59 protein-coding genes (2 of these 59 cut by a window edge) are annotated in these 57,671 nt (G+C 60.1%); 28 read left to right on the forward strand and 31 right to left on the reverse strand.

Going from position 1 to position 57,671, the window contains the following annotated elements; translation table 11 throughout:
* From LC490_RS00780 to LC490_RS00820, 9 genes are all read right to left on the reverse strand, one after another.
* Window positions 1-84, reverse strand: the beginning of a protein-coding gene (locus tag LC490_RS00780) for a ParB/RepB/Spo0J family partition protein (protein WP_223618922.1). It extends 765 nt beyond the left edge of the window; only the first 84 of its 849 coding nucleotides appear in the window; the start codon lies at window positions 82-84; the stop codon falls past the left edge of the window.
* A complete protein-coding gene (locus tag LC490_RS00785) occupies window positions 81-977 on the reverse strand; it encodes a hypothetical protein (protein ID WP_223618923.1) in 897 nt (298 codons plus the stop codon). Before LC490_RS00785 ends, LC490_RS00780 begins: the two co-directional genes overlap by 4 nt.
* 14 nt (window positions 978-991) lie before the next feature.
* The gene (locus tag LC490_RS00790) at window positions 992-1,738 is read right to left on the reverse strand and encodes a PD-(D/E)XK nuclease family protein (protein ID WP_223618924.1); all 747 of its coding nucleotides are present in this window, start codon (window positions 1,736-1,738) and stop codon (window positions 992-994) included.
* A 3-nt stretch (window positions 1,739-1,741) separates the two neighbouring features.
* Entirely contained in the window at window positions 1,742-2,170 is a 429-nt protein-coding gene (locus LC490_RS00795; RefSeq protein ID WP_223618925.1) for a DUF6511 domain-containing protein, read from the reverse strand.
* The gene (locus tag LC490_RS00800; RefSeq protein WP_223618926.1) at window positions 2,167-2,364 is read right to left on the reverse strand and encodes a hypothetical protein; all 198 of its coding nucleotides are present in this window, start codon (window positions 2,362-2,364) and stop codon (window positions 2,167-2,169) included. The genes LC490_RS00795 and LC490_RS00800 overlap by 4 nt, the downstream gene beginning before the upstream one ends.
* Window positions 2,365-2,376: 12 nt before the next feature.
* Window positions 2,377-3,000 carry a hypothetical protein gene (locus LC490_RS00805; RefSeq protein WP_223618927.1) on the reverse strand — a complete coding sequence of 208 codons (624 nt, stop codon included), beginning with the start codon at window positions 2,998-3,000 and terminating at the stop codon, window positions 2,377-2,379.
* Window positions 2,997-3,842 (reverse strand): ATP-binding protein, encoded by an 846-nt coding sequence (locus LC490_RS00810; protein ID WP_223618928.1) that lies wholly within the window; start codon window positions 3,840-3,842, stop codon window positions 2,997-2,999. Before LC490_RS00810 ends, LC490_RS00805 begins: the two co-directional genes overlap by 4 nt.
* A 208-nt stretch (window positions 3,843-4,050) precedes the next feature.
* Complete coding sequence (locus LC490_RS00815; protein ID WP_223618929.1) at window positions 4,051-4,521, reverse strand: hypothetical protein; 471 nt, start codon at window positions 4,519-4,521, stop codon at window positions 4,051-4,053.
* Entirely contained in the window at window positions 4,518-4,724 is a 207-nt protein-coding gene (locus LC490_RS00820; protein WP_223618930.1) for a helix-turn-helix domain-containing protein, read from the reverse strand. The genes LC490_RS00815 and LC490_RS00820 overlap by 4 nt, the downstream gene beginning before the upstream one ends.
* Before the next feature lie 547 nt (window positions 4,725-5,271).
* Here LC490_RS00820 and LC490_RS00825 point away from each other — a divergent pair.
* Window positions 5,272-6,204, forward strand: coding sequence for a hypothetical protein (locus tag LC490_RS00825; protein ID WP_223618931.1), 933 nt, complete (start codon window positions 5,272-5,274; stop codon window positions 6,202-6,204).
* A 101-nt stretch (window positions 6,205-6,305) separates the two neighbouring features.
* Complete coding sequence (locus LC490_RS00830; protein ID WP_223618932.1) at window positions 6,306-6,734, forward strand: helix-turn-helix domain-containing protein; 429 nt, start codon at window positions 6,306-6,308, stop codon at window positions 6,732-6,734.
* A 49-nt stretch (window positions 6,735-6,783) separates the two neighbouring features.
* On the opposite strand, the gene LC490_RS00835 is transcribed toward LC490_RS00830, so the two are convergent.
* Window positions 6,784-7,329, reverse strand: a complete 546-nt coding sequence (locus tag LC490_RS00835) for a YfbU family protein (protein WP_223618933.1) — start codon at window positions 7,327-7,329, stop codon at window positions 6,784-6,786.
* Window positions 7,330-7,722: 393 nt separating this feature from the next.
* Between LC490_RS00835 and LC490_RS24360 the strand changes: the two genes are divergently transcribed.
* The 7 genes from LC490_RS24360 (at window position 7,723) to LC490_RS00865 (ending at window position 13,006) form a co-directional block, all read left to right on the forward strand.
* Window positions 7,723-7,848 (forward strand): hypothetical protein, encoded by a 126-nt coding sequence (locus LC490_RS24360; protein WP_255610573.1) that lies wholly within the window; start codon window positions 7,723-7,725, stop codon window positions 7,846-7,848.
* A 121-nt stretch (window positions 7,849-7,969) separates the two neighbouring features.
* Complete coding sequence (locus LC490_RS00840) at window positions 7,970-8,188, forward strand: helix-turn-helix domain-containing protein (RefSeq protein ID WP_223618934.1); 219 nt, start codon at window positions 7,970-7,972, stop codon at window positions 8,186-8,188.
* Between the two features lie 202 nt (window positions 8,189-8,390).
* Window positions 8,391-8,870 carry a DUF2924 domain-containing protein gene (locus tag LC490_RS00845; protein ID WP_223618935.1) on the forward strand — a complete coding sequence of 160 codons (480 nt, stop codon included), beginning with the start codon at window positions 8,391-8,393 and terminating at the stop codon, window positions 8,868-8,870.
* On the forward strand, window positions 8,867-10,201 hold the full coding sequence (locus tag LC490_RS00850; protein WP_223618936.1) for a recombinase family protein: 1,335 nt from the start codon (window positions 8,867-8,869) through the stop codon (window positions 10,199-10,201). The genes LC490_RS00845 and LC490_RS00850 overlap by 4 nt, the downstream gene beginning before the upstream one ends.
* Complete coding sequence (locus LC490_RS00855) at window positions 10,198-10,635, forward strand: LacI family transcriptional regulator (RefSeq protein WP_223618937.1); 438 nt, start codon at window positions 10,198-10,200, stop codon at window positions 10,633-10,635. Before LC490_RS00850 ends, LC490_RS00855 begins: the two co-directional genes overlap by 4 nt.
* A gap of 475 nt (window positions 10,636-11,110) precedes the next feature.
* Complete coding sequence (locus tag LC490_RS00860) at window positions 11,111-11,617, forward strand: hypothetical protein (RefSeq protein ID WP_223618938.1); 507 nt, start codon at window positions 11,111-11,113, stop codon at window positions 11,615-11,617.
* Window positions 11,618-11,623: 6 nt separating this feature from the next.
* Complete coding sequence (locus LC490_RS00865) at window positions 11,624-13,006, forward strand: XVIPCD domain-containing protein (protein ID WP_223618939.1); 1,383 nt, start codon at window positions 11,624-11,626, stop codon at window positions 13,004-13,006.
* A gap of 67 nt (window positions 13,007-13,073) precedes the next feature.
* Here the strand turns inward: LC490_RS00865 and LC490_RS00870 are convergent, their stop codons facing one another.
* Window positions 13,074-13,445 (reverse strand): hypothetical protein, encoded by a 372-nt coding sequence (locus LC490_RS00870; RefSeq protein ID WP_223618940.1) that lies wholly within the window; start codon window positions 13,443-13,445, stop codon window positions 13,074-13,076.
* 330 nt (window positions 13,446-13,775) lie between these two features.
* Here LC490_RS00870 and LC490_RS00875 point away from each other — a divergent pair, with 330 nt between their 5' ends.
* Both LC490_RS00875 and LC490_RS24555 read left to right on the forward strand, forming a co-directional pair.
* On the forward strand, window positions 13,776-14,456 hold the full coding sequence (locus LC490_RS00875) for a hypothetical protein (protein WP_223618941.1): 681 nt from the start codon (window positions 13,776-13,778) through the stop codon (window positions 14,454-14,456).
* A gap of 723 nt (window positions 14,457-15,179) precedes the next feature.
* Window positions 15,180-17,465 (forward strand): SEC-C domain-containing protein, encoded by a 2,286-nt coding sequence (locus tag LC490_RS24555; RefSeq protein WP_223618942.1) that lies wholly within the window; start codon window positions 15,180-15,182, stop codon window positions 17,463-17,465.
* A gap of 109 nt (window positions 17,466-17,574) precedes the next feature.
* Here the strand turns inward: LC490_RS24555 and LC490_RS00885 are convergent, their stop codons facing one another.
* The 10 genes from LC490_RS00885 to LC490_RS00930 form a co-directional block, all read right to left on the reverse strand.
* Window positions 17,575-20,646 carry an error-prone DNA polymerase gene (locus LC490_RS00885; RefSeq protein ID WP_343222989.1) on the reverse strand — a complete coding sequence of 1,024 codons (3,072 nt, stop codon included), beginning with the start codon at window positions 20,644-20,646 and terminating at the stop codon, window positions 17,575-17,577.
* Window positions 20,643-22,058 (reverse strand): DNA polymerase Y family protein, encoded by a 1,416-nt coding sequence (locus LC490_RS00890; protein ID WP_223618944.1) that lies wholly within the window; start codon window positions 22,056-22,058, stop codon window positions 20,643-20,645. Before LC490_RS00890 ends, LC490_RS00885 begins: the two co-directional genes overlap by 4 nt.
* Before the next feature lie 9 nt (window positions 22,059-22,067).
* The gene (gene imuA, locus LC490_RS00895) at window positions 22,068-22,682 is read right to left on the reverse strand and encodes a translesion DNA synthesis-associated protein ImuA (RefSeq protein WP_223618945.1); all 615 of its coding nucleotides are present in this window, start codon (window positions 22,680-22,682) and stop codon (window positions 22,068-22,070) included.
* Window positions 22,682-23,299, reverse strand: a complete 618-nt coding sequence (gene lexA, locus LC490_RS00900; RefSeq protein WP_223618946.1) for a transcriptional repressor LexA — start codon at window positions 23,297-23,299, stop codon at window positions 22,682-22,684. The genes imuA and lexA overlap by 1 nt, the downstream gene beginning before the upstream one ends.
* Window positions 23,300-23,457: 158 nt before the next feature.
* Complete coding sequence (locus tag LC490_RS00905) at window positions 23,458-24,405, reverse strand: DUF72 domain-containing protein (protein WP_223618947.1); 948 nt, start codon at window positions 24,403-24,405, stop codon at window positions 23,458-23,460.
* Between the two features lie 185 nt (window positions 24,406-24,590).
* Entirely contained in the window at window positions 24,591-25,607 is a 1,017-nt protein-coding gene (locus tag LC490_RS00910) for a hypothetical protein (RefSeq protein ID WP_223618948.1), read from the reverse strand.
* A gap of 36 nt (window positions 25,608-25,643) precedes the next feature.
* Window positions 25,644-27,764 carry a P-loop NTPase fold protein gene (locus tag LC490_RS00915; RefSeq protein ID WP_223619283.1) on the reverse strand — a complete coding sequence of 707 codons (2,121 nt, stop codon included), beginning with the start codon at window positions 27,762-27,764 and terminating at the stop codon, window positions 25,644-25,646.
* Between the two features lie 201 nt (window positions 27,765-27,965).
* Window positions 27,966-29,558 (reverse strand): restriction endonuclease, encoded by a 1,593-nt coding sequence (locus tag LC490_RS00920; protein ID WP_223618949.1) that lies wholly within the window; start codon window positions 29,556-29,558, stop codon window positions 27,966-27,968.
* A complete protein-coding gene (locus LC490_RS00925) occupies window positions 29,524-30,117 on the reverse strand; it encodes a hypothetical protein (RefSeq protein ID WP_223618950.1) in 594 nt (197 codons plus the stop codon). The genes LC490_RS00920 and LC490_RS00925 overlap by 35 nt, the downstream gene beginning before the upstream one ends.
* A gap of 90 nt (window positions 30,118-30,207) precedes the next feature.
* Complete coding sequence (locus LC490_RS00930) at window positions 30,208-31,002, reverse strand: NYN domain-containing protein (RefSeq protein WP_223618951.1); 795 nt, start codon at window positions 31,000-31,002, stop codon at window positions 30,208-30,210.
* A gap of 651 nt (window positions 31,003-31,653) precedes the next feature.
* On the opposite strand from LC490_RS00930, the gene LC490_RS00935 reads away from it, so the two are divergent.
* The 3 genes from LC490_RS00935 to LC490_RS00945 all read left to right on the forward strand — a co-directional run bounded on the left by LC490_RS00935 (window position 31,654) and on the right by LC490_RS00945 (window position 33,017).
* Window positions 31,654-31,929, forward strand: coding sequence for a hypothetical protein (locus LC490_RS00935; protein ID WP_223618952.1), 276 nt, complete (start codon window positions 31,654-31,656; stop codon window positions 31,927-31,929).
* A gap of 156 nt (window positions 31,930-32,085) precedes the next feature.
* Window positions 32,086-32,568, forward strand: coding sequence for a hypothetical protein (locus tag LC490_RS00940; RefSeq protein WP_223618953.1), 483 nt, complete (start codon window positions 32,086-32,088; stop codon window positions 32,566-32,568).
* A gap of 92 nt (window positions 32,569-32,660) precedes the next feature.
* Window positions 32,661-33,017 carry a hypothetical protein gene (locus tag LC490_RS00945; protein WP_223618954.1) on the forward strand — a complete coding sequence of 119 codons (357 nt, stop codon included), beginning with the start codon at window positions 32,661-32,663 and terminating at the stop codon, window positions 33,015-33,017.
* Between the two features lie 497 nt (window positions 33,018-33,514).
* Here LC490_RS00945 and LC490_RS00950 read toward each other — a convergent pair whose 3' ends face one another.
* Both LC490_RS00950 and LC490_RS00955 read right to left on the reverse strand, forming a co-directional pair.
* Window positions 33,515-33,844 carry a YegP family protein gene (locus LC490_RS00950; RefSeq protein ID WP_223618955.1) on the reverse strand — a complete coding sequence of 110 codons (330 nt, stop codon included), beginning with the start codon at window positions 33,842-33,844 and terminating at the stop codon, window positions 33,515-33,517.
* 799 nt (window positions 33,845-34,643) lie between these two features.
* Complete coding sequence (locus LC490_RS00955) at window positions 34,644-37,655, reverse strand: autotransporter outer membrane beta-barrel domain-containing protein (protein ID WP_223618956.1); 3,012 nt, start codon at window positions 37,653-37,655, stop codon at window positions 34,644-34,646.
* 504 nt (window positions 37,656-38,159) lie between these two features.
* On the opposite strand from LC490_RS00955, the gene LC490_RS00960 reads away from it, so the two are divergent.
* On the forward strand, window positions 38,160-38,741 hold the full coding sequence (locus LC490_RS00960) for an ECF-type sigma factor (RefSeq protein WP_223618957.1): 582 nt from the start codon (window positions 38,160-38,162) through the stop codon (window positions 38,739-38,741).
* Window positions 38,738-41,584, forward strand: coding sequence for a serine/threonine-protein kinase (locus tag LC490_RS00965; RefSeq protein WP_223618958.1), 2,847 nt, complete (start codon window positions 38,738-38,740; stop codon window positions 41,582-41,584). Before LC490_RS00960 ends, LC490_RS00965 begins: the two co-directional genes overlap by 4 nt.
* Before the next feature lie 257 nt (window positions 41,585-41,841).
* On the opposite strand, the gene LC490_RS00970 is transcribed toward LC490_RS00965, so the two are convergent.
* The 7 genes from LC490_RS00970 to LC490_RS01000 all read right to left on the reverse strand — a co-directional run bounded on the left by LC490_RS00970 (window position 41,842) and on the right by LC490_RS01000 (window position 46,673).
* Window positions 41,842-42,369, reverse strand: a complete 528-nt coding sequence (locus LC490_RS00970; protein WP_223618959.1) for a helix-turn-helix transcriptional regulator — start codon at window positions 42,367-42,369, stop codon at window positions 41,842-41,844.
* Window positions 42,370-42,449: 80 nt separating this feature from the next.
* On the reverse strand, window positions 42,450-42,881 hold the full coding sequence (locus tag LC490_RS00975; RefSeq protein ID WP_223618960.1) for a LacI family transcriptional regulator: 432 nt from the start codon (window positions 42,879-42,881) through the stop codon (window positions 42,450-42,452).
* The gene (locus LC490_RS00980; protein ID WP_223618961.1) at window positions 42,878-44,233 is read right to left on the reverse strand and encodes a recombinase family protein; all 1,356 of its coding nucleotides are present in this window, start codon (window positions 44,231-44,233) and stop codon (window positions 42,878-42,880) included. Before LC490_RS00980 ends, LC490_RS00975 begins: the two co-directional genes overlap by 4 nt.
* On the reverse strand, window positions 44,230-44,598 hold the full coding sequence (locus LC490_RS00985; RefSeq protein WP_223618962.1) for a recombinase family protein: 369 nt from the start codon (window positions 44,596-44,598) through the stop codon (window positions 44,230-44,232). The genes LC490_RS00980 and LC490_RS00985 overlap by 4 nt, the downstream gene beginning before the upstream one ends.
* 9 nt (window positions 44,599-44,607) lie before the next feature.
* A complete protein-coding gene (locus LC490_RS00990) occupies window positions 44,608-45,072 on the reverse strand; it encodes a recombinase family protein (protein ID WP_223618963.1) in 465 nt (154 codons plus the stop codon).
* Window positions 45,062-45,544, reverse strand: coding sequence for a DUF2924 domain-containing protein (locus tag LC490_RS00995; RefSeq protein ID WP_223618964.1), 483 nt, complete (start codon window positions 45,542-45,544; stop codon window positions 45,062-45,064). Before LC490_RS00995 ends, LC490_RS00990 begins: the two co-directional genes overlap by 11 nt.
* 196 nt (window positions 45,545-45,740) lie before the next feature.
* Entirely contained in the window at window positions 45,741-46,673 is a 933-nt protein-coding gene (locus LC490_RS01000) for a hypothetical protein (RefSeq protein ID WP_223618965.1), read from the reverse strand.
* 572 nt (window positions 46,674-47,245) lie between these two features.
* Here LC490_RS01000 and LC490_RS01005 point away from each other — a divergent pair.
* The 12 genes from LC490_RS01005 (at window position 47,246) to LC490_RS01065 (ending at window position 57,146) form a co-directional block, all read left to right on the forward strand.
* A complete protein-coding gene (locus tag LC490_RS01005) occupies window positions 47,246-47,449 on the forward strand; it encodes a helix-turn-helix domain-containing protein (protein ID WP_223618966.1) in 204 nt (67 codons plus the stop codon).
* Complete coding sequence (locus LC490_RS01010) at window positions 47,446-47,916, forward strand: hypothetical protein (protein ID WP_223618967.1); 471 nt, start codon at window positions 47,446-47,448, stop codon at window positions 47,914-47,916. Before LC490_RS01005 ends, LC490_RS01010 begins: the two co-directional genes overlap by 4 nt.
* A gap of 223 nt (window positions 47,917-48,139) precedes the next feature.
* Window positions 48,140-48,967: an ATP-binding protein gene (locus LC490_RS01015; RefSeq protein WP_223618968.1), complete on the forward strand. Its 828-nt coding sequence runs from the start codon at window positions 48,140-48,142 to the stop codon at window positions 48,965-48,967.
* A gap of 15 nt (window positions 48,968-48,982) precedes the next feature.
* Complete coding sequence (locus tag LC490_RS01020; RefSeq protein WP_223618969.1) at window positions 48,983-49,597, forward strand: hypothetical protein; 615 nt, start codon at window positions 48,983-48,985, stop codon at window positions 49,595-49,597.
* A gap of 12 nt (window positions 49,598-49,609) precedes the next feature.
* On the forward strand, window positions 49,610-49,807 hold the full coding sequence (locus LC490_RS01025) for a hypothetical protein (protein WP_223618970.1): 198 nt from the start codon (window positions 49,610-49,612) through the stop codon (window positions 49,805-49,807).
* A gap of 188 nt (window positions 49,808-49,995) precedes the next feature.
* Window positions 49,996-50,232 (forward strand): DUF6511 domain-containing protein, encoded by a 237-nt coding sequence (locus LC490_RS01030; protein WP_223618971.1) that lies wholly within the window; start codon window positions 49,996-49,998, stop codon window positions 50,230-50,232.
* Complete coding sequence (locus tag LC490_RS01035; RefSeq protein WP_223618972.1) at window positions 50,229-51,020, forward strand: PD-(D/E)XK nuclease family protein; 792 nt, start codon at window positions 50,229-50,231, stop codon at window positions 51,018-51,020. The genes LC490_RS01030 and LC490_RS01035 overlap by 4 nt, the downstream gene beginning before the upstream one ends.
* Complete coding sequence (locus LC490_RS01040; protein ID WP_223618973.1) at window positions 51,017-53,308, forward strand: phage/plasmid primase, P4 family; 2,292 nt, start codon at window positions 51,017-51,019, stop codon at window positions 53,306-53,308. The genes LC490_RS01035 and LC490_RS01040 overlap by 4 nt, the downstream gene beginning before the upstream one ends.
* Window positions 53,301-53,903 carry a hypothetical protein gene (locus LC490_RS01045; protein ID WP_223618974.1) on the forward strand — a complete coding sequence of 201 codons (603 nt, stop codon included), beginning with the start codon at window positions 53,301-53,303 and terminating at the stop codon, window positions 53,901-53,903. The genes LC490_RS01040 and LC490_RS01045 overlap by 8 nt, the downstream gene beginning before the upstream one ends.
* Window positions 53,900-54,109: a hypothetical protein gene (locus tag LC490_RS01050; RefSeq protein WP_223618975.1), complete on the forward strand. Its 210-nt coding sequence runs from the start codon at window positions 53,900-53,902 to the stop codon at window positions 54,107-54,109. Before LC490_RS01045 ends, LC490_RS01050 begins: the two co-directional genes overlap by 4 nt.
* Complete coding sequence (locus LC490_RS01055) at window positions 54,102-54,530, forward strand: DUF6362 family protein (protein ID WP_223618976.1); 429 nt, start codon at window positions 54,102-54,104, stop codon at window positions 54,528-54,530. Before LC490_RS01050 ends, LC490_RS01055 begins: the two co-directional genes overlap by 8 nt.
* A gap of 1,368 nt (window positions 54,531-55,898) precedes the next feature.
* Entirely contained in the window at window positions 55,899-57,146 is a 1,248-nt protein-coding gene (locus LC490_RS01065; protein WP_223618978.1) for a site-specific DNA-methyltransferase, read from the forward strand.
* Here LC490_RS01065 and LC490_RS01070 read toward each other — a convergent pair.
* A protein-coding gene (locus tag LC490_RS01070) for a PIN domain-containing protein (RefSeq protein WP_223618979.1) crosses the window boundary here: on the reverse strand, window positions 57,139-57,671 show its 3' portion. 838 nt of this gene lie beyond the right edge of the window; the window shows 533 of its 1,371 coding nt (coding positions 839-1,371); its start codon lies off the right edge, out of view; its stop codon occupies window positions 57,139-57,141. The genes LC490_RS01065 and LC490_RS01070 overlap by 8 nt on opposite strands.

Below are 57,671 nucleotides of genomic sequence, written 5' to 3' on the forward strand. Positions count from 1 at the left end.
TCGGATGTCGGCAACCAGCTTTTGATACTGGTCCTTGCCCATATCGGGCAACGCTTGGCACAGCGGATGGAGGTCGTAGCTCATGCCGACACCTCCGGGAACACCTCATCGGACGACGGGAACAGCGCGCGCCAACCGCGCACACGCTTGTGCGCGCGCTCGGCGTTCCATGCTTTGACGCAGGCATGCAGTTGGGCGCCGTCGTCGGTCTTGCGCCGTTCGACTCGGTCCAGCAAAAGGCGCTCGCGCAGATGAAACACCGCGCCCGTGCTGTCGAGTCGGTCGCCCACGAACAGCCCGGCGATAAACTGATCCGCCGCAGCCACATCGTGACGGGCGAACACCCAATGCAGGAAGAGCGCCTTCGACTGGCTGATCGGCACCATACGGTGCGGCAGTTTGGTCACGAACTGACTGCTGGCGCGGATTTGCGGCTGGCTCGCCCAACAGTCCAGCAGTTCGTGGTTCGGATACCGCGTGGAACTGTGCGGCAACAAGCCGCGCCGATAGTTGAGGATTATCGGCAAGGCGGCGGCTGCGATGCGAGCCTCGAACACGCCGATGCCGTCGATGATCAGTACATCCGTGCTGGTGCGTCGTCGGCCGGTATCGATGGTGTCGAAGGCGCCATCGGCCACGCCGGTAACAATCAGCATCGGTTGGGCGACTCCCGCCGCGGCGATAGCGGCGATTCGATGCTGCCCGTCGAGTAGGCGTCCGGAGCGACCGAACTTGATCGATTCGCCGTTCTGCTGCCAACGGCCGCACTTCAGGTCGTTTGCGTATTGAGCGACCGCCTTCTTGCGAATCGGTCGGTTGCCCGCGTTGCGGCGCAGCCAATGCCCGGCGATCTCTGGCGTGACCGATACCGGCACAGCGTGGTAGTCGCGAATATCCGGCAGCATCAGCGCGGCCTGTTTCAGATCGTCGCCACTGGCGTGGACGTCAAGCCCAAAAAGTTCATTCAGGGTGCTCATAGAGGGGCTCTGGATTAGTGGGTGGGGTGTGAAGGCAGCGACCAGCAGCGGTCCTGCCAAGCACAGCGGCGGCAGGTCTGGTGGGTCGGAGTAGTGCTAATGCGGGGCAACAGCTCGGCGGCGTCGCAGGCCCGCAGGATGTCGACGGCGCGGTCGGATGCGCGCTGCGCCAGGCCGGCGTCGAACGGCACGCGCTCAGCGTAGATCGACATGTCGTCAGCGCAGATCGCGGTGAACAGCGCTGGATGTTCGTGCAGGCCGAGGTAGGCTTGGTAAAGCGCGACCTGCGTGGCGTAAACCGGCCGACTGGCCGCGAGGCGCTTTTTCTGCAGCTCGCGAAAGGTCTTAGCGCCGACTGCTTTGGTTTCCCATAGCATCGGATAGGCGAACGTATCCGGGCCGGCGACAATCACGCCATCGGCGTGGCCGCGAACACGACCACTGGCCGTGGCGAAGCCGAACTGCTCGCCCTGGTCGTTGCGAGCGCGCAGATCGAAGCCGGCCAGGCGCAGCCAGTCGGCCATCCAATCCTCGATGCGATGGCCACGTGCGAACACGCGCAGCACGCGGCCCGGAAAGTGCCGGCCGATATCCTTGGGCGCATCGAAGAACTGGAACTGCAGCCGGCGCGCGCAGTCTTCGCCCAAACTCGATGCGCCGAGGTACGCGCGTGGCGGCAGCTGCGCGGCTTCTCGTTCCATCGCGGTATCGATCAGCGTGCCTAGATGGGCGGACAGATCGTGCGTGTTGAAGTCCAACATGGCTCAAAAGGGAATCGTGTCGTCTTCGAAGCCATCGAGCGGCGGCTTGACCTTGTAAGCCGCCGGGTTCGATTGCGATCGGATCGATGCCTCGTAGGCCATCGTGATCGTCTCAATGACCTCGGTGGCCTGTGCTTGGTTGTAATGGCCAAGCGGGGTGTCGAATCCGATCCGTTCGGCGACGCTGGACAAGGCTTTGAGGCATGCGCGCTGGGCGTCGGGGCTAAGCGGGTGGGTCACAGGCAAAAGCTCCTCTATCGACGCCGGATCGCTCCGGCGTCGGGTGTCGTAGAGTTGATGGAAGGCGTTCTGGCAGACGGTGGAGCAAAACGCCCATCGATACGGCTCGCGCCGCGGATCACCGATCCGGCGACGCAAGTCCAGATGGCCGAAGCCGCGGGCGGGCTTTCCGCAGGCCCAACAGGACGTCATCGCCCATGGCGGGATTTATCGACCACGCGATCTCGGTAGTCGATCAATGCTTTGGCATGCTCATGGTGTTGCAAGGCCAGTCGCAGCAGGTGCTGGATCTGCACCTCCAGATCCGCGCCGGTAAGTTTGCGCAGCTCGGTGTAGATGCCTTCGCGGTTCGGGTATCGGTCTTGGGGGAACGGCTTTCGTTTCATCGGCTACCGGCCTCACTGCGCCCACGCCGGGCGACCGGCAACCGGGGTGTTGGACGAGGCAGCTTGGGATGCGTGGACGACGCTGGTCGGCACGGCCGGCATATGCGCGCCGCGCGCCGCGAGCGGCGCAGGCACAGCGCCCATCAGCTCCTTGTACTGCGGGTGGTCGGGCATCACCGGTGTCTTGAGCACCGCCTTGTCCTCGCCATAGCCGTCCTTGTCCCAATCGACCTTGCCGAGGAACACCAGACCGTCCAGGTCGCCGAAGCTTTCGATGCATCGGGCCGCCTGCGCGGCGGCGCTCATGTCCTCGGGATGGAAGCCGAACGCGGAGTTCAAGGCGCCCTTGATGAAGCTGCGCCCCATCTGGCCCCAGGTCGACGTGCCCTTCGCGCTCGACAAGCCAATCAGGGACCAGAGCTTGCGGCGTGCGTACTTGCCCTCCAGCACGACGAACTCGCCATTGAGATACACCGAGCCCGTGTCGCCACGGGTGGCCCAGCCGTGCAGCCACCCTTGGTTCACGTCGTTGTAGCCGCCGGGTTTGATGGTCATGCGCACCTTGACCAAGGTGCCCTTTGGAATGAGGGCAAACGAGGGATCTTCGGCGTCGTTAAAGTTGTTCCAGGTCGTCATCGGGGAGTGCCTGCAGAATCGGTGGGGGAGGTTTCGTTCGCGGCGGCCTCGGGTGCGCCGAGCTTGCGCATGAGCTGGCCCAGATCCGGGGGCTCGATCATGTCGAGACGGCCGGATCGATCCTTTGCGGGATAGCCCCAGGGATTGCCGGTCTGGCAGACAAAGGCGCGGTATGACGGCCCGTCGCCCGGCGCGATTTCCACCAGGGAAATCACTTCGTCCACGATGCCCGGCAGTTCCAGCCCGGTCTTGGAGCCGTCGATCTGCAGCTCGTAGAACTTGCGGTTGAACTCGTCGACGCGCTCATCGAGGATGCCGACGAACCAAACGTGGCGTCCGCGCGTGTGCTGGATATGCGTCAGCCACGCGACCATCTCCTGACCGAGCAGCCCGTAGGCGCCGCGCATGTCGGGCTTGCCGGTGCGATCCGAAACCGCCTGGGGCTGTCCTTTGCACCATTGCAGGCACAGCCGACCGGCGACCGTAATCGAGTCGATAAAGAGCGTGCGGTAGCGGTCGAGCACGGCGGGGTCGCCATAGCGCTGGCATGCCTGCTCGTAGTGCCATTGGCTGAAGTACTGGCCATCGCGCAGCGCCGGATTCGGGCCGCCGAGGAACACCGCCAGGTCGCGGCAGTCGTCCCAGGTTCGCGGGCGCAAGCTGTCGCCCGGCCAGTTCTTGACCGCCAGGTCACCCGCCTCGATGTCCACGAACAGCGTCGTCGCCGAGTCGAGGGTCCACAACTGGAAGGTCTTGCCCAGGCCCCATCGGCCGACGAGGACACCTTTCACGCCCCGAACCTCGGACAAACGCTGGTCGGCGGTGATGATCGGCAGGGTCATCGACCGCCTCCGGCCAGCATGCGCAGTAGCTCTTCCCATTCGGCTGCGCCAGCCGTGGTTGAGTGCGCCCTTCGTTCGGTCTTCGCGCCCGGGGCCGCGTTCGGTTCGGCAGCGGTGGAGCCGGCGCTCGGCCGCGCAGGGCGGCCTGTTGCCACGACGACGACATGGATGACGGTTAGTCCTTCGCAACTGAAAATTGTGATTTCCATCACGATTCACCGCCCGTCAGCGACAGCCGGAAGGTCGGCTTACCGGTTTTCAGCGTACGAGCGGCATCGAACGACGAGCGCATCGACGTTGACCAGGCGTTGTACTTGGCCTCGTTGACCCGGTAGGTCACCTCGATGAATTCCGACGGATCTTCGCCCGCCGCGCGGATGCGATCGGCGATGCGGGCCAGCTGGACTTGGTTCCACTCGACCTTCTTGGGCAGCTCGACGCTGACGCGGACGATGCCGTCGTTGAAGGAGACCGATCCCGTGTCCTTGCCGGCAGCCAGTCTCTGCTCGGCAGCAACACGGCTGTATCGCAGGTCCAGCGCGCGATCGATCCACTCGGCGTTTGCCTTCGCGGTCGCGACAGCATCCGCGGCCTGCTGCTTCAGGTCGAGCAACATCTCCGGCGGATAGTCGGCCAGTTCCGACGCCGGGCGCCCGATGCAACGTTCCAGCAGGGTCATGCGCACACCGCCTGCGCGGATGCCACGCTCGAACGCAGCGAATCGGACTCGTAGGACGCAATGTCCTCCAGCCGATAGCGGATGCGTCGCTCCATCTTCAGAAATCGCGGACCGACGCCTTCGCATCGCCAGCGTTGCAACGTTTCGATCTTGACGTCCCAACGGGCGGCAAGCTCTTCGGGGGAGAGATAGGTACCACTCACTGCGAGGCTCCTCTTTGTCGTCGGCAGCACCGTGTGCCGAGGACGAGAGGGTCTGCGCTATCGTGATAGAGATGGAAGCGAAGCTCGATAGAACTTCGATAGAAACTTGATAGAACTTTCGTGCGCGCTCAGCACATAACACAACGGCGCATGAACATATCGGACTTCGAACACCGTCTCACCGCACGCTATGCACGTGTGATATTGCGGGCCGTTCATACGCGCGCTAGGCTGCAAAGCAAGACACATAACCACCACTAGAAGTGGTTTTCAGGACTCCCCCATGAACAACGGATTGTTGGACCTCATCGCGCGGTTACGACCCTGGTCGCAGCAACTCGATACGCCAGGCATGCAGTGGATCATCGGCGTACCTAGCCGAGACCTACCGCTGTGTGCATGCGATCTGGCTTCAGCCAGAGCGCGGCGGCATCGATCGATATCGCCCTAAGCGAATCGCTGCACGAAATTTGACGACGCCTTGCGTCGGGCCGAGACCGGCCCGGTCGGAGGCGTTCGTCCTCCAGAAATCAAGGAAGTAACTTGCGTGCTCAAACCCTACCTGTCCTGGTTCGAAGACGAACCGGTCGATGCCGTCGTGCCTGCGAAGGGGGCAGAGTTCATGCCCGACCTCGCCGCCCTCGGTGCGTTCCACGCCGCTAAGCGGACCCGAAGAGTGCGGTGCCGCGAATGCGGCAAGCAGATGCCGCGCCAGGTCTATGAAGCGGGCGATCACCTGCTGCGCTGCCTGGAGTGCGGCGGGGATGTCGAATGGCTCGGCGCTCCCTATCTCTCCGTCCAGCTGCGGCATCAATGGCTGCCCGAATCCCTCAACGCCCAGATGGGCGCCGCCGCGACGATGCCGGAGGAACTGATCAAGAATCGCCTCTGGAGGCTCGTCGACGCCAAGGCGCCACGCGGCGGCGTGCCGGTCGTTCTGCTTCGGTGCGGTTGGCACGTGGACTATTCGGCGGTCATCGCGGCGATCCGCAGGGTCTCGCCACGCCGGGTGATCGTCCTGACCACCTCGCGCGTCCACAGCGAACAGATCGTTGGCGCGGGTCGCGTGGTCGTGCCTTTGACTAGCGTCGCCAGGCTGAACGCGAGTGGCCTATGGCTGGATCGCGAGGAACTGGCCGAGCGCTGCCTGCGCGGCAACGTTTTGACCCGGAAGGTGCTATCGCAAGCCGCCTCGGCGCCGCAGAGCAACGGCATGTGGTTCGAACTCGCGCCTGACAGATCGTGGCTGCGCGTCAATGGCCGGGTTATGCGCCTGTGGGGTAAGCAGCGCGCGTTCGTGGCCTCGATCGAAAAGGCCCATAAGCGGGGTCAGGCGCACAAGCGATTTGCAGACGCACTCAACGATGCCGAGTACGAAGGCGATGTTCGTAGTCTGAGACAGGTGAGCAAGCGCAAGGATTTCAGTGACTTCATCGGCATCCGCGATGGGCTGGTTTGGATTCGCGACGATGTGGATTGATATTCCAAGGCCGAACGTCGCCGCCCAACCCAATGGACCCCGACCGCCTCCAAGATCGGCGCCACGCCACGCCAATACCTCATAACTCGCAAGGACTCGACATGACTAATCAAACACAGCTCAAGAACGACATCGCCCGCATCGCACGGAAAGAAGCCAAGGTCCTGATCGCGCCGCTACTCAAGCGCTTGGCCGTGTACCGTCACGATATCGCCGCACTCAAGCGCGAGCGCGGTGTGCTGGTTCGGTCCAGGAAGGCCATCGTAAAAGGTAGATCCGCCCAAGCGTCGATTTCCTTGAAGGAAGCCAGCGACGCATATTCCGCAGATGCACTCATCGCGCTGCGATCGCGCCTGGGGCTGACCGCTCGGGAGTTCGGACTGCTGATCGACGCCTCGGCGATGTCCGTCTATCGCTGGGAGTCGGGCAAGGGCCGTCCCCGCGCTACGTTCTTGGCGAAGCTCGCTTCGATCCGCAACATCGGCAAGATCAAAGCGCGCAAGTTGGTGGCCATTGCGCAAGGAGGCTGATGCCGTCCAGAGAGACCGGAGCCTCGGCCTCGGTCTCTCTTTGGTGTAATCAACCGGTGGCCTGGAATATATGCAGTAACTGATCCGCCGATAGGTGGCGATCCGTCACGTCCCGCGTTTGCAGTCGGTACTGTTCGTAGGTAGCCTCATACGTCTCCAGCATCGGTCGGCTCGCTATCAGCGAGCCACGTCCAACGAAGCGCGCGAACATGCACATGTGCTGGAGAACGAAGCGGGCTATCGCCAAAGACTCCCCTTCCGTTTTTGCATCGAACCCCGGCAACCTCAGCGGACTTTTCCCGAGGCCGAGGGTGGCCGCTACGCGCTTCTGGTCCTTAGCCGCCAGTTCGTCGTAAGCGCTTTCCAGGTGCTCCCACATTCCAAGATAGGCGCAAACACGATCCACCTGGGGTGGCATCGGCTCCGACGCGAACAGACCTGTGTACCTGGTTGCGATCGCCCATTGCTGATCCTGCCGAATCGCCTCCATGACAAAGGCCGGACTAACTGCGTCATCGTCTTCCGTTACCGCCAACTTTTGCTGAATACTCGCCAGCATTGCCACAATCAAGCGTTGTTCGTTGCTCAAATTCACCGGGGTCCCCCCTGTACGTGTTGCATTCCATCGTGCGAGCTCCGACTCAGGGCGCGGCGTACCGGCCCTGAAAGTCGGGCCGCCATTCTACGGTGACACCGGTTAACGAACCGCCCTAGGCCGCGCCCGGCCAAAGGGGGGAGAACGATGTTGGAAGCTATTGGTTTACACGTCTCGGCCTATGCGACGGGGGCCGCTTAACGTTCCCCCATGGAACCGACTTCAGTCTCACAGACCCCGTTGCCCACCGGCTTTCACTGGGAGGTTGAAGGCCTTGGCCTCGCCCGCCATTGCGTCGCGGTTCCGGACTCGGCGCCCGAGATGTGGCTGGCAACGATAGGCCCGACCCAGTGCGGATGTACCGCTACCATCCGGCGCCACCAGGCGCGCGCGATGCACATCGATCGCCCATTCCGCACAGAGGCCGCCGCGGCCGGCTGGGTGGCCCGGTGGCTGGAGCGCCAGGGCTACCTGATCCGGGCCGAGCTTCAAGCCGACGTAATCGCCGCGGGCGGCTAACCTGCGTCTAGGTCCGTCTACCTCGGGCTAGCTGCGTTTAGCTCTGATTAGCTGCAACGCGCGCTGGCGCTGTGCCGGCACGTTCCTAATGTGTCGCGGATGTTCCTCTTGGGAGATTCGCATGACATCAATTGATCCACTGCAGACCGACCTGCCCCCTTACTTCAGTGAAGCCGCCCTCGCTCTGCGCTGGCAGTTGGCCTGCGGCACGCTGCGCAAGTGGCGATCGCGAGGCGACGGGCCCGCTTACTCGAAGCTGGGGGGCCGCATTCGCTATCGCACGATCGACGTGCTGCGCTACGAGCAGCAGGTCTCCCATGCGGCGGGCAGCAAGCCATGACGTTGGCTTTGAACGATCGGTACGGCGCCGCGCCGGTCACGCCAGCGGAACGTCGAGACCAAGTCGCCGAGTTGATCGCGATTGCATTGGTGCGCTGTCGGCGTGGAGAGCGGACGAGTGGTCATTGGACCTGCACAGGGGTTGCTATTCGGCGCGCCGGAAGCGTCCATGAAAACCCCTCTCGGCCGAGTCCAAAAGCACGATGAAAAAGACCACCCTGCCCTCTTTGCCCACCGCGGTACTGACGCGCATCGCGGCCCTACCCACCCTGTCCCTGAAGGCGCTCAACGCCGAGTGGCAGACGCTGTTCGACCACGATCCGCCGCTGACGCATCGGCGTTTCTTGGAGCGGCGAATCGCCTACCGGCTGCAAGAACTGGAGTGGAGCAAGACGCACGGCGCGCTGCTGGAAGAGAACCGCCAACGGGTAGCGGCCTTCGTAGAACACGGCGCACTGCCGCCACGTGTTCGCAACGGCAAGCCGATGCCCGGCACCGTCCTGATCCGACATTTCAACGGCGAGGATCACCAAGTTACGGTAACCGATGATGGCGATTTCGAGTATCGCGGTCAGCGGTTTGGCAGCCTGTCGGCCATCGCCAAGCACATCACCGGGACGCAGTGGTCGGGACCGAAGTTCTTTGGCCTGCCCACTGCTGGCAAGAAGGAGAGCGCACGATGAACCCATCACGTCGTCTGCGCTGCGCCGTCTACACCCGCAAATCCACTGAGGAAGGTCTGGAGCGCGAGTACAACACCATCGACGCCCAACGCGATGCCGGACACGCGTTTATCGCCAGCCGCAAGGGGGAGGGCTGGATTCCGGTCGGCGATGACTACGACGATCCCGGTTACTCAGCGGCCACGTTGAATCGTCCTGCGCTTCAGCGCCTGCTGGATGACGTGCGCGCCGGCCGGATCGACATCATTGTCACCTACAAGATCGACCGTCTGTCCCGCAGCCTGCGAGACTTTCACGAGCTTTGGGATGTACTCGCCGCGCACAACGTAGAGTTCGTGTCGGTGACTCAGCAGTTCAATACGACGGACTCGATGGGTCGGTTGATGCTGAACATTCTCCTGTCCTTCGCCGAGTTCGACCGGGAGCTGGACGCGGACCGCGCGCGCGACAAGATGATCGCGAGCAAGAAGAAGGGTTTGTGGATGCACGGGGTTCCGCCGCTGGGCTACGACTTGAAGGACCGGCGCTTGGCCGTCAACGACACCGAAGCCGCCATCGTGCGCCGGATCTTCGAACGTGTCGCCGCCGGCACGTCGACAGCACAGTTGGTTCAGGAGCTAAAGGCCCTAGGCGCAACTTCGAAATGTTGGACCACACGAAAGGACCGACAGATCGTCGGCAAGCCCATCGACAAGTCGCTCATCTATAAGATGCTGGCCAATCGAACCTACCTTGGCGAGTTGCGCCACGGGGAGCAATGGTTCCCGAACGCGCACATGCCCATCATCGAGACCTCGCTCTGGGAGCGGGCACAGGCCGCCATCGCGTCGCCGGAGCGCGCTCGCACTCTGCCGGGGCGCTCGCAGGTTCCGTTCCCCCTGCGCGGGCTGGTCTTTGCTTCGGACGGCAGAGCGATGACACCGTGGTACACGACCAAGCGCGGTAGAACGTATCGCTACTACGTCCACACGCGCGCTTTGCATGAGGGAGCTGGCGCGGTCAAGCTACCCCGTGTGTCGGCAGGCGAGTTGGAGGCTGCGGTCATCGAGCAGTTGCGTTGTGTCCTTCGGGCGCCGGAAATGGTGGCGGCGGTTATCCCGCAGGCGCTGGAACTGGACCGCACCCTGGACAAAGCGCAGGTCACGGTTGCCATGCTGCGTCTGGACGAGATTTGGAAGTACCTGCTCGCCGACGAGCAAACCCGAATGTTGCAGCTCCTTATTGAGCGCGTCGTGGTCGACGACCGTCGCGCGGAGCTGCGGCTCCAGCCTCTTGGGCTGGCGAGCCTCGCGACTGAGCTGCTGGCAAGCGACCGAGGGGTAGCCGCGTGAGCCGCCCCAAGCTCACCGTTGGCGTCGTCGCCGGCAGCGACGGCTCCCTCACATTCGACATTCCCCTGCGAATCGTGAAGCGAGGTTATCGCAAGTTGATTCAAATCCCTGGCTCCGAGAGCGCGCAGCGGCCGTGGGATACGCGTCCCACGGCGCTACAGCGCGCGCTCGGGCGGGCCGAGCGCTGGCGGCTTATGCTGGACTCAGGAGAGGCGGACTCGATCAACGAAATTGCGGCGCGGGAGAAGGTGGATTTCAGCTACATCGCGCGGCTGTTAAATCTGACGATGCTTGCCCCGCCCCTGGTCGCGGCCATCCTGGACGATATGTTGCCCAGCGGAACCACCGTCAACGACTTGGCCATCAACCCCCCGCATCTGTGGAGTGATCAGATCGCCCGGCTAGAGCGAAAGCGCGGTCATCTGGACGACTGAGCCCCTTCTAGCTGCGTGATGCCGGAGCGGCGCCATCGGCGCAGCTCCAGTGCTAGCTGCCGCCCGCCTTCGTGCGCCCGACCGGCGCCTCGCCGGATTTGCCGGTTCCTCGCCTCCTCGGGCCGCGCGCGCATCCCTACGCCCCGCCAGGCTGATCAAAGTGACACTGGTCACTGTCCTGGTGCCCGCGATGCCGCGGTTCCTTGACCGCGAGCAGGGGCTCTAACAGGATGACGCAGCTGGTCGCCAATGCATGAAGGGGCCATCACGCGTTTTTGCAACGGCCGGAGAGTGTCGTCGGTCGCTCACTCCGGGGCATTCGGATGCCGCCGCGCAATAGACAGGGAGAAAGAGGCACATGCCCGCGCTCAAGTTGGACCTTCTAGCGACCAGGCTGGCCCCGGTGGTCTGCATCATTGCTGCCTGTGCGTGCGCCTCTACCGCAGGGCCACTATCGGCTAAGGAGAACACCGCCATGACGGAATCGGCCGCATTGAAACCCGCCCTCAGTGCCCAGCAGCTGCACGACAGGGTTCTGGGATTGATTCTGAGCATGAGAGGTGCTCAGGACCTGTCCGCGCAGAACATCGGAGAGCGTACAGGGCTCCAAATGAAGCCCTATCCTGAAGACCCCCTCAAGTTCTACAGCGTTGGGACGTTGCCAGAGGATTGGTATTTCTCCCTAGTCACGCAGAAGCCCATTTCCGGCACACCGCACAACGCGCTTCTACTTAGCACTGGGCACAAAGGCGATGGATACAGCGACCGGACTCCGGTATGCATCGGCCTTGACCATTACCGATCCGCGCTCAGCGCGGCGGGGTTCAAAGAGTCGCAACGGGCGCCGAGGCTGGGAACGGAGTACAGGTTCTTCCGCTCGGAAAAGGTCTCGGTGCGCGTCGAACTGCAGGGCAGAACGAAGCTCTACGACAAAGATCTGTGTGTTACTCGGGTCTTCATAAGCGGCAAACCTCAGGGATGATCGAGCATGGCAACAGTTCAGGAAGAATTGGAAGCACGGCGCAAGCTGGACACAATGCTCGCCGACTTTGAGCGGCAGACGAGCAGCGATACCACGAGCCCTGGCGAGATTTTTCGAGGCGTCATCAATAGCACCCCGGGACTACGCGAGCAGTACGAGCGCGCGATCAAGGAGGGGCATCTGGTCGGCATTGAGGCCGAGACGGACCCTCGATTCAACGGAAGTTATGACGGTGATAGCCGCACGATGCGCCTATCAGTCGGACAGTTGAACGAAGCAGATCCTTCCAACGACCCGCGCGATGTGCGCGACGCGGTCAACTTTATTCGCTATACCGCCGGTCATGAGATCGACCACGCGCTCCACCGCGAGGAGAACGCGCGGTTAGCGGAGCGCTTCCGCGCTGAGGTCGCAGCCATCGCTGGCCGGCCATCCCCGCACGACTTTACCGGCCCAGTTAAGGAGTTCAACGAGGGCGCGCGCGTAAGTGAAGCAAGGGCGGAAATCGCAGGATTCAATACTGTTGCGGCTCAATTGAGGTATGAGAACCCCAAAGCAACAGTGGCGGAACTGTACGAAGTGGACGGCGGTGTCTCCAATTACATGGACAGCGACGACGAAACGCCACCCCATATCACGATAAATCCCGGTCTCCACATCAAGCCCGATTTGCAGCTAGACGCGGCCAGAAGTCTGGAGACAATGGCTAAGACGTTTTACGACGATCACAAGGGGTATCCCGCGCGGAACATCGATTGGGCTTTCGGGGAAATCTACCGTCAAGAGGCGATCGCACAAGCCGCTAACCCTGGACGCGCCTTCCCAGAGATCAGGATCAACGTTCAGGCTCTCGGTGCCGAGGTGACCTTGCCACCAGACTTCAAGGACGCCAGCCGCGCCCCACAGGACAAGTCGGCCCCGCCCGCCGAGCGTCCCACGGTGCCCGGAGCTGACGACCCCACTAACCAAGATCACAAGCTCTTGGAGAAGATCAGGGGCAGCGTGCGGGACCTGGAGCAAAGCATGGGCAAGCCCTGGGACGACCAGAGCGAGCGCATGAGCGCCAGTGCGCTTTCACTGGCGGTCGGCAGCAAATTCGGCCCTGGCGATGACGTGAAAGTTGCGCTGAACCGTCCCACGGACCAGAACGCGGCCGGAGAAGTCCTATTCGTGTACCGAGAGGGCCGCGGTGCATCACCAGACCCAGCGGCCAACTACGCACACATGCCGGTGTCGCAAGCGCTCTCGGTTCCGGCGTCGGAACGATACGAGCAAGCGCAGGGCATGCGCGAAACTCAAGCTGTCGAACAGCGACAAGCACAGGAGATGGCGCAGCAGGCTCAACGGGTGGACGGGCAGTCGCAGAGTGGGCCGCGAATTCAGCTCTAGACTCTTCCTGCAGATATCAACTCGACCTTACCACCCCGAACAAACTTCGGTCGGTCAAGTATCGATATCATGGTTTTTCCTCAGGTATAACGAAGAGCATCCCCCGCCTGTACGCATCGATAAACCTGAAGGTATTTTTCTCACCGGCAGGCACGTAGATCGTTCTGCAATGGTCGGTGATCATCTTGATGCAGTTGCACGTCTCGCCGGCGCTCTTCTTAACGACCTTTACCTTCCGCCCAGATAGATCATCTGTATTGACTTGGACCAACGATTCGCTGTTGTAGCTGATGCCTACGTAAGCCTTTGGCGGTGCGGCCAAGTGCGGAATGAACTGCATTTGCAAATTGGGATCAGCCACTCGGTAGGCTTCGCAAGTCTCCTCAGCGAAGGCCGACGTTGTTACAAGCAAAGAAAGCAGAATCCAATTCTTTCGCACGGTTGTTTCCTCACGGGCAGGCCAGCCCGCAAACCTGGACCGCGGACTTTGCCGCGAGACGACCAGCTTTGTCTAGCAGTTGGGAGCAACGAAACGCAATCGTCGATCACGTCCCAAAAATTCCTCGATAGCTTCACGCGACTGCTGCGACGGATTGGATTGTCGCGCGGTCTAGTACCGCTTACGCTCAAGCCAATCTTAACGATCCATCGGTAACAAGAAGTCCTGCCCGCAGTCTAGGCCCGGCTGCGCGGCCGCCCTTTTCGATACTCCACCCACGCCCGACGTCGTTGTCGGCAACCCACCTTTCGTACTTGAGCGAATCCAGGCATGAGCAGCGATCAGAAGACTCCCGACACCAAGAACGCAATCTCGATCCTTGATCGATCTACGGAGGGCACCTTTGCTTTCCTAGTTCTGGACGCCGTGCTAGCAGTCGACATCGCAGCTGCCCTATTTGCAGGAAAGAATCTCTTGTCATTGGACTGGAAGATTGGCGGGCCAGACGTGAGCGTCGGCGGGGCCATACTGTTCACCACTGGCTTTCTACTGCTGATGTCGTTCGGAAGCGGCGTACTGATCAGCATCTGCCGCTATCTACGTGATCGTATGCCTGAGTCGGCAACGGCCCCATATGAGCCCAGCCGAACTCTCGTCACGGCTGATGAACTCGAACAGCACGCGCTTGCTGAAGGCGACGCACTTTTGATGACTCGGGTCGACAAGGCGCGCGAGCAGGCTGCATCCCGTCGGAGTACCGGTCGAACACTGCTTGCGATTATTGCGTGTTGCTGGCCGCTACTTCTATTGGAGTCCTTCGTGCCAGGCACAACGGTCGCCTCTCTGACATCAGAAGTTGCTACGTCAATTGCCGCGCTCTCAGCCTTGCCAGTGTTCCTGCTGTTCCTGGAGATGCTCGGGTTCTCTGATTACAAGGTTACTCAGGTCCACTACCCCCCATTGGCACAAAAGAAGTGGGAGCGCTGGCGTGAGTCCAAGCGAGACAGATGATCGTGAAGCGCAACGGCCTGCTCTACCTGGGAGGGAGGTATCGCAGGTTTTAGATTGCCCGCGCCAAGTTGAGGACCCCGAGCCCGACGACGTGCCGCTTCCGACCGGTTATGCGCTTCTCTCATTTCCCCGTGCCTGGCCAGAAGTCGAATTTCCAGCCTCCCACTACAATGACTAGGCGCGCACCGTCTGGCGTGGAGCTGATGGGAATGTCGTTCTTGACTAAGACCTTCGCGGAGGAGCGCCGATTGAGTGCCCGGCGAGACAGGGCTCAGACGTCTGCCGGCTTTCGGGCTGACTACTAAGATCCGCCGCCCAGACCGTGCCGTCCTCGCAACTCTCACATCGACGCGGCAGATCCGGAGCGTCGCCGTCATTAGGATTCTGCACGCCTCGCACAACTAGCCGTCCGCGACCGCGTCTGCTACATCGCAAATAGGGCCACCGCTGCAGAGTTGATCGGGCCAATGCTAATCGCTCGCCTACCGAACGCATTCACCTCTTTGCGGCGGATTCGCATCGCTTTTCAGGCCGATTGCGATACAACGGCACAGGCCTCCGGCGCCAAGTTAACCAGTGGCCGCAGCCCCAGCATGCGGCAACCAGTTGCGGCCACCTTGTCCTATGTTTCGATACTCAAACTGTATAGTAGCAACCACCTATCTGCTGGCCCCCACTCCCGTGAATGACACTCCGATCGAGAAAGTATTCTCTGAGGCGCACGTGTCCGAGGCCCTGAGCGAGTTGCAGGCGCTGGCGCGTCGGCTTCGCGAGCTGATCGCATCGCAGCCGCCGAGGGAGTTGCTTGGCTATATTTATGCCGCACTTTTGCTCGGCTACGAGGAAGATGAAACGACTGCCGATGCCATGCCATCCGGAGCCGGCACCCTTCCTAAACAGAGCCTCGAAGAAGGTCAATTCCTCCTCGAATATATCCATGCCGTCTTAGCCACGACACTTCTGGACCCTGCACCTCGCTTCGACCAATCTGTCGCCGCTCAGATCTTTGATTTGTCAGAGCAACTAAGAGGCGCATCGCTGACGGTCGCGATGATGATCGCGGCGAGGAGTTCCGAGACTCAGTTTGGCCCCAGCACTAGATCCCTGCTATTCCACGCACTCTCGACCTGGGTCCTCATGCGCGGCCACCGCTATCAGGCTCTTGAGGAAGAATTCTTTGACTTTGCTCTCTTTCCGCATGACGAAGCGTTGCGGCACGCCTATGGCGTTGGCTCACAAGAAATTGCTGCGGGCATTCAGGCTTTTACTGACGCGGTGCTTTTAGGCCACGTCAAGGCGTTTCGCGTTATTGAGCAATCAAGAGAAGATGCGATCGAGTTCGCTGCGGCGCACGAGCAACCAATGAAGGAGATCATCGCCGAATGGAAGTCCGAACGAGCTGATTCGTTGGCGGCGGCTCAGGAAGCATTTGCTGATCTGTTCCAGGGAGGTATCTGCAACGTCTCTCGCCATACACAGCTTCCAACTTCGCTGCTAGACGATCTGTCGTACTCAATTGCTGAGGAAACGGAGTTCTTCGCGCCCGGAGAATATTCTGGAACACCCTTTCTTACGCTTCCTGCTCGAAAGAAGCCACTCATCAAGCTGGATGGCGAGCACTACCTTACCGACCCGAGCTTTGCCCGAGATGCGGCGTATCGCGCCATTTTGCACAACCTTCTGAATCGGCACCCCGAGTACGGGGACAATTTCAAGCTTAACCAGAAGCAGTGGAGCGAATCCGCCTTCGCGAATATTTTCAAGAATCAGTTGAAAGGCGCAACGATTCTTAACGAGGTGTATTACCGCCGAGACGGGAACTGGTACGAGAATGATACCGTTATCCTTTTAGACGGCGTTCTCATCCTTGTGGAGGCGAAATCAGGGGCGGCAGCCACCATTGCTTCACCTGCCTCTAACTTTGAGCGTCATGCAAGGACGCTACGCGATCTGATCGTCAAGGCCTACGAGCAGTGCCGGCGTTTTCTTGAGTACCTTCAGTCCGCCAAGGAGGTCCCGCTATTTGCGTTAAATGCTGGTCGTTACGAGGAGGTTGCTCGAATCCGCCTCTCAGATTTTTGGCTCGTACTGCCCGTTGGACTGACGGTAGAGTCATATTCTCCATTTTCCACCAGCAGTAAACAGCTGCCTGGCGTTGCTCAGATCCTAGGTCGATACCCATTCATTTCAGTGGCGATCGACGAACTGATGGTAGTCAGCCGGTTCCTTCCGAACGCCGGCGCATTGATGCATTACCTGCGCATCCGTCAGGAAGTAGCGGGGATAAAAGAAGTCTTCTTGTTCGACGAACTCGATCATCTTGGTGCATACATCACCAAGAATCGATTTTTCGACGAGCTACGCCCACAAATCGACGAAGGAGCGAACTGGATTGTCGTCGACGGCATGAGTTCCGTCATTGATGACTACTTCAGCCACGCGGAGTGGGCGCAAATGGCTCCGCCTGCCCAGGAGTGCCCTCAGGAAGTACGCGATCTTCTTGATGCTTTGGAGCGCACTCATGCCCCTGGATGGATCGAGGCGGACAGCCATTTGCGCGACTTTGGCCTGGAAGGTCGCAACGACATGGCAACGCAGCTGGAGCCATTGCGAAAGAGTTTGCGAGAGCATCCTCACCGCTATTTCGCACTCCGTTCTGATATTGGGCTGTTCTTTTGGCTGCATCGCGGCGGCATTTCCACACAGCTCGCAGCAGCTGAGTTGAAGGCGCAAACTGTTGCTGTATCTCTCGAAGTCGATCAAGTCTTACTCATCCTAGCGGAAGTCGACGAGCGAGGTCGCTACTCGGCCGCCTGTCCCCGTTGGATTCGGCGCCCGTCGGAGGTTTCGGACACGATGCGGGCGGACGCTGCGGCGCTCAGCCGTCGGTCCGTAAATCCGGCAATGGCTTTACCGGTCGCGACCGGACATACAGGGCGCAAGCTCGGCCGCAATGATCCTTGCTGGTGTGGCAATGGAAAGAAGTTCAAAAAGTGCCACGGCCGTTAATGACTAACGTTGCCGTCGAGGGCGGTGACATACAAAGGCTGTAGCGGATTGGTTAGTGTGAGCCCACATTACAGGGATGCAGCCGGCACCAGATTGTAGAAGGGCCTTTTCAATGGAAATCTCTGCTGCGTGTGTGGAGTCCGCCGAGCATTCCTGACAGGTCATGAAGGCGCGCGGCAATCAGATTGCCTACGCCATCTACCTTCTCCCACTTACCATCGACGACCAGCAGTCGCGAGCCGAGCAGTTCCCTGCGTTGCTTAGCACCCAGAGCCGGCCAGACGATTACCTGCACGATCCCCGTCTCATCTTCGAGCGTCAGGAACGTCGTGCCATGCGCGGTTTCTGGCCGTTGCCGCAGCGTCACCAAGCCGGCCACCCTGACCCGCGAACCAGTTCGCCGCTGCCCCAACTCCGTGCTTGCCAGGCAACGCTTCGTCTTCAGCTGTTCGCGCACTAGCGCGATGGGGTGCGCGCCAAGCGTAAGGCCCAAAGTGGCGTAGTCCGCGAGCAGATCCTCGCCCGCAGAGGGCGTTGGCATTTCGATTGCATCTTCGTCCGGACTTCCAGAGAACAACGGTCGCTGCTGTTCCACCCCGGCGACTGACCAACGCGCTCCGTTGCGATGCCCGGCCAGTGACGCCAAGGCGCCGGCCTCGACCAAGATCGCCCGTTCGCGCTGGTCAAGTTCGGCGCGGTGACACAGGTCCGCAACGCCTCGGAACGGCGCCGCCGCACGCGCGGCCTCGACCCGTACCGCAGCATCCTCAGAGAAGCCGCGAATTTCCCGCAGTCCTAGCCGGATCGCTGGCTGCTCCGACCGATCGGCGCGGTCTTCTAAGGTGTTGTCCCAGCAGCTGGTCAGGACATCGACTGGACGCACTTCCACGCCGTGGCGTATCGCGTCCTGGGTAATCTGACTGGTCGAGTAGAAGCCCATCGGCTGTGAGTTCAGCAAACCGCAGGCGAAAGCCGCCGGCTCGTGGCATTTCAGCCAGCTACTCGCATAGGACAGCAAAGCGAAGCTCGCGGCATGGCTTTCGGGGAAGCCGTATCCGGAGAACCCCAGAATTTGCTGGAAGGTTTCGTCGGCGTACTCGCGCGAGTAACCATTGCCGATCATGCCGCTGACGATCTTCTCGTAGTGGAGATCCATGTTTCCATGGCGCTTCCACGCAGCCATCGACCGACGCAGTTGATCGGCCTCGCCAGCGTTGTAGCCGGCCGCCACCATGGCGACACGCATCACCTGTTCCTGGAACAGCGGCACGCCCAGCGTGCGCTCGAAGATCGCCTTGATGTCATCGTTGGGGTAGACCGCATGCTCCTTGCCCTGCCGGCGCTGGATGAAGGGGTGGACCATCTTTCCCTGGATCGGACCCGGGCGGATGATCGCGACCTCGATCACCAAGTCGTAGAAGCACCGGGGCTTCATCCGCGGCAGCATCGACATCTGCGCGCGGCTTTCGATCTGGAACACGCCGACGGTGTCGGCGGCAGAGATCATGTCGTAGGTCGCCTTGTCCTCGGCCGGAATCGTGGCGGGCGATAGATCTCGACCGCGATGCGACCGCAACAGGTCCAGCGTCTTGCGGATGCAGGTCAACATGCCCAGCGCCAGGCAGTCCACCTTGAGCAATCCGAGACTGTCGAGGTCGTCCTTGTCCCATTGAATGATGGTCCGATCCGCCATGGCGGCGTTCTCGACAGGTACGAGAGTCGACAGCGGCGCATCGGAAATGACGAAGCCGCCGACGTGCTGGGAGAGGTGTCTTGGGTGATCCAGCAATTCCAGCGTCAGGCCGATGACTTTCCGCATGATCCGGCTGTCGGGGTCGAACCCGGCCTCGATCAACTTTTCGTCGATCGGGGCCTCGCCGCTCCACCAGCCAAAGCAGTTGCTCAGGGCATCGATTTGATCCGGCGGCAGGCCCAGGGCTCTCGCCACGTCTCGGACAGCGGACTTACCCCGGTAGCAAATGACGGTCGCGGCGAGCGCCGCCCGGTCGCGGCCGTATCGGTCGTAGATGTACTGAATAACCTCCTCGCGCCGCTCGTGCTCGAAGTCGATGTCGATGTCGGGCGGCTCGTCGCGCTCTTTCGAGATGAACCGCTCCATGAGCATGTTCATGCGCATTGGATCGACTTCGGTGACGCCGATGGCGAAGCAGACGGCCGAGTTGGCGGCCGAACCCCGCCCTTGGCACAAGATGCCTTGGCTGCGCGCGAAGCGGACGATGTCGTAGACCGTCAGAAAGTAGGCTTCGTAGTCGAGCGACCGGATCAAGGTCAATTCGTGCTCGATCTGCGCCCGCACCGCCTCCGATACCCCGCCGGGCCAGCGCCAGCGCACCCCGTCCTCGGTCAATTTCCGCAGCCAACTGGCCGGTGTGTAGCCTTCTGGCACGACCTCGGCTGGGTATTGATACTTCAACTCGCTCAGGGTGAATCGGCAGCGTGCCGCGATCCGCACGGTTTCCGCTAACAGCGACTCGGAGTAGATGGTGGCGAGAGCCGCGCGCTGTCGTAAGTGTCGCTCGCCATTGCGAAACAGGTGGCGTCCGGCTTCCACTATGGTCAGGCTATGGCGCGTGGCGGTCATTACATCCTGCAGCGCGCGGCGGCGGCGGATATCCATGTGCACGTCGCCAGCGGCCACCATCGGCAGCCCGGCCGAGCGGGCCAAGCTCGTCAGCTCAATCAGGCGCTGGTCGTCGTCCCCTTCGCGATGAAGCTCCACCGCGAGCCAAGCGCGATCAACGAACGTCTCATGCAGCCATCGGGCATCCGCCGCGGTGGCGCCTTTGCCCGGAACCCAGAGTACGAGGCAGCCGAGCAAGCCATCGGCCACATCGGCGCGCGTGAGGCGGTACGTTCCTTTCTCCGATACGCGTCGACCGTGGGTAATCAGCTCGCAAAGCCGGGTGTACCCCGCTTTCGACTCAACCAGCACCACCAACTTGGTGCCGCATTCCAGGTTCAGTTCGTTGCCGACGATCAGCGGCACACCATGCTTCTTGGACGCTTCGTGCGCTCGAACGATGCCCGCCATCGTGCATTCGTCGGTGATGGCCAGCGCACTGTAGCCGACCCGTTTGGCACGCTCGAACAACTGGTCCGCGCTCGCGGCCCCACGCTGGAACGAGAAATCCGACAGGCAATGCAGTTCGGCGTAGTTCACGCGAACCAACCATGGACCATCCACGGGCCCCGTTCGCCGACGCCGGTAAACGCCCACGCACGCTGACCGGTCGATGTTTGCAGCACGTAGTAGTCACGGCGCGCGTCGCCATCGTCCCACCAGCCGGTCTCGATACGTTCCGGTCCCGACAGGACTTCAATGTGCCGATCATGCAGGGGGATGGGGCGTTCCAGCAGCCACGTCGGACGCGCAGGGCGGTCGAGATCGGGGACGGGCTTGGCTGATGCACTCTGGGCCCAAGCGCGCTCGGGCCGCGGGTCTACCGTGGGCACCACTTGGTAAACCCCATCGGCCCCGATCTTTGCCCGCAGCCGCTCCCGCAGTTGAATCCACGGTACCGCCTGCGCCGGGCGATCGTCGAAGAGATCGCGCCCTTCCGGGACGTAAGGCGGTAAGTGCTGTGCGAACAGGCGCAGGGCGACGATCGGCGCCGGTACCGAAGCCTGCTCCAATCGGCCGCGGGTCAACTCGAACAGCATCGCTGGGTCGCGCTCCGCCGCCAGCAGTCCCACCGACACGATGGTCGGCGCACGCCCTTCGTGCTCCAGCTGCAACTCGAAGTCCTGGACACCGCCGTCCCGGCCCGCGAGATAGGTGGCCAAGTCGGCGGTCATGCGCCGAACCGGGAACATCAAGGCGAAATGGTTTTCTACCTCGTAGCTCAGCTCGACACGCATGTCGAAGCGGTCCGGCGGCTGGTAATAATCCAGCAGGTCCGGAGCCCGGCCCAGCATGCGATCCATATGATCCAGCAGGTCCGAGCCGAATCGACGCCGAGCGGCGTCCCTGGGCAACTCGAACACCTGCCGCAGGCGGCGCAACCCCATCCGGTGCAGACGGTCGCCTACGTCTTCAGGCAGGTGGCCGCGGGTAACGGGCACACGGCCCAGGACGTCGGCCAGCGCCTGGCGGTCCTCGACGGCCAAACCGTCGTGGACACCGGCCAACACACGCGCCGCGCGCGGGGTCGGGGCCAGCGCAATGCGGTGACGGTAGCCCAGGCCGATCAGGTCCTCGCGCAGCCTGGCCTGGAACTTGTCCCACCGGCCGAAGATGGCAAAGCTCCGCTCGGCTTCAAGCAGGATGCAACCTGGCCAGCCCGCGTACACCTCGCTGCTGTAGCGGTAGGCCCAGGCCGCGAGAAACTCCTGACATCGCGCGACATCGACTTCGTCGTAGTCGACGGAGACGAAGTCGGACAACAGCGCTTGGGCGGCGGCGAGTCGCTGGCCAGGCCTTAGACCAGCATCAAAAGCCGGGCGATTGACCGTGACGATTTCGCGCCGGTTTTGGCCGCCTGCGACAAGCACCAACGGACGCGCCGCGTTGGGATGCCGACGCAGCACGCTGTCGATCGCCAGATGCGGCAGATGGATACACGCCCAGAGCACGGCGAAACCTCACTCGTGGGCTGGGATAGCGAAGGAACGGTGAGGCGCTACCCCGCCGCGGCATTTGGCTACCCGGAGCGATCGATGAACGCCAATCTCCAGGCGCAGCGGCGCCGGCGACGGGTTGCTCCCGCACCGTAGCGGGCGAAATGCGAACCCTAGCGTTCGCCCGGTATCCGCAGCGACTTGCAGGCGCCGCAGGCCGTGGTGGTCGATCTTCTGCGGCCACATCAGCACCGCGCCGAACGCCCCGGAACGCAGACATTGCTCCGCAGCCCAAAGCGCCAGTTTTGGCGCGGCCCGGACGACGTGCATTCGGGCTAGGGCGATCCCTCTGGATTGGAACGCCGGGGCATAAGGGATATAGGGCGGGCTGATCAGCGCGAGCAATTGCCCGGCCGACGTGAGGCGGCAAAGGGTCGGAATGAGCAAGTCCAACTCGCCCATCCCATCGGACGGAATCAGGATTTCGACCAAAGATGCCTCAGGCCAACCGCCGGTCGGCAGCCCGGCATCCAGTTCGGCCAGCCCCGTCGGCTGCGCGCTACTTGGGGCGGTCGGAACCGCGCCACGCCACACCCGTTGGGACGTGATCAGGTCAGTGAGGGCGACTACCTGGCCCATCAGCCTGCCCGCATCAAGCCGCAATACAGGCCGACGACCTCGAAGGCCTCTGTCGGGTCTGGATCGATGGTGGGAAAGTCAGGGTTGGCCGCCAGAAGCCGAAGCTGGCCATCGCGGCGGTAAAGCCTTTTGACCGTGATGCCTTCGTCGCCAAGGCGGGCGACTACGATCTGGCCATGCTCGGCGTCGGGCGTCGCCCGGACGCCGATGAGGTCGCCATCCAGAATGCCGGCATCGCGCATGGACATCCCGTGCACGCGCAGCAGGTAGGTCGGGTTCGGGCGGAAAAAGAGCCGATCGACGGCGATCGTTCGCTCGATCTGGTCGTCCGACAGGATGGGCTGCCCGGCGGCCACTCGGCCGACCAACGGCAGGGAAAGGGTCTCGCTGTCCTGGCGCGGCGGGCCCGCTAGCCGAATGCCCCGAGCCTTGCCGGCTGCGATCTCGATGGCGCCCTTGGCCTGCAGAGCGGCCAAATGCTTGCTGACGCCGTGGGGGCTGGCCAGACCGAACGCCGAGGCAATTTCCGCGACCGTCGGGGCCATACCGCGCGCGGCGATGTGCTGACGCAGGTAGTCCAGGACGGCTTCTTGGCGATCGGTGAGGTGGGTGCTCATGGTGTATATCTATACACCTCGACGGGCGGCGGATGCCAACCCAACCTGCGTCCCTTCAGTCCCACAGGGCGCGACACTCGGCAAATCAAGAAGTTAGACGCAAGTCTCAGAACCGACTTGGCCCGGGTGCGTCCGTGAAGTGGGCTCGAATGCGCGACTCAGACGATCTCGCGTTCGGGAGTCGGCCACGAGCCAGGTCGGGCCAAGCCGAGTTGTTCCATCAGGGTCGTCGCGTTCCGGACGCCCTGGTCCTCGTAGTTGTTGTTGAACACCACGTGGGTCTCCTGGACGGCCGCGGCGATTTCTTCGATCTGCCGTGCCAGTTGGCCGAGTTCCAGGTCGGTGTAGTCGTAGTTGAATCGGTCCGACGCGACCGTCGCGCCCTTGATGTCCCAAGTCTCCTCATTCCGGCCGTGCAGTCGGACGATGGCCAGGCGCTCGTTCGTCGTCGCCCATACCTGCGGGATCGATTGGCTCGGGATGTTCTGTGGTTCGTCAACGATCACGTGGGTGACCCCGAGGCGAGTCTCCCAGTCCAAGGTGTCGTTGTCGCGCGTGCCATCGAACCAACCAATCGACCTGAACTCGACTGCGAGGTGGTAACCCGCCAGCCGGTCCACGCATTCCTCGACATGGGCGATCGTTTGCGGCGCGGGCTTCACCCAGTGCGGGAACTGAAAATGGACGGCTTTCAGCTTGCCGGCATCACGTAGCGGGCGGATGCCGAGCTCGTACCGACGCCAAATCTCGTCGCGGATTTCCAGCGGCGTGTCTTTGTAGTAGAGGTTCTTCTTCTCTACGAAGTGCAGGGCGAGCGCGTCCTGAATATCTTTGGGCAGGGCAACGCGCGGCGTCTGGTGTCCGGTTAGGAGGCGATACGCTTTAATGTTGAAGGTGAAGTCGTCCGGCGTGCGCTCGGCCCACTTCTGAGCATTCGCTGGGCTCGGAAGCGCGTAGTACGACGAGTCAACCTCGACCATCGGGAACCGAGTCGCGTAGTAACGCAGCATCGGCTCGGGCTTCGAAGCGTCCTTAGGGTAGAAACGCTTGGTCTTAATCAGGCTGGGATCAGCCCAGCTCGCAGTTCCGACAAGGATTCGAGCCATGGGCTGCTCCTGCGTCTACGATGGCCAGAACATACCACCGTAAACACTCAGCTGGCGCAGACGGTCGCCGTCCCCAAGCATTCTATCGTCACGAGCCGTAAAGCGCCTTCTGCTTGCTCAGCTGATAGAGCTTAAGTCCAGCACAGACGAAGCGGGGCACTGCAGCGCCAGCCAGTGTCGCGCTGCTAGCTGCCTGAATCGCGCTCTATGGCTCGCCCAAGGCTGAGATCGCTTGCACTCCGAGCGTCGTGATCGAGGATGTAATTGAGCGCGGCGCGGCTGAGAGGGAAGAGAACCGTGTAAAGCAAGTCTGTGTTGATGCTCGACCCCTTATGGGCGACCCTATTGCGTTGCTCAATCAGGGCGGCGCAGCGCGTCTGATCTACGACGATAGGCCCACTCAGACCGTTGATGCTGGAGCAGCCCAGCGCATCGACGATGCGGGCGAGCTTCGCCGCCCGGCCCTCAACCGTGGTTGTCGGATTGTTTAACAGACCGTTCAGTCGCTGCAACGTCACGCTATCCGAGCGGACGACGCTCTGCAGCTGCGCTTTCTGCTCAGATGAAAACAATGGCGTGAACAAAGACACGAACTCAGCGCGCTTCTCCAACTCTTCAAGAATGACGAACCAGAATAGGAACTTCGACTTGGGTTGCTGCGCCTTCATTCCTTCTACGAATACGTCGGTGAGCGGCGACCAACGCAAGGCAGACAAAACCGCGGGCGTGACGGGAACGCCTTCAAGGGAGGTGATCTCCAGCGATCCTTCCATACCTCCGCTCTGCGCCGTGAGCGTCTTCACGCCGGCCCATCGGATGTCCACATAGAGGTTGCCATACCACGGATCGCGCTGGCCGGTCGCTAGCTTAGCTGACCACGCGTCAGCGAGCTTCTGGAGGAAGCTGAACGCTTCGGGCTCAGTCATGGCTCGGTCAAAGTCGACCCTAAGAAGCCGCGTATCGCCGCTAGGCCGGGCCAGTGTGAATTTCACCAGCGGCACCCCAAGGATAGTGAGGTCCCGAAGCTCAATCTCGGCCAAGCGATCCTTCGACGAAGCCTCTAGAGGGACGAACTCGCCGTAGCGCGCTGATTGGAACCCGGGATTAGCAATGTCATGCGAGGCCACCAGTCTCAGCGGCGCTTCGAATCCGTAGACAATTCTTTGGTCGGCGCCCATGCTCGTTCCGTTGTACGGTTTCATTGCTGAGACTCGAAAACAACAATATACATGTGGCAATTAATGTCGAGCATCGGATCCGTTGAACCCATATAGAGGCCTTCCTTCAACCACAGATCTCCAAGCAGCGCGCAGTGGATAGTCTAGTTGCGAATTGTCGAGGCGCCGTTTGGCATGCGCTACGAACGTCCTCAAATTCACCATACGGCGAAATGCGACATCGTCAGGGAGAGCATAGGCTTGCCCACCGTCCGAGCTAAAGGAATGCTTGAGAAAGTGCAACGCGAATTGATCAAGATCCGGATCGTTGCGCTTGGCTACTGAGAACAGATTTTTGGCCGAAGCCTCACTGCAAACCCGCATGATCGTCCAGAGCACACGCGACGGATTACACTTCAGCCACAGCGTGCCATCTTCGACGGCGGCAGTGGCGTTTTCCGCGAGCTTAATAGCCGCTGCCTTCTTCCGAGAAGGACTACAAACAATGTCGCCCTCCTCATGCTGCGTAGCCAGGCTATGCCACAGGATCTCGGACGCAACCGTCAGAGCCAGAGGATCGCAGGCAATAGCAAAAGCGATTTCTTTTGCATTACGGGTACCGTTCGAAGCGACCAGCTGGCGGATTGCGTTGATGGCGAGCGACTCCGCTGGAAGGCTAAAGAATCTCCTTTCACTACTTGAAGTGGACATAGGAGGTCTATCGACGACACGCGCTATAGAGAGGCAAAGTTCGGTTAGATCCAGAATTTCGTTCTCAGATACCACCTTCGCCAAGTCGCCTAATAGCTCAAGGAAACCGAGACAGTTCGCCGCAGTAATCCTAGCTTCGATTCCAAGTCGTTCTGCCGGCTGGTAGAGGTAGCGCCTAGCGTCTACAAGACTAACGTCGGTTGAGCCAATCGCCATGCTCAAGGCGATGTTCAAGCGACTAGGAGCGGCGAGATGACCCTCCACATCGTTCGCACTACGATTTGCGAAGCGTCCGCTTGCCTGCGCATTGGCCGGGAATAGATGATCCATAAGTTCTCGAACAGCTTTTGGATTTCCAGTTGTGGCGTAGAGCAGTTCCGTGGCTTTTCGGTGTTCTTCTTGATTCTTTTTCTTATCTCCCGTGTGGGAAGAGTTCGCGGGCGTAAACAGCGCCGGATTTCTACGAAGTGCGTCGTACACGCGAGGAGCTCGCACCATTAGACAAGCCAGACCGAGGATGTCTGCGAACACGACCTCGCCCCGCAAGGCAGGCTCTATGACGCTTAGGGTATTCATCACCCGCGTGACGTCTCGCGGCTGCTCTAATAGATCACGCAAACCGTGAAAATATAACGCACGAAGTCGTTCCTCTTGATTGCGGAAACGAGGGGTCGTCGCTTCGGCTGGAAGCGAGGCGATCCCATCATTAAGCAACTGAAGGCGCGCGCTCGAGGATATTGCAGGGACCGGCAGGCGAACTTGAACAATCTTGTCAATGTAGCTCACTGCGTGTGGAATGGCTGCGGACTTTAAAGCCAGCCGAATGTACTCAGGGTCCCAAGCGACGATGTAGCCTATATTTGGCAGGTGACCGACGGCCTTTATGATCCTTACCATCTCAAATACTTCGGCAGGGAAGAGACGATCCACATCGTCCACGAATACGTAGATCTTCTTGTTGAATTTCGCAAGCACTTTTTCGAGCTTGTCTTTTTGAGCAGCGATGTCCCGAGACTTCTGATCCGCGACGCCGCCAGTTGCCTTGCCCGCTGACTTCAAAAGGTTTTTAACTATTGACGCCCAAGGCTCAGCTCCAGGCAGCCATTTCAGAAAATCAAAGACCTCTGCATAGTTCAGCAGCTCTTTGGATACTCTTTTCGCGTCATCAGCATGATCTTCGAGATTGATGGCAGCCGAAACAGAGTGGAGGAACTGCCGCAGAAGTGAATCGCGTTCGCCGATAAGCCACGGATTGAAATGGACGATGACTGATTCATCTGGCTTCTCCGTGCGGATAAGTTGCTCCATCATGGAAAGGGCGGAAGTCTTGCCGCTGCCCCATGGCCCCTCGATCGACAGCACGAATCCTGCCGTTGAAGAAACGCGGCCAAGAGCGGCAACCGCCGCCGTCGCGAATCCGAGTCGGTGCAACTTGTCGTGATCGATGGCGTCTGACGCCCGCAACGGCTGATCTGGGTCAATTCGCGGCATATCGCTCACCATGAATTCTTGAGGGGGGCAGGCGTCGGTGGTCCATCACGTTCGGAATGCTTGATTGGCAGCCCACGCCTCCAGCATGAATTTGAGATCGTCCAGCCATCTATCGGTTCGCCCGAGCCCGTATGGCTTGCCTCGGGCTCAACTACAGAGCGCTGCCGCTACTTTCTCAAAGGACCGAAGTATTAGGCACCCCTACTGAGGAACCGCCGATACACCTGATGGAACTGAACTAACCATGCTTTGTGCATCGGCGCGATGCGGTGCAACTTGCCACCACAGCATTTGCAGCCAAGTTTTGTCGATGAAGCTTCGCCGCTCGGAATGAGACTCCGTAACGAGATCCTGCCAAGGGTAAGACTCCGGATACAGGCGAGACACCTCGACCCCTTTTCGGACCTTGAACAACAAGTAGTCTTCATCCTTGTCAAACTCGGTGTAACGGTGGGTAAGCTTTGAGAACGCCGGCCACAGGGCTTTGCATTCATCCTTCATGCCTAGCCTTGCCATACATAACAAAAGGGGCCTCGCAAGGTATGACGAACCAGCGAATGTCTCTGCAGATGCCGGCGGCTCATCTAGCGAGAGCAGTAAGGACAGGGCTTCATTCCCTATGTAGTAGGGGCTCAAGTGAGCAACCTTCGAGTCCACATTGTTGGACACAACTATATCGGTCGCTAACCGGTTAATCATTGCGGCCATGACTTTCGGCTCTCCAAGCCGAGCTTGCGCTAACGCTATGCTGTATATCGCGCCAACGGCCGCCTCCCCCCAGAGCACAGGCGTTGGCCCGCTAAGCAGCCACTCTCTGAGAGCGCGACGACTGTCTGGCATCAGACAGCTAGACGCCTCATCATGAATGCATAATGCAGAAAGCAAACCGCCCAGCGCGGTGACCCGCCACGGATATACTTCACTGTCCTCTAGTGCTGGAGGCCTGACAAGATGCGTTGCCCGGTTGACCTCATCCCAGAGGAGAGCAAGTGAGTCGACTATCGCGCTTTCGATGAGTGACAAGCAATTGGAAGTCGCCGAATGGTGCTCGAACCCGTGCTTAATCGCTGCGTAATGGATCGCAAAGCGGCACATCGTCCATCCATGAACCAGTGCTTGGTGATTGTCCGCTCGGGCGTAGCTCGCCAATGCGATACCGGTCGCCCACATTGCGCTGCTAGCAGCCCTCTGAAAAGCCGCGATGCCCAGAGACACTGATAAGTCGTCTAGTTGAAGTATCGACGATAGCAGCCCACTCATCAGATCTACAGGCATCTCGTCTTCTGGATCTGCCATGTAGAGATCCAACAAACGTCGAGTGTCGTTAATTTCGCTTGGCCAGAGCGAATTTGAAACCTCAAGGGCCATATCAAGTAGCGTCCCTCTTGACCATAGCTCAAGCTTTGAAGGGTACGACGGCATTGCATTCATCTGATCTACCGCAACTTGGACCTCTTCACTAAATTGCCCATTGGATACAAGAAAGGAGCGATGGACGCCTTTGGGAAATCCTGGGTACGCCGGCGCTTGCATCATTAGCTGTGCGGCTTGTTGTTGTATTCCCGAGCGAAACTCGCCAATCGTCATTTGCCCTCGCGGATCTCCCTTCAGCTGGAAGGCACACCCAGTTCCGTCAGGGGCGATTGCGAGGATGTCCTTACCGAACTCAAGCAGGCAGTGCCTGGTACTGTGGACTACGACGTAGCCCTTGGCCGACAACATCTGCACAAACACCTGCTGATAGCTTCGTTCGCTAGCGCTATCCAACCAGTTCTCGAGAAGCTTCTCTAGCACGCCATGCCTCCATTTTTTCGGCCATAAACTTGGTGTAACGGTCGTGCAGCTCAGGGGTGGATTTGATTTGTTCAAGCGCCAATCTGATCGCTCGCACTCCTTCCGCCCCACCCCCAATGATCAGATTTTTGACAGATCCGTTGTCGTCGAATTCCATCTGCATCTTCTGGAGCATCTCGAATACCACTTCGACACCAGGCCGCCCACGAGCGCTTACCGTCTGTCCAGCGGCGTCCAATGCCTGATCCAGCGATGAATAAAGCCCCAGTGACATGCTGTTTGCCATCTGGTGCGCAAGATTGTCCAGTTCGCCGAGGCGCTGATCAGCCGTCATGGTGGCGATCGCCGACAGCTCTATCTCTGTCTGGGCTGATGCATGCATGACTTCTGAGTCTTCGACGGTGCCATCTGCTCGAATTGTTCGCATCGCGTCCCCTTCGTGTACTTGATGCCTGGGAATTTCTGAAAACATCCCCATAGCTGAGTACGCCGTTCTCTGCACGTAGTCGATATGAAAATTGCGAAGCTTAAGCTTGATTGACTTTAGGTCCGGCAGCACGACTTTCTCCTTCAACTCGCGCCCTTCGGGCAACGACGTCAGGTGATCGAGATAGCTACAACGCGCGTAGAAGAGACAAGCACGGACCCGCTAGAGCGATCCGTTTGGCGCTGGCTTAGGCGTGACGGACCAATGACCGCCGTCTTCCTGCTTCAGGCTTAAGAGATCGTATGTCTTGAGCATGTTCAAGAGGCCTGAGTGACCATAAGTCTGGGCCGAGAACGCAGGATCAGTTCGGCGGAGATATAAGCCCAATGCGCTCAACGTTACCTTACCGTCAGGCACTGCCCCCGCTAGTAGTTCAACGGCGTCGACAACGAAACGCGGGCGACGCCTTACGATCGGCTTAGGCGGCTCAGGTCTGATGCCATCGAGCTTGGTGGCTGAATCGCCTTTCGTGCGCCCCCCGTTTGCGACCTCGCCTAATGCACCCTCTTCTACTGGTTCCCGTATCCACTCGAAGAATTGATCACTCGCGTTGCGCAGGGCTTCGGGAGCTTTAGATTCGCCGACGATACAAACGGTTGCCCCACGTTCTCGCAACTTGCGGCATAGGTACGCGAAATCGGAATCGCTGGTAACCAGACAAAACGTCTGCGCACGCTCGTCAAACATCGCCTCCAGTGCGTCGAGCGCCAGCGCGATATCTGCCGTGTTCTTTCCGGACGCATACTGAAACTGCAAGTGGGGGGTGAATGCCTGGCGGACCAGAGCATCCTGCCACCTGGCCCCGAGAGTGCTTGAGTTCCCGTAGCCGCGGCGCAAGACGACTCGTCCGAATTGGGCGGCCATCAACAGGGCGTAGTCGAGGATCTCCGGGGAAACATTGTCGCAGTCAACGAGGACGGCGACCCGACCGTCCAGGTGGCTTGGTGAGGCGCTCATTCCATTGTGCTCCGATCTGGGCTGTAAGCATGGGTAGTCGTTGGGCGCCCACCCCCTGGCTGCCTCATTGTATCCAGTAGCCCACTGGGTCGCCGCCAGCGAGCTGCACAACCTGTTGATAGATGTGGCCTATTGTTCCTCAGTGTTCCTCTGAGTGAATAGACTAGTTTGAAAACCGTAGCCGTGGGCGCGCCAAACTCCCAGCCTCAACTTTTTCTACGCCTCGTCGCAACGACGAAAAGGCCCTATTTTTCGAGGGTTTTGGCGTAATCCATTGGTCGGCGAGTTATCCACAGGGAGCTAGTTTGGCGGTTTTTTCGCCTCTCTCCGGGCCTTTTTCTCCAAGCCTGTGGTCGGCCGACCATTGCTCGCCCTTGAAAATCAAGCACTTATAGAGGCCAGTTTTTTCGATCTTTTGAGGCCAAGGCAACATCAAACCGTTTGATCCGACCATTCAAAGCGCGTCGGCAACTTGGCTCCAGGCTGGAGCTTCGCGTTCCGAGCTCCACTTAGGAGTAGTCGCTGCCGAGTCGAGTGGCATACGCCTTCGGATGTCCGCTTCCATACGGTCGTGGCGTTAATGAATCAGGCCGAGGCGCATTCGCGACTCGATAGGCGTTACTAGCCGCTCATCAACGAAAGAGATAAATCATGGCTCGTCATGAAGTGATGCTCGACATTGCAACCAAGTTCGTTCTGCACAAGGACGTGAAATTCGAGATCAAGTCGAACAGCAAGAAGCTCGGCACTTTGCTCATTAGCAAAGGCAATATCGAGTGGCTCCCTAGTGGCGCGTTCGTTAATAAGAAGCGCCTAACTTGGAAGGCATTCAAGACCCTGATGGAAGACACCGGAAAGCCCGCCAAGGTCAAGAAGCGCGCGCCAAATCAAGCCGTGAAGAAAGTAAAGCCGGCCAAAGGCACCTAACCAGCCAGGCTAGCAATTCACTCAAGCCGAAACTGTTTCGCGGCTCGGCTAACTCAGGAGTTAGCACTTATGGGACAGTCTAGCTATTGGCGCACGGACACGGAGAGTGACGCCGTTAACTCTCTGAGTGTGGCGGCCGAGTTTCTCGAGAGATCCGTGTGTGACCAAAAAAATTGGAAATGGGCCGTGGTGGCTCTGCATTCCGCTGCCCAGGGCTTTCTTGTTCTTTCGTTACGCAAAGGCAACAACTTATTGGTGCAGAAGCCCAGCCACGCTAAAACGATGCTCGCCGCACTAGAAGGCGGCTCAGGATCGCTAGAGCCCTACATGGATAACTTTATAGGGCTTTACCGTAAGGCACGAGATCCCGCGAACTTCGTAGGCTGCGCTCCACCTGTCCCGAGCGATCTTGACTTGGAGGCAGACATGAAGGCATTCGATCAAATGCGCCACGACTTTCTGCACTTCAATTCTAAAGGCTTGAGCATCAGTCGTTCTTTCATGCGCTCCAGATGCAACTCCGCTCTCTCGCTAGTAGCACAGCTCTTACAGAGTCGCGTGATCTTTTGGCATGATGAAGACTTTGAGCGCCAATCGCTTGCCCAACTTGGGCGCGCGCAAAGGTCATTGTCGGAATGAGTGATAGAAATTGGTTCAAGCCGAAGCGGCTTCGCGACTCGGCTTGGCTTAGGCGTTAGATGGCACCGCACTTCATTGCAAAGGGGACTTCCATGATCCGCAGATTCTGGCTCTTCCTCGTACTGCTGCCTATGGCTGCATCAGCCCAGGGGAAGCTTGATATCACCACTCCGCAGATTCAGATGCATAACCGCATTTCTGCAGTGGTAGATCAACGCGCTCAAAAGCTCGGGCTTGGCGAAGATGTCGTAACCTACTGCCGCATCGAGCTCAGCCACAAAACCGATCAATTCTCCAAGAACGGCTCCATCCCATTTGGCATCAACTACAGCCAGATCACTGACCCAGCCGAACTGACGATGGTCATTACCATTCGCGAGTCATACGAGAAAACATTTCTATTGCTGTGCCTGTCTCGTACAAAACGCGACTTATCGGTGGCGGAGTAATCACCCAACAATTCATTCAAGCCGAAGCCGCTTCGCGGCGCGGCCTAATTCAGGCGTTAGACTTCGGGAGTAGCTCAGGTGATCCTCCGCAAGAGCATCTACATCGCCGCGTCCTGCCTCCTACTATGCTCCTGCAACAAAGCAGATCCTTGGCAAGGCTGGGTCTACCCGGACAAGGAAGATCTATCCAATTCACTTCCTCTCGGCGCCTTCGCAAGCTTAGACAGCTGTCGTGACTCTGCTCATGCTGCCATCCGGTCACTCATGGCCGCAGAAGAGCGCACACGAGCGGCAAATCCTGACTATGAGCCACTGTTCCAAGATTGGGAGTGCGGATACAAGTGCAAAGCCCCAGGGGATGGGCTGCATGTATGCGAGCGCACAGACAAGTGACTGACCGGACGAGGCTTCATAATTTATTCAAGCCGAAGCCGCCGCGCAACGATTACCGCGTCTGAAAGAGATCGAGAGGTGCCCCTCGATCTCTCGACTTTAAACTATGTCTGATCGTCGACTTCCGCCGTCGGCCCGTTCGCCTTTACCGACGCAATTCCACCATCCCGAGCCGACTCGCTTGAGTAGAGCTCGCTGGTCCCGATCACCTGGCCATTTGATGCCTTGAGGTTGAACATCGGCTTGCCGTTGCTTGAGTCCTTGCGCTCGTAGCGCTCATCGAGCGCCGAGTTCTTCTTTACCGATTCGATGCCATCCTCCGCACTACCCTTCGCATTGTAGAGCTCGCTCGTGAGGATCGTCTCGTGGTTACCTGCCTTCAGGACAAATCGAAACTGCGAGCCGGAACGGCTGAGTACGTAACGTGCTGCCATGGACTGCTCCTTTAATCGATGAGGGCCCGGGTGCAATCAGGAGCCTGCCACGGTCGACTAGGTCAGGCGTGAATTACATCAGGCATTCGATACTGGCACGCAAACAACGCGTGAAACAACCGACAAAGCTCATCTGCATAGCAATACGATCGGTGTGCTTTGTCCTTGGTTCATGATAGGCGACCAATAAATGTAACCGACTCGCCGCACCAAATGTAAGCCCGACGGATAGAGCCTTACGCATGGGTGAAGAGGACTTACTTGACGCAAATCATAGACAGTCCGAGTCGACGCTACTCCAGTTCAGACCCCTCCTACCTATGCCCCACCCCGTCTGCATCAGACGGGGTAGTTTCAACTTCACCCAATAACCCGACAACCGCCCTCCTTAGCCTGCGCCTTTGGTCGACATGTAAGTTCACACGCCGGAAAAGTGCTTTCCCTTCCTTTGAAGAGCGGCCAATGACCTGCTCGACTTCGGACCAGACGCCACCGTCGAGCCAACGCATGAATCGTATATAGATCCGCCGTGCGATCCTGGCATTGGAATCAGACCGGGTCCAACTTCGGTTTGTCACCACCACATGAAGCACTGAGTCGACGAAGTGCCGATACTCATCGCCATTTTTGAGAGCCCGAGGTCCAATATTGCCGGGGAGCCGAGGGAGGATTTCGTGCCACTGTTCATCAGTCAAATACTTTGGGGGCCGCGAAGCGGCCCCTTCTTCGTAAGCCATATCGATCAATCATCCGTGTTCGAGCGGCCGAATAAGTTCAGACCGCTCACGTTGGCAAATGACTACCAGCTGTACTTCACACCCACCGTTCCGCCAATGTTGCGGTAATCCCCGGCACCAGTCTCGACTGCCATATGGCCCCATCCGGTCCAACCGCCGCCGAGTTGCATTTCCGCGCCGAGCTTTACCTCATAGCGGTCGCGGGGTAGCAGGCTCGTAAGGGTTTGGCCGTTAAAAGCGATTTCATCGGAATCGGCACGACGCCACCAATTGAGCGTCATGAACGGCTGGACTCGATTTCCGTCGGGCGCACTTGCATGGCCGTAAGCACGAAGTCCCAGGCGAGTGGTCAAGCCGCCTGCTTGGACGCTATCGACGAAGGTTCCATTGGCTTCAACGACACTATCGCTATCGAAGTTGCTGTGAACAACTTGTACTTGCGGCTCCAAGAACAATGCACTCTTTCCGTTGTCATGCACTCTCCAGGCATAGCCTGCCTCGACGGACGCACTTAGGCTCTTGCTGTCGTAGTCTTCTCCCGACAAGCCGAAACCCTGGAGGCGATTCTCGAAGCTTCCGTACTGAAGCCAGGCGTCGACGTAAAGGCCAGTGAGTTCAGTCGGATCTGCATACCACGTACCGTAGAGACCCAACGCCTTACCTTCGACCTTGCCTTTCGCAAAGTACCCAGTCAGACCCGATTTCGAGTGATTGTGGGACTGACCGCTAGAGAGCATGAAACCGAGTTGTCCACGCCCCTTATTTCCCCACCGCAGTACGTCAGTTCCAATCTGCATCATCGAGCTATCGCTGCTGACATCAAGTTGCTCGGCTGCGGTGTAGTCCGTTTGGTTGCGCACCACGCGTACCCAAGCCGAACCAAGCGTATCGTCGCTCCTGAGACGTTCGGCGAGATTCGGCTCACCGAGCCGATCGTGAAGGCTGTGACGGAACATCGCCTCGGCGGCCGATTGGTTGGCCAAGTAGGCTCCTGGCTCAGGCCGAAATACGGGCGTCGGCTCAGGCAGCGGCTGCTCCGGAGTTGCCGAAGGGGGCGACGGCACGCCCGGAGGAACAATTGGCGGAGTAACTGGCGGAGTAACCGGCGGCGGGGGCAACTGCACAATGTAAGACCGCAGGTACCAGTCGCCATTAGCTGGATCTGAAACACCACCCTTCTGCAAGAGATACTCGTACGCGCCGGCTATCGCACGGCCTTGCAAGGCGAACTGGGCATCCGAGGCGCCATCGATTTGGATCAACTTGATCCCCTCGACAGTTGCGGCCCCAGCGCCGCCGACGTTTGCAACCTGCACATTACCCTGACCGCTGGCATTTCCGCCGATGACGAGACGGTCGGTAGTCGATGCGTCATCGGCAAGTACGGTATTGATAAGCAAGTTGCCACCGTTTCCGACGTAGTTTCCGGTTGTCGTCAGAGTCGTACCCGGTGTGCTGCCGAAGCGAATGTCGCCACCATGGTTGAGACCGGCTACGGTCTGGTTATACCCGTTCAAATCGAGGACCGCGCCGCTGGAGATTGCGTGGATAGAATTTGGGCTGAATCTCGCAGTATTCGCGGCAATCAGCGATCCACTGGAGACCGTGGTCGGACCGCGGTAGTCGTTGGATTCGGTCAGCGTGGTCGAACCAGTATTGAGTTGGTTGACGGTAAGCTCGCCCGTCAGCTTCGGGCTGAACTGGATGGCATCGGTATGATTGAAATTGACGACGCCGGCACCCGAATACCCACCGGTAATCATGGGGGTATCGAGGCTGCCGGCAATGCTGCCTGTACCGATGTTGACGGTGCCCAGACTACCCGCCACCGCACCCACGGTGACTGCGCTGGCCTTGACGCGAGCCTCATTTACGACATTCAAGGTGCCATTGCCATCTTGACCGATAACGAGGGCACCCGTACTCCATTCCGACGGGGTTCCGCTCACATGCTTACCCGACACAGTTGCAGTGCCAACGCTGCCTGCTACTTGACCTATCACGCCTGACGCACTGGTCACCAAGCCACCATCCGCTATGTCCAATGTGCCGCTAGCGTAATTGCCTACCGTCAAATCGGAAGTCACTGCCCAGGTCGAGCGCGTCGCACCGTTGATCCCGCTGATCAAAACCGTGCCCTGACCCATCGTCGGATCGGGTTGAGTAGCGCTGGTCGATGCTGGGGTGCGTCTCGCGCCACCGATGAAGCCCTGCGCGCTCTGTGCTCGACCGCCATTCGCGATCTCGAGCACGCCAGCACCATAGTTGCCGACTGCAAGTTGGCCCGACGTTTCCAGGCTGGAGGCGATGCCCGTCGCATGCACTCCACTGACGAGGAGACGCGTGTTGCTGCCAACCGATTGCCCGACGAACACGCCACCAGCGGTAGTGGTGGCGCGTCCACCATCAAGAATCTGTACGGTAGCCTGCCCCCCCCGCGTGATCGGCTCATCGCCGAACCAGCTGCCACCGAGATAGAGAGAGTTATTGCGAGACTCCCATGTCGAGCGGTTGCCGCCGGCGGAGATGCCGGAGATCAGCACATTGCCGACACCGCCTTTGTTCAGGCCCACATAGCTGTTCGAACTTGAGAACAGGCCGCCGTCCGAGATAGTCAACGAACCGTTGCCGTAGTCACCAATGACGCCGATACCACTCGCGGTCCAGCGAGACCCGGCCCCCGCAATCGTTACGGTGCCAGTGGTATTCCCTTCGAAACCGACTCGGACGCGGCCCGTGGTGGCAATGCCTCCGCCCGTGATGGTGGCACTGCCGCTGACGGCAGGCCCCGTATTGGAATTGCTGATATTTGAACCAATTAGAACTACAGGCTGCGGGCCGCCGTGGTTCCATGTCGGCGCGTTGACCGGAGCGAGAACCGAGCGTACCTCCGTCGCGCACTGGCTCGGCACGAACACGACATTGCACGTATCGCCTCCCATGCGGCCATTTGTGCCAGAGACGGTGACGTTCTGCGCCGATACTGCGCTTGGCAGGCCTATGAGAACTAGTTGGATGGCTAATACCAAAGTATGGCGCGGGTGCGACCTGCACACGGTGGATAAGCGTTTCATTTCAGATACTCCAAAGAATAGATAGCGGCCCAGAGTTCAAGACTCGGGGGAGCTGTTTCCACGACATCACCCTTCCTTGAGTCGAGCAGATCGATTTGTCGTGACCAGCGGTGATTGAAGGCAGCGCGCGATAGTTCAAACGCTGGGCGTTGTCCAAAACCACGCGAACGGAAATTTAGGAACGCATTCACGCTCTCGCGTTCAACCTTGTTGCAGAGAACGTTATCGCCGTTCGGCATGTGTGACATTTGACCCAGTTGTAGATCACCCCATCTCCACTTCGGCTCGCGTTCGTCGGGAGAACAAATGGACCGCCAAGCCCATTCCGGTCGGCCCTCCATGTACACTCTGGCTAAATCGTGACCTGCGTCACAAACAGGACATTTCTCCGAGGGGCATCGTTCAGGCGGCAAACCGCTGCGAAACCCAAGCCCCACGCGGATATCGGAACCCATGCCTCCTCTAGGTCCAACCTCGGAATCCGAATCCCAGCCCCCACTCCAAGTGGATTCCATTACCCGATTGCTCACCGACGCTCGCGGCGGCCAAGCCGATGCCTGGACTCGCATCTACGCCCTGCTCTACGACGACCTGCAGCGATTGGCACGCTCGCAGCTGAGCCGGCATGCGCCACAGCAGACGATGTCGCCCACCTCGCTGATCAGTGAAACCTGGCTGCGTCTTTCCCAGGTCGAGCTCACCCCTGGAGACCGGCAGCATCTTTTCGGCCTCTTGGCTAGGGCGATGCGTTACGTGCTCATCGACGACGTACGTCGGAAGCAGGCTGAACGGCATGGGGGCGGCCAACAGATCCAGTCGTTGGACAGCGGGTCGATTTCGGAAATGTCCTGGAATCCGGGTTTAGAACGATTGTTGGCTATGGACCAAGCGCTCCTTCGGCTGGCCAAGTTCCAGCCCCGGCTAGCCCAAGTAGTGGAATGGCGCTACTTCGGCGGGATGAGCGAAACCGAAATCGCGGAGATTCTCGACGTTGATGTGCGCACAGTGAGACGCGACTGGCAGAAAGCACGGGCCTTCCTACTCCGGCAGTTGGGAGGCGATGGCTTGCATCTCGAAACCCAATGAAGCCATCGATCTCTGACGAAGAATGCGCACTCGCTCTATTCGACACTTACATCGATTTGGCGCCGGCGGCGCGTGAGGACGCCTTGCGGAAACTCGCGTCCACAGCACCCTCGACCCACAAGGTTCTTGTAGGACTGCTCGCCGCGAGTCAAGACAAGGACACCTGGATCGATCAACCGGCTACTGACTGGTCCCATTCGGTACGCTCCCAGGATCAGTCATCGGACTCAGTCGTCGGCACGCGACTGGGTCCATGGTTCCTCGAAGCAGCTGTCGGCGAAGGCGGCATGGGCCGGGTGTATCGCGCTCGGCGTGATGACGGCCATTACACTCAGGTAGTAGCGCTGAAGCGCATCCGGGCCGAACTCGTTTCGCAGGCCTTGACCTCGGCTTTCCTTCGAGAACGAGAGATTCTCGCCAAACTCTCTCACCCTAACATCTGCCGATTGATCGACGGCGGCATCGACGGCGAAGGCCTTCCTTGGCTCGCAATGTCGTGGGTAGAGGGTGAAAGCATAGTCCGCTGGTGCGATCTTCACCGTCTTTCCGTACGACAACGGGTCGTGCTGCTTCTCGAAGTTTGCAATGCTTTGGGCTATGCGCATCAACAGATGGTTCTGCATCGCGATCTCAAGCCATCAAACATTATGGTATCCGCAGATGGCCATGTCAGTCTCTTGGACTTTGGGGTCGGCACGCTATTGACTAGCGTCGATGCGGCGCAGAATGAACCATTCGCCTGGAGTCAGGAGTACAGCGCACCCGAAACGCTCATAGGCGAATCCGTTGGCACGTCCGCCGACATCTACTCACTCGGGCGAGTTCTTCATCGTCTACTAACGGGGACTAGTGGCGCCGCGAGCAACCCCTTAATCGCATTGCTTATGGGTGACCGTACGAGGCAGGCCTTCTCTCTCTCCGAGATCGCCTCGGATGCTTCCCAGGACACGGCGGCAGCTCGCAGTGAACGGAACCCAGCGGCGCTGGCTAAGACCTTGGACCGCGAATTGAATGCGATCGTAGGAAAGTGCCTTCAGCACGTTCCCCAACGACGCTATGAGTCTGTCGCCGCTCTGCGCAATGATCTAGAAAATTGGTACAACCAGCAGCCAGTCGCTGCGATCGGTGGCGGTGCCGTCTACCGGATGTCCTGCTTCTTGCGTCGTCACCGCATGCTCATGGCAATCAGTATTTGCCTCGGCGGCGCAGCGATCGCGGGTGGCGCGCTAACTCTTCATCAGCGACAAGTTGCCCAGCGCGAGGCAGAAGCGTCGCGAGTTCTGAGCGAATTGTTCGAGGACACCTTAAACCTATCCACGTTGTCAGGTTTGAGCCAGGCACCGTTGACATCGCGCGAGTTGCTGAACCGAGTCGAAGTACGCTTGCGACAACGGCTGCTGCCGAATGATCCGCTAGTCGCCGCGCGCGGTCTGAATACCCTCTCGCGCAGCTTCGCCGTAACCGGCGACTATAGACATGCCCTCGATCTGGCAACGGAGGCAAGACAGCTTGCCCTTGAGAACAATCGACTGCGTACGACGACAGAAGCTACATTGGCGTCTTTGCTGAATCAGCAAGCACGATACAAGGAGGCCGAACGTGTAGCACGAAATGCCCTAACTAAAGTGGATAGGGCGAATGCGAGCGACGTTAGTGTTCGCCTCAATCTCCAAGCGGAGATAGCTCGTGCTCGCTGGGGCGAGGCCGATCAGGACGGCGCGATTCGTGAGCTGCAACATGCGCTGGACGCCGCAGCATTACTCGGCTCCGATGCGGACACGGTGCGGGCGGAACTTCTGACGTTGCGCGGATACTGGCGCACGCAACAGTTCCGCGCCGCCGAAGCAGCCAACGATCTTGAGCAAGCCATCGCGCTGTCCGACAAAAGTGCGCCCATGGTCGCCGACAACGCTCGCCAGCGACTAGTACGGGCGTATGCCCTACTGGATCGCCCGAAAGATGCGTTCGAGACGGCGAAAACTTTGCTCAAGAACCGGCGGAGCATGTATGGGGACAATCACCCTGAGATAGGACGCGCCCTAACGACTTATGCCAGCGCGCTGATTTATAACGCAGACCTCAAACGCGCGCTAGAGTATGTGACGAGGGCCAAAGACGTGTTGCATCGTACTGTCGGTGACGACCACCCTGACATGGCCGAAGCTCTACGATTCTCAGCCTACATACGTACCGGCTCAGGGGACGCGGCCGGAGCGATCAGCGAGGCCCGAGAAGCATTACGTATTCAACTGAAAGTGCACGGCTCAAGGCATGAGTTGACCCTGAAAGCCAAAGCCAACCTCGCTAGTGAGTTGTTTTATCTCGGCCAGTACGATACCGCTAGGCAACAGGCGTATTTCGAAGAGTCACGCAAACTGTTCACCGACGTGCTCGCCGAGAGCGATCATCAGAATCTGCCTATGCCGGACACACGTCTAGCCTACGCCAACGGCCTCGTCATCATGAAACGGCTCGAGGATGCTGAACAACAGCTTCTCTTGGCCAATCGCGAGATCACAGAGCACCTCGGTCGTCAACATAGCTACCTGGCCCATACCCAGTACTCCCTGGGCCTGCTCTATCTCGAAAAGGAAAAATACGATCTCGCCGAAGGCCAGTTCAAAGAACTAGTAGCCAATTTTCGCGCCATACCCGGAGCACCCTATACGCGCAGCATGACTGCATTCGGAGCTCTGGATTCCTTGGGAAACATCGAACACGAGCGTGGCCACCGGGAACTGGCGCTTGATTACTGGAATCAGGCCTTGGAACTCGGAACCAAGGTTTACGGCGCCGACGATAGCACCTTGCAAGGGATAAGACAGAAACTCAAGGAGAATTGAACGTGCAGTCGACTCATCGGAGTCCCGCGATCATATCAACCGCTATCATCCCGGACAGACAAGCTGCTTCGACATGTTAGTCGGGCACCTCACCAAGACGGGATGGCGGGATCTAGCAGGGAAAAGTGCCCCCCGGTGTAAACACCGGTAGGCACACTATGTAAGAGGACGTTGACACCCATATTGAGAACGCCGGGTGGCTGCCGTCGAGTATAACGATATCTGCATCGCGTGGCTGGGCGAGCCCGCTGCAATGATTAGGCTCCGGTAGTGGCACCAGACTTCTTCTTAATCGCCGGTTTTCGGGCTGTCTTGTTTGAAATTTCCTGCTTGGCAGTCCCTTTCTTAGGTCTGTTCTGTTCAAGAAGCGACTCGACCTGCTTCTTGGTGATGCCACGCATGGCAGCGATCTTCTCCAGAAACTCTTGCCTTGGTCGAGTATCGGTCTGCTCCCAGTTGTAGATTGCTTGCGAGCTCGCTCCCAGCAGTGGTGCGAAGGCCTCTCGGCTCAGCCCGAGGCGCTCGCGCAGCTTCCGAAGGCCGGCGGCCGAGTATCGAATCGCAGCTGCCGGGGCATTCGGGTCCTTCTTGACCGGATCGGCCTGGCGAGAGCCCTTCGAGGCCGCCTTGGCGCCACGCCGGAGTGTTTCAACCTCCTGCTTCAACGAAGTCAGTTGCTTACGCTGCGCCAGTATCTGCTTTTTCAGTGGCTCGACCTGCTGCCGGAACTCCTTTCGGGTCAAGCGAATGATCTCGTCCTTCAATATCGAAGCGATGTTCGGCATGCAATCTTCCTTATGATTGAGTACTCAGAATATGCGATCGCGCTACTGGCGACCAATCCCTGCGGTATTGCTTGGTTGAACTAGGATGGCGTGGCTATACCAACCAGACGTAGCTGCTCGGACCACAGCAGGGGCGGGCTGATGCCAAGACGGTCGATCTGCACGTCTGGAATTGTGTCATCCAATATCCCGGCGATGATCTCCGGGGCCAACAGGGTCAGGTTGATGATTCGACCGACGTAGCTGTTGTCGGTGGATTCGCTCTCAGCCAGTTCTTTCATCGAGGCGATCTCGCCCCGCTCCAGCATTCCCCGCCAGCGGTAGCCTTTGGCGAGTGCGCGTTGCAACGAGGTCAACTGGGACCCGCTCGTTGCAGCGTCGCTGTCCTTAGCCTGACCGTAACGCCGCCGGCCGGCGCGGCGACTTATAGCGAGCGGCACGATCACGGTCAGTGCGCCGTCGCTTGTTCGCACGACGCGCGGTGCACCGGTCGTATCGACTACGGGCGTCATGCTGCAATCCCTTCACGGCCCAACTCGTCCACCAGAGACGACACACCGTTCGGGTGAAACCTGATCTCCATGCCGTCAAGGTTCACCACGACCTGCTCGATCAGCAGCCGAAGGAGTCGCTTCTGCTCGGCCGGAAACAGCGCGTCCCAAACCTGATCAAACTGCCGTATCCCAACCACGATCATGGCCTCGTCCAACCCAGCCTCGGAGGCTGCGGCCTGCGCGACAATCGCCGAGAGCATCTCCGGCGTGTTCAGCATCTGTCGTACGTATCCCACCACGATGCCCTCCAATTCGGCGGCTGGGAGCCGGGGGAACCTCGCCGCTGTCGTGCCCTCATGAATTTGCGCGGTGCTGATGTAGTACCGGTACAACCGGCCATTGCTCTTAACCGTGTGGTAGGGCGTCATGGCTCGCCGGTCGGGGCCGATGATTAACCCCTTCAGCAGGAACGGCACCTTGGCTCGGCTCGCGTTCCCTCTGGCCGCTGCGTTACTCGCCAGAATGGTCTGAACCTTTTCCCAGACGGCACGATCAATGATGGGAGGGTGGCAATCGGTAAAGTACTGGTCCCGGTGCTTCAGCTCCCCCAAGTACGTTCGGTTGTGCAGGATCTTGTGTATCGTGCTCTTGTCGTGCGGCTGGGGCGTTCGAACACGGCCCGCACGGGTAGTCCACGCCTTGCTTTTGTAACCCATGCCGGCTGCGTCACGGACGACCGCAAGAATGGATTCGGTTTCGATCAGCCGCTGGAAGATGAAGCGAACTTGCGCTGCTTCAAGATGGTTGATCGCAAGTCTCCGATCCTTGATGCCGTATCCCAGCGGTGGGATGCCATGCATCCAGAGTCCTTTCGCCTTACTTGCGAGCATCTTATCGATAGCCCTCTCGACATCGAGGTCGCGATCGTACTCGGCAAACGACATCAGGATGTTCACCGTCAGGCGGCCCACCGTATCGGCGGTATTGAAACTCTGGGTTACTGATACGAACGCGACTTCCTTCTCTTCCAGTACCTTTAGCAGCTCTTGGAAATCGCGTATGGATCGGGAGATGCGATCGATCTTGTAGGCCACGATGACATCGACCAAGCCCGCTCGGACATCCGCCATGAGCCTCTGCAGGCCTGGTCGGATCATGGTCGCGGCCGACCAGCCCGGGTCGTCATAGACGGTTGCGATGGGCACCCAACCTCGCCCACGCTGGCTGGCTATGTAAGCCAGCGCGGCATCACGCTGAGCCTCGATGGTGTTGTACTCGCGTTCAAGGCCCTTCCTTGTCGATTTTCGCGCATAGATGGCACAGCGTGTGATGGGCTGATGCGCATTTGTGGCGGTGGCTTGAGCGTTCATGCGGCCACCCTCACCAGGATGCCCTTCGACGGGTGGCACTCGACCACGAGGACACCATGTCGCTCGAAGAATCGAGACAGGTGCGATTCTCCGTCAGCATCGTTCGACATACGATCCAGAGCGGTAACGGCCACACAATCGATGGCGCCGGCCGCGACCTCTAGAAGAAGCCGCTGGAAGCTCGGCCTGACCTCGGTCCGGCTACAGACACCTTCGTCCGCGTAGTGGGAGACGATCGGCAGTCGGTCGAGTCTTTCGGCGAGATCCTGCTGCACGACGTAGCGCTGGTATGCGATGAAGTCAGAATCGACGCCTTCGGAATAGCAGTACACGGCGACGCGAACGGGTTTGCTCAGAGTCAACATATGAGTTCCTCAGTATCTTTTGATACGCAGGGCCGACAGCGCGCGTTCCAGCCACGGGGCAGAAGGCCCCGTTTGAGGCACGTCGCACCTAGGTCTCTCGGCCGCTTGACATTCATCCGCTTCCGATGCCTCAGCGGGCCGCCCTCTCGCGACGATCAGCGGCACACCGGCGAGCTCAAATCGAACCCGAAGCCGCAGGTCGTCCATGTACGACCGAGTCAGCCGGTCATCGGACGCGACCACAATGGCTCTGACGAACCCCGCGTCCATGTGCCGAAGCATTGATTGCAGACCCGGGCGCCTGACCGTTGATCCGGCCATGCCGTCGTCGCAGTAAGTAACCGTCGCGGATTCACCGAAGGCTTCCTCGGCTGCTCGCTGCGCCTGCGCGTACTGCTGCAAGATGGCGCGAGGGTCTGGCACGTCCGAGCGCGCGTAGATGACCACGTTGCCCACTTCCTTTTCACGGCTCATGTCTTTCTCCCTTCTTACTCGTCTGCGGTCGCAGCCCGAAGAATGCGGGGCCCGACCAGCGAGTCCCGGTGATTTCCCTGGCGATCTTCGACAAGCTGCCGTAGCGCCTGCCGTCGTAGTCGAACCCACCGTCCTGCAATACCGTCACGCGATGGATTCGGCCGGCGTGCTCCCGTGTTAGGACCACGCCCGGTGTCGGCGCAGGCGCTGCGCTACGGCGGGTGACCTTGCCGGTTTCGACCAGCCGCTGGATGCGCTTGGCGTTGCTCGCAATGAGCGGGTTCGCATCGATCTGATACGCCGCTTCTTGTAGGCGATGGGCCAGTCGACGCACTGCATACCGGCGATTGTTCACTCCAGGCGGCTCGCCGAAGTACTCCAGCCACTTCACTTTGATTTCCTTCCATGTCAGGTGCGGCAGCGCCGCCACCTGAGCGGCCAGGGTTCTCTGCGCAATACTTTTCTCGATCACAGTGGGCCTCCACGGCTCTCCAAGGGGTGGTCATACACCCTCGTTTCGCCCTCGCTATCAAGCCCAACTTTTCCGGAGAAACCACGCGCACGTAGATCCTTCCGATGCAGACGTCGCAATGCAGTCACGATCAGATCGGCGATCCGCGCTACTCGCTCCTCGGGCGTACTCGATGTGATGCTTCCGTGGTCTTTGCTCATAGGTTGTCCTTACCTTCCGATAGCGTCGGCGGCAGCAGATGTTTGCGGATCGCGACTTCCCCGTTCTTCCAATCGATGAATCGCGAGAACTCCTTGCGACTACAGATTTGCGAGAGACTCGTGTTCTTGGTGCTGTAGCCGGCCCGCCGCAGCACCCAGCTTTGCCTCGGCCTGGGCTGGCCGGCGTCGTGCGCTTCCGCTATGGCCAGCACGAACGCTCGCTGTTTCCTTTGAAGCGAGAGTTCTTCTCCCTGCAATCGCAAGACGGACCCGTCGTCACTGAGCTCGAACCATCTCCCCGCATGGGTTGTCTTCTCTGGGCTCGGGTCCAGCAAGGCGATCGCGCTTTCCAATTGCTCCACGCTGGTCACCAAGCCCTCGCGCTCGATCCGGGCGACTTTGACCAGCGGTATAGCCATTCGCCCCATGCCACTCAGTTCGGTCGGCACGATGCGCTTGGTCGTAAGCAACACCTGTCGCTCGGCGGCGTCTGCTTCGAGCGCCGCTATCGTCTGCTCTATATCGTCTGTCCAGATGTAGCGGAACAGGTACACGGAAACGTTTTTTGGGCCCATCGAAACGTTCGCCAAGCGCCAGAGGCGATTCGGCACCAAGCACACCGGGTCCGCACCGGCGAGTTGCGCGGAAAGCTGCGCTGGTAGCCAGTCCTCTCGCACTCGCGCTGCCGCAAGCGGCTGCCAAAGCTCCACCTTTCCGCCGCACTTGAGGCAGATGAGACTTTGGTCGTCGTAGGTCCAGGCATGGCGAAGCAGTTCAGCGGCGCACACCTTGCACTGACTACGAACCGCACGTTTTGCAGGGAACAAGGCACCGATCGAAACCAGCGTTTTGAAGAATCGACTGTTATTCGCGGGCAACAGCGGGCCATACGGCTCATTGTTGAACCGGTCGAGATATTTCTGGAGCACAGTAAAACTTCCTTACCGCGACGAATCGCGGACATAAGGCCCCGTGCAGGCCGTTGCCGGCCCGATGGAATTCTCTTGAACTAGTGAGCGATCAGCGTATCGGCGAAGCCGATACCACTGAATCGCCTAGCTGTTGCTCATGTAGAGCGTTATCGATCGCCGTCAGCGATCCGCTGCAAGCCGGAATGCCGACATGCATGAGTAGATGGAGAAGCGCGCCGGAAGGACGCACAGAGTGGGTGTTGCGAACGAATCCGATGTTCATAGTGGGTCCTTTGAAGCAGACCACTTCGAGTTGTGGCTGGAACTGAATCAAAGCCTATCGCGCCATTCATGATGTGCGCAATATCACAAGTGCATTCCGATAGGTGCGAAACAGCACAATCCAGTTTTGGTTCATGCCGCGTTCGGATTGAAGCATCCGGATGCGATTCTTCGTCCTCTGCTTCTAGTCGTTGCTAGTTGGATCTAGTCTTCGATCTAGTCGTTTCCATCTTTCGGTTCTAGCCGGCTTTGTACGACGCTTCTCCGCGAAAGCACATTCGTGTCATCGCATGAGAGGAGTTGTTGTAGTGAGCCAGCCCAACCTTTCCACCGAAGAACTTGCTGATCGCTGGAGCGTCACCACGCGCACCATCAAGCGTTGGCGCAGCGAAGGCATCGGCCCGCGTTCGTTCAAAGTCGGCCAGGTCGTCCGATACCGGCTGGACGACGTTGAGCACTTTGAATGCCGCGCGCCGAGTACCGCCCCGCAAACCGCCGGGGAGGCCGCATGACCCTATTGGAACGCTGCATGGGTCGGCCTGCATCCGAGCTGGCGGACTATTCGCCCGAGATGCTGCTCGACCTGAAGAAGCAGGCGGCTGAGGCGCTTGCGACCGCCAAAGCGAACGCCGACTGGATCGATCGAGCGCTGGACCTGAAGTACGGCTACATCGCGGCGCAACAGCGTTTGGCCGCCGACAAGGACACCGGCACGGTGTCCTTTGCCGATGGTGACATCCGCGTCAGCGTCGAGTTGCCGAAGAAGGTGGAGTGGGACCAGGCGCAGCTCGCGCGCATCGTCGAGCGTATCCGGGCCGCCGGCAAAGATCCCGCCGAGTTCGTGGAAGTCACCTATCGGATCAGCGAGACCCGGTACAACGCCTGGCCCCCCTCGTTGCGTACATCCTTCGACGCCGCACGCACCCTCAAGACCGGCAAGCCAAGCTTCCGCCTGTCCGCGCCCGGGGACGAAGCGTGACAGAAATCACAATTTTGAATTGCGCCGGCATTTTGTCCATCCGCGTGGCGGACGACGACGAGGCCTGCATTTGGCTTCTCTGTAGCTCACGCCGCCTTCCCGACGCAGACGCTCCGCGGGCCGGAGACCAGAGGTCGATGCCGGTACCCGCCCAGTCCACCTCCCCCGCTCCCACGGACGATCCATGGAACGACCTGCTGCGCAAGCTCTCGGGAGGCCGTTGATGACCCTGCCGATCATCACCGCGGATCAGCGCCTGACCGAGGTCCGCGGCGTCAAAGGTGTCCTCGTCGGCCGCTGGGGTCTGGGCAAGACTTTCCAGCTGTGGACGCTCAATCCGAGCACGACCTTGTTCGTAGATATCGAAGCCGGGGACCTGGCCGTAAAGGACTGGCCCGGCGACAGCCTGCGCCCGCGCACGTGGGAGGAATGCCGCGACATCGCCGTGCTGCTCGGAGGGCCGAACCCGGCCCTGCGCGACGGCCAGCCGTTTAGCCAAGACCACTACGATCGCGCGCGTCAGCGGTATGGCGATCCGGCCGGGTTGGAGAAGTACCGGACGATCTTCCTCGACTCCATTACCGTCGCCGGCCGGCTGTGCTTGCAGTGGTGCAAAGGCCAACCCCAGGCGTTTTCGGATCGAGCCAACAAGCCCGACATGCGCGGCGCTTACGGCCTGATGGGTCAGGAGATGGTGGCCTGGCTGACCCACATCCAGCACACCCGAGATAAGCACATCTGGTTCGTCGGCATCCTCGACCAGCGCACCGACGAGTTCAACCGCAAGTTCTACGAATTGCAGATCGACGGCTCCAAGACCGGCCTGGAACTACCGGGCATCGTCGATGAGGTGATCACGCTCGCTGAGATCACCAACGGCGACGGCCCGCCGTACCGCGCATTCGTCTGCCACACCGCCAATCCCTGGGGCTTCCCGGCCAAGGACCGATCTGGTCGCCTGGAGTTGGTCGAGCCGCCGGACCTGGGACAGCTCATGCGCAAGCTCGGCGCGCCTGAGGCGGCAGCCCCCAATCCTCCCCCCCTCCACTAGTTCGCAGGAAACCTCATGTCGGTCTGGAACAACTTCAACGACGCCGAGAGTCCGGCGTTCGCCCTTATCCCCAAAGGCACCTTGGTCAAAGTCCGCATGACCATCAAGCCCGGTGGTTACAACGACCCGAGCCAGGGTTGGCTGCACGGCTGGGCGACTCGCGGTGACACCGGGGCCGTCTACCTCAACGGCGAGTTCGTGGTACTCGAAGGCAAATATGCGCGTCGCAAACTGTGGTCGCTGATCGGTCTGCAGAGCTCGAAAGGACCGACCTGGGGCCAATTGGGCCGCAGCTTCATCAAGGGTGCGCTGAATTCCGCGCACGGCCTGCACCCCGACGACATGAGTGCAGCCGCCCAGGCCGGCCGTTGCATTGAAAGCTTCGCCGACCTCGACGGCCTGGTGTTCGTCGGCAAAGTCGATTGGGAAAAGGACAGCTACGGCGAAGACAAGGCCGTCATCAAGATCCCGATCATGCCCGATCACCCCCAATACAAAGAGGCCATGGGATCGGTCGCTGCGTCGGCCAACGGCTACAGCGCGCAGTCGGCGGCGGTACCGGTACACGTCGCGCACGCTGCGCAAGCTGCGGCGGCACCGGCCTCCAGTCGCCCGGCGTGGGCTCAGTAAGGCGGCGCGTCCATGTCACACACCGCACGGCTGCAAGAACGCTATCCAAACGGCGACGGCATCTTTACGGAGTTGCGCCTGCTGGCGAGCGCCGATCTGGACGCACAGATCCAACACTACCGAGCGCTGGCTCGCGAACACGATCGACATGCTGAGGCGCTGATCGAGTACCGCAACCGGGTGTTCGACCATTCCCGCCATGGCCGATGACGCCGTGCTGGGCCTGCGGCAAGCCCGCGCGCGGCTTCGGCCATCTGGACGTGCGCCGCCGGATCAGTGATCCCCGGCGTACCCCGTACCGATGGGCGTTCTGTTCGATGACGTGCCAGACCGCCTTCCACCAACTCTACGACACCCGACGCCGGAGCGATCCGGCGTCGATAGAGGAGCTATTGCCTGTGACCCACCCACTCACCCACGACGCACAGCGCGCATGCCTTAAGGCATTGGCCTCCGTCGCTGGCCGCATCGGGTTCGACACGCCGCTAGGCCATTACAACCAGGCGCAAGCCACCGAGGTCATCGAAGCCATTACCCAGGCCTACGAAGCGTCGGTACGAGCACAGTCCAATCCGGTCGGCTACAAGGTGGCGCCGCCACTCGACGGATTTGAGAACGACACGATTCCATTTTGAGTTTTGGCATTGCCATTTTCTTTTTGGAATTTGGCACTTTCGACGTCGAATCTATGCTTGATTTCAACACGCATGACCTGTCCGAACATGTCGGAACCCTGGTCGATAGCGCCATGGAGCGCGACGCGGTTTTGCTGCCGCCGCGTGCCTACCTCGGTGCATCCAGTCTTGGCGAAGACTGCGCCCGTCGCCTGCAGTTCCAATACTTCAACACACCGAAAGATGCAGGTCGGCACTTTCCCGGTCGCGTGCTGCGCGTGTTCGCCCGCGGCCACCGGGTCGAAGACTGGATGGCGGACTGGTTGCGCCTAGCCGGCTTCGACCTGCGTGCTCGTAACGAGTACGGCGAGCAGTACGGATTTACCGCTGCCGAGGGCAGGATGCGCGGCCACGCCGATGGCGTGATCGTCGCCGGTCCCAGCGGCTTCCGCTATCCGATGCTCTGGGAAAACAAAGCGGTCGGCGCCAAGACGTTTCGCGAGCTTCGGAAGAAGCGGCTCGCCGCCAGCCGCCCGGTCTACGCGACCCAGGTGGCCCTCTACCAAGCGTACCTCGGACTTCACGAGCACCCGGCGCTCTTCACGGCGATCTGCGCCGACGACATGGCGATCTATGCAGAGCGGGTCAACTTTGACCGCGGCTTGGCACAGCGTGCATCGGACCGTGCCGTCCACATCCTACGCGCCTGCGACACCGCGGAGCTCCTGCCCCGAATCAGCACAACCCCCACCCATCAAACCTGTCGGTACTGCCCCTGGCAGGACCGCTGCTGGAGCCTGCCCCATTGAGTACATGGAACGATTTCAACGACGCTGAGCCGGCGTCCGCACCAAATGGTCAAACCCGACGAGCGGAAGTGAGGTCGGCGCTTCTACTGCGGCTGGAGGCGTTGCTGGCGGCACTATTTCCCGACGGCAAGTCGCGGCGCGGCAGATTCACAATCGGCGATGTTCACGGCGCGGCCGGAGACAGCCTGGAGATCGCGCTAACAGGCGACAAGGCCGGGTTGTGGAATGATCACGCCACCGGCGAAGGCGGCGACATCTTCGACTTGATCGCCGCGCAATCCGGGCTCGACGCGCGTCACGACTTCGCCGCGGTGCTCGATCGCGCAGCCGAGCTGGCGGGCCATGTGCCGGCGTCCGACTCGTCGCCCAAGCGGCGCCGGTCGGAACCGACGCTGGATGAACTCGGCCCGCATACGGCGCGGTGGGACTATTTGAGCGCCGACGGCGAGCTGATCGCGTGCGTGTATCGCTACGACCCGGCGGAGGGCAAGCAATACCGGCCCTGGGATGCGAAGCGACGCAAGCACCAGGCCCCCACCCCGCGGCCGCTCTATAACCAGCCGGGCGTCGCCGCGGCGACAGAGGTCGTGCTGGTCGAAGGTGAGAAATCGGCCGATGCGTTGATCGACCGGGGCACCTGCGCCACGACTTCGATGAACGGCGCGAACGCGCCCATCGACAAGACCGATTGGTCGCCGCTCTGCGGAAAGCACGTACTGATCTGGCCCGATAAGGACAAACCCGGCTGGGAGTACGCGATGCAGGCGGCGCAGGCTGCCTTCAAGGCCGGCGCCGACTCGTGCGCACTGCTGCACCTACCCGAAGACAAGCCGCTCGGTTGGGATGCGGCGGACGCCGCCGTGGACGGATTCGACATCGATGGATTCCTGCGCGCGGGCGAGCGCACGTTCCTATCGCCCGGTAACGATGACGCACCGCCGCCGATCGACTTCGACGGCCTAGATTGGAGCAGCGACGACGGCCTTGGCCTGGCCTTCACCCGACGCTATGCCGATGATTGGTCCTACTGCGCGGCCTGGGGTCAGTGGCTTAGCTGGACCGGCACCCGTTGGAATCCGGATCGGGCGTTGGTCCTGCAGCATCTCGTACGCGGCGTCTGCCGAGCAGCGCAAGCGTTCGCCGATAAGCCCTCGCAGCGTTCAAAGCTGGCGTCGGCTTCGACCGTGAGCGGCGTTGAGCGCTTGGCCCGTAGCGATCCCCGTCACGCCTCTCGGGCCGAAGATTGGGACAGCGATTTGTGGGCGCTGAACACGCCGCGCGGGATAGTGGATCTGCGAGATGGAACGTTGCGTCGCCATGCCCGGGGCGAGCATATGACCAAACTAACTACGGCGAGTCCGCAGGGAGACTGCCCGACTTGGCGGCACTTCCTGGACGATGCGACCGGCGGTGATGTCGAACTGGCGTCGTACTTGCAACGGGTTGCCGGCTACTGCCTGACCGGTGTAACCCGCGAGCACGCGCTGTTCTTCCTGTACGGCACCGGGGCTAACGGCAAGTCTGTGTTCGTGAATGTGCTGGCGACGATTCTCGGCGACTACGGGACGAACGCGCCGATGGACACGTTCATGGAATCGCGTCACGACCGCCATCCGACCGAACTGGCCGGCCTGCGTGGTGCCCGTTTTGTGTCGGCCAGCGAGACTGAGCAGGGCCGGCGCTGGAACGAGTCCAAGCTCAAGTCGATTACCGGCGGCGATACGGTCAGTGCGCGATTCATGCGGCAGGACTTTTTCGAGTACACACCACAGTTCAAGCTGGTGGTGGCCGGCAATCACAAGCCGGCGATCCGAAATGCCGACGAGGCGATGAAGCGGCGCCTGCATCTGGTGCCGTTCACCGTCACCATTCCGCCGGAGCGGCGCGACAAGCGCCTGACCGATAAGCTGCTGGCCGAGCGCGACGGGATCATGACCTGGGCCGTTGATGGCTGCCTGCAATGGCAGGGGGTCGGTCTGTGCCCGCCGCAGTGCGTGGTCGATGCCACCGAGGAGTATTTCGAAGGCGAGGACGCGCTTGGACATTGGATCGAAGAGCGCTGCTTTGTGCATGCGCAGTCGAAGGCGCTCGTCGCCGATCTGTTCGCCGACTGGCGCGAATGGGCCGAAGGCAGCGGTGAGTTCGTGGGCTCGGTCAAGCGCTTCTCCGATCTTCTCACTACGCGCCAGTTCACCAAGCACAAGGGCGGCAAGGGCGCGCGCTATTTCGCCGGCTTGAGTTTGAAGCCGAAATCCTTCACACAGTTCGGAGGCGTGAGCCGTGGCTAAAATCAATGACTTATGGGAGAGGGTGGCGGATGCGGCAGAGATGCCGGTTCCCTCTCATGTGTGCGTGCGCGCGCACACACGCGCATTAACCGGCAACCCTGCCCCATCCGCCACCCAGGTCGTCGGTGACACCTCGCCGACACTGTTGGCGCTCGACTTGGGCACGACGCTGGGTTGGGCCCTGCGCCTATCTGGTCAGGCCATGAGCGGCACCGAGCACTTCAAGGTCGGCCGCTTCGAAGGCGGCGGCATGCGCTACCTGCGCTTCGTCCGTTGGCTCGATGAGCTTTCGCGTTTTGCTGGACCGCCTTCGGCGCTCTACTTCGAAGAGGTGCGCCGCCATCGCGGCGTCGATGCCGCCCACGTCTACGGCGGGTTCTTGGCCCAGCTCACTGCGTGGTGCGAGCGTCACGCTGTTCCGTACCAGGGCGTCCCGGTTGGCACGATCAAGAAGTTCGCCACCGGCAAGGGCAATGCCGACAAGGCGGCGATGATCGAAGCGGCGAAGGGTTGGGGCCATCGGCCCGAGGACGACAACGAGGCCGACGCCCTCGCACTGCTCCATTGGGCCATCGCCCGGGAGACGACGGCATGATCACGTCCGAGTTCCGATATCGCTCGCCCCTGGGTCGTTTCGTGCCGCAGACGCTGGATCTGGACCGCCTCAAGCGCGAGGGCTGGCGCGAGCAAGGCCTGCTCGTCGTGTCTGCCGAGGACGCGCGTCTGGACTGGGTGGAGCGGCAGCTGCTGAGCCAAATTGCCGAGCGCCTGTACGGGAAGCGGGAGAAGGCGCATGGCTGACTGGACCGTGCAGAAAGTCGCCGATCAGTTCCAGGAGGCGGCCATCACCGCCCGCCGACTGCCGCCCGCCAAGGTGCAAGGCTACGCGTCGTATTGGCCGGACATCCAGCGGCAGTCATGGGAAGGCTACTCGGACGAGCGCATCGTCCTGCGCTTTGCTGCGTCGCCTGCGGCGATTGATCGCTTCGGGCAGACCGTGCGCTGGCTGCGGTGGCTGGACGAGGAGCAACGGCGCTTGGTCTGGCTGCGAGCCCAGCAGCTGCCGTGGCGCGAGGTCTGCACGCGCACTGGGCTGATCCGCAAGACGGCGTGGCGTCGCTGGCAGCACGCCCTGGTGCTGGTGACCGTTCACCTCAATGGGCCGCTGCCCCGCTTCTCTGCCGCGTTGCCGGATGTTTCGACGGCGCCTTTGTCCTCCTGACACCGCATGTCACCTTGTGTCCACAAGGTTGCGAAATCGGGGTGTCCCAACCACCCCGGTTTTACCCTAGCCTAGTCGGCATGCTGATTGACGTGCGCCATGTGCAGATCAGCGAGACGGCTTTCGCGGCCGAAAGGGGCGAGGAATGATTGGCTCGTGTGGCCGACCCAGTGAGCCTGGCCCTTCCCCATCACGTGGCGGTGCCGTAGGCGGCTCGACATTAGCCTCGATCCGCCGGTACGAGGGTTGCTGATAGAGCATGCCTCCCCACATCGGGCTAGTAATGCAGCCATCAATAGGGCCTTTCCTGCGGTTGTTCATAGCCGCACTCCTTCTACGTCAATGGAGCGGCTAGGCTGGCATGTCCCGCCTCGATCGATTTCCGAAACTTTCCGATTCCACAGTTTCGAGTGTGGACGCTAAGTTTCTCGGCAAGCATGAAGAATGGAATGGCGCCCCCGCCGACCTGAACTCAAAGTAGGAGATTCACCGCATGCATTGGTGCGGTACTGTCCGCAAACTCGCAATCAGCGCCAGAGCAGCAGCATTCCGAACGAAAGGAAGCTAGCGAATGCTTCTGCTGAGGTCGCTCCACTTTTCGGAAAGTACGAATCGTCTTGCGGGAAGCCAAGACCTCGACGCAACGTGACAGCGACACTGGCCGCACACGAACGCCCCGGAGGGGCTTGGCTTGCCCCTAGGCCTCGCTGCCGGTGTGGCACGTAGGCCCGCACGTTGCGAGCTTTGGCCAGAAATCGCGGGTCCTTCCCGCAGCATAAATCGCGCGGGGGGCCAAGCCGCAAAACCCCGCTAGCGTCAATCCTTCTATTCGGGTTTGCAGTCCCTGCAACCAGGTTCGCACACCGACCTCATGTTCTCGAGCGCGCCGATTCTGACGCCCGAGTGGCGAGCCGTTTGTTTCGCGCCGGATTACGAGGTCTCCGCTCAGGGAGCGGTACGTGATCGCGCCTCTGTTCGACCGATTAAACCTTGGTTGGCCGGCGCCGGATACCTCTACGTTCGGATCGCGGGTCGGAATACAAGTATCCATCGTTTGGTCGCCTTCGCTTTCCTTGGCGACCCGCCGACGCCGGCCCATGAAGTGGCCCACAACGATGGCAACAAGCTCAACAACCACTTTTCGAATTTGCGCTGGGCTACTCATGCCGAGAACCAGCGCGACATCGTCCTTCATGGAACAGGAAGGGGCCCAGCGGTTAAGGGTTCGGCGAACCCGCGTTCAAAACTAAAGGACGCCGATGTGCGCCAAATTCGATATCTCCTCGCTCAGCGCCAGCCTAGGCGGACAGTAGCCACAACGTTCGGCGTGTCGCTTAGCACCATCAATCATGTTGCAACAGGACGGACGTGGAATCACCTCAACTGAAGGTTGAACAGCGCCCGATCGAGGCGCTCATTCCGTTTTCGCGGAACGCAAGAACGCACTCCGACGCGCAGGTCGCGCAGATCGCCGCAAGCATTTTGGAGTTCGGCTGGACCAATCCGATCCTGGTCGATGGCACCAACGGCATCATCGCCGGCCATGGCCGGCTACTCGCCGCGCGCCAGCTCGGACTCGCGCGAATGCCCGTGATCGAGCTGGCCCATTTGACTCCAGCGCAGAAGCGCGCCTATGTCATCGCCGACAACCGCCTGGCAGAGAACGCAGGTTGGGATGAGGAACTGCTGAAGTTGGAGTTGGCCGAGCTTCGTGACGCGGAGTTCGATCTCGACCTGTTGGGCTTCACCGAAGAGGAGCTGGACGATCTGCTCATCGATGACCAGGCCGGACTGACCGACGACGACGAGGTGCCCGAGTCGGCCGAACATCCGGTTTCCCGGCGCGGCGACGTCTGGATCTGCGGCAGCCACAAGGTCCTCTGTGGTGACGCGACCAACGCCGAGGACTACGCCGCACTGCTGGGCGACGAGCTGGTCGATATGACCTTTACCGATCCGCCCTACGGCGTGAACTACGCCAACAACCCCAAGGACAAGCTGCGCGGCAAGCATCGCCCGATCCTCAACGACAACCTTCTTGCTACGGAGTTCAGCGCGTTCCTGCAAGCGTGCTGCACTCAGATGGTGACATTGACTAAGGGAGCGATCTACATCGCCATGTCCTCGTCGGAACTGGATCGGCTACAGACCGCATTCCGCGCGGCGGGCGGTCGCTGGTCCACCTTCATCATTTGGGCCAAGAACAAGTTCACGATGGGTCATGCCGACTACCAGCGGCAGTACGAGCCCATCCTCTACGGCTGGCGCGACGGCAATGACCGGTTCTGGTGCGGCGCGCGCGATCAAGGCGACGTGTGGTTCATCGATCGCACTAGCAAGAACGATCTGCATCCGACCATGAAGCCGGTGGCGCTGGTCGAGCGGGCGATCCGAAATAGTAGCAAGACCCGTGACCTGATCCTTGATCCCTTCGGAGGTTCAGGCACAACCATGATCGCCTGCGAGAAGACCAGTCGCCATGCGCGACTAATTGAACTTGACCCGAAGTACGTCGATGTAATTGTCAAACGGTGGGAGCAATACACGGGCTTAGTTGCTTATCTCCAATCTACAGGTGCGCCGATGAAAGTCGTTTTGAACGAGCGCCTCAGCTAGACAGTGGAACGAATGTCCCGTTGACATTAATTCCCACCACTGCATCGACAAAGCCGTCGGCCATTTCGCCACCCAGGGCGCTGGAAATCAATTCAGAAACTCGATGTCGGATCTTGCTAATATCGGCCAAACTTGGTTGCGTCGGGAGAAGAATTACAAAAAGCACGCTGGTCAAACCCAGTACGCTTCGGGCGTTAACGGTTGACGTGATGCGATTTGCCAGTACGGCCAGATTTCGCGTACTCAGCGTGCTGCTGAGGGTAGCTATCAGCTCGACGCCAATTCGCTCATTGTCCCGCATAGCAAGTAGGTCGACCCCATATCCTGGTGGGTCGACGATCGTCCGATACCCGAGATTGAGGAACCACAGGTTGATGGGTTTTAACCTATCACTAACTACTGTAAGGAATCGATCATCCTCAGGAATCTGCTGATCATCACTATCTGGTCGATTTGCATCGGCAGATTCAACTTGATCAATTGCCTCCGCTGAGATCTTCCTGGCCAGGTAATTGTTACTCTGAA

The organism is Lysobacter sp. ESA13C (genome assembly GCF_019970005.1).
In the GTDB taxonomy this organism is placed as follows: Bacteria; Pseudomonadota; Gammaproteobacteria; order Xanthomonadales; family Xanthomonadaceae; genus Lysobacter; species Lysobacter antibioticus_B.

Coding starts and splice junctions, on each gene's coding strand:
- LC490_RS00785 (WP_223618923.1), bottom strand. CDS start 977: ATGAGCACCCTGAATGAACTTTTTGGGCTTGACGTCCACGCCAGTGGC.
- LC490_RS00790 (WP_223618924.1), bottom strand. CDS start 1,738: ATGTTGGACTTCAACACGCACGATCTGTCCGCCCATCTAGGCACGCTG.
- LC490_RS00795 (WP_223618925.1), bottom strand. CDS start 2,170: ATGACGTCCTGTTGGGCCTGCGGAAAGCCCGCCCGCGGCTTCGGCCAT.
- LC490_RS00800 (WP_223618926.1), bottom strand. CDS start 2,364: ATGAAACGAAAGCCGTTCCCCCAAGACCGATACCCGAACCGCGAAGGC.
- LC490_RS00805 (WP_223618927.1), bottom strand. CDS start 3,000: ATGACGACCTGGAACAACTTTAACGACGCCGAAGATCCCTCGTTTGCC.
- LC490_RS00810 (WP_223618928.1), bottom strand. CDS start 3,842: ATGACCCTGCCGATCATCACCGCCGACCAGCGTTTGTCCGAGGTTCGG.
- LC490_RS00815 (WP_223618929.1), bottom strand. CDS start 4,521: ATGACCCTGCTGGAACGTTGCATCGGGCGCCCGGCGTCGGAACTGGCC.
- LC490_RS00830 (WP_223618932.1), top strand. CDS start 6,306: ATGACTAATCAAACACAGCTCAAGAACGACATCGCCCGCATCGCACGG.
- LC490_RS24360 (WP_255610573.1), top strand. CDS start 7,723: ATGCACATCGATCGCCCATTCCGCACAGAGGCCGCCGCGGCCGGCTGG.
- LC490_RS00840 (WP_223618934.1), top strand. CDS start 7,970: ATGACATCAATTGATCCACTGCAGACCGACCTGCCCCCTTACTTCAGT.
- LC490_RS00845 (WP_223618935.1), top strand. CDS start 8,391: ATGAAAAAGACCACCCTGCCCTCTTTGCCCACCGCGGTACTGACGCGC.
- LC490_RS00850 (WP_223618936.1), top strand. CDS start 8,867: ATGAACCCATCACGTCGTCTGCGCTGCGCCGTCTACACCCGCAAATCC.
- LC490_RS00860 (WP_223618938.1), top strand. CDS start 11,111: ATGACGGAATCGGCCGCATTGAAACCCGCCCTCAGTGCCCAGCAGCTG.
- LC490_RS00865 (WP_223618939.1), top strand. CDS start 11,624: ATGGCAACAGTTCAGGAAGAATTGGAAGCACGGCGCAAGCTGGACACA.
- LC490_RS00875 (WP_223618941.1), top strand. CDS start 13,776: ATGAGCAGCGATCAGAAGACTCCCGACACCAAGAACGCAATCTCGATC.
- imuA (WP_223618945.1), bottom strand. CDS start 22,682: ATGGGCCAGGTAGTCGCCCTCACTGACCTGATCACGTCCCAACGGGTG.
- lexA (WP_223618946.1), bottom strand. CDS start 23,299: ATGAGCACCCACCTCACCGATCGCCAAGAAGCCGTCCTGGACTACCTG.
- LC490_RS00905 (WP_223618947.1), bottom strand. CDS start 24,405: ATGGCTCGAATCCTTGTCGGAACTGCGAGCTGGGCTGATCCCAGCCTG.
- LC490_RS00910 (WP_223618948.1), bottom strand. CDS start 25,607: ATGAAACCGTACAACGGAACGAGCATGGGCGCCGACCAAAGAATTGTC.
- LC490_RS00915 (WP_223619283.1), bottom strand. CDS start 27,764: ATGCCGCGAATTGACCCAGATCAGCCGTTGCGGGCGTCAGACGCCATC.
- LC490_RS00930 (WP_223618951.1), bottom strand. CDS start 31,002: ATGAGCGCCTCACCAAGCCACCTGGACGGTCGGGTCGCCGTCCTCGTT.
- LC490_RS00935 (WP_223618952.1), top strand. CDS start 31,654: ATGGCTCGTCATGAAGTGATGCTCGACATTGCAACCAAGTTCGTTCTG.
- LC490_RS00945 (WP_223618954.1), top strand. CDS start 32,661: ATGATCCGCAGATTCTGGCTCTTCCTCGTACTGCTGCCTATGGCTGCA.
- LC490_RS00950 (WP_223618955.1), bottom strand. CDS start 33,844: ATGGCAGCACGTTACGTACTCAGCCGTTCCGGCTCGCAGTTTCGATTT.
- LC490_RS00955 (WP_223618956.1), bottom strand. CDS start 37,655: ATGAAACGCTTATCCACCGTGTGCAGGTCGCACCCGCGCCATACTTTG.
- LC490_RS00965 (WP_223618958.1), top strand. CDS start 38,738: ATGAAGCCATCGATCTCTGACGAAGAATGCGCACTCGCTCTATTCGAC.
- LC490_RS00970 (WP_223618959.1), bottom strand. CDS start 42,369: ATGCCGAACATCGCTTCGATATTGAAGGACGAGATCATTCGCTTGACC.
- LC490_RS00975 (WP_223618960.1), bottom strand. CDS start 42,881: ATGACGCCCGTAGTCGATACGACCGGTGCACCGCGCGTCGTGCGAACA.
- LC490_RS00980 (WP_223618961.1), bottom strand. CDS start 44,233: ATGAACGCTCAAGCCACCGCCACAAATGCGCATCAGCCCATCACACGC.
- LC490_RS00985 (WP_223618962.1), bottom strand. CDS start 44,598: ATGTTGACTCTGAGCAAACCCGTTCGCGTCGCCGTGTACTGCTATTCC.
- LC490_RS00990 (WP_223618963.1), bottom strand. CDS start 45,072: ATGAGCCGTGAAAAGGAAGTGGGCAACGTGGTCATCTACGCGCGCTCG.
- LC490_RS01010 (WP_223618967.1), top strand. CDS start 47,446: ATGACCCTATTGGAACGCTGCATGGGTCGGCCTGCATCCGAGCTGGCG.
- LC490_RS01015 (WP_223618968.1), top strand. CDS start 48,140: ATGACCCTGCCGATCATCACCGCGGATCAGCGCCTGACCGAGGTCCGC.
- LC490_RS01020 (WP_223618969.1), top strand. CDS start 48,983: ATGTCGGTCTGGAACAACTTCAACGACGCCGAGAGTCCGGCGTTCGCC.
- LC490_RS01025 (WP_223618970.1), top strand. CDS start 49,610: ATGTCACACACCGCACGGCTGCAAGAACGCTATCCAAACGGCGACGGC.
- LC490_RS01050 (WP_223618975.1), top strand. CDS start 53,900: ATGATCACGTCCGAGTTCCGATATCGCTCGCCCCTGGGTCGTTTCGTG.
- LC490_RS01055 (WP_223618976.1), top strand. CDS start 54,102: ATGGCTGACTGGACCGTGCAGAAAGTCGCCGATCAGTTCCAGGAGGCG.